The sequence below is a fragment of the Rhodopseudomonas sp. BR0G17 genome, assembly GCF_010907025.1.
Lineage (GTDB): Bacteria > Pseudomonadota > Alphaproteobacteria > Rhizobiales > Xanthobacteraceae > Rhodopseudomonas > Rhodopseudomonas palustris_H.
Genome location: NZ_QUML01000007.1, coordinates 1 through 53,463, shown reverse-complemented (window position 1 = coordinate 53,463; position 53,463 = coordinate 1). Strand labels below are relative to the sequence as shown.

The 53,463-nt window shown below is 65.5% G+C and carries 68 protein-coding genes, 1 tRNA gene and 1 pseudogene; 13 read left to right on the top strand and 57 right to left on the bottom strand.

Annotated elements, in window-relative coordinates; translation table 11 throughout:
* Positions 1-21 precede the first annotated feature (21 nt).
* The gene (locus DY467_RS07745) at positions 22-672 is read left to right on the top strand and encodes a hypothetical protein (protein ID WP_164635074.1); all 651 of its coding nucleotides are present in this window, start codon (positions 22-24) and stop codon (positions 670-672) included.
* A 394-nt stretch (positions 673-1,066) separates the two neighbouring features.
* Here DY467_RS07745 and DY467_RS07740 read toward each other — a convergent pair whose 3' ends face one another.
* Positions 1,067-1,312 carry a hypothetical protein gene (locus DY467_RS07740; protein ID WP_164635072.1) on the bottom strand — a complete coding sequence of 82 codons (246 nt, stop codon included), beginning with the start codon at positions 1,310-1,312 and terminating at the stop codon, positions 1,067-1,069.
* 115 nt (positions 1,313-1,427) lie between these two features.
* Here DY467_RS07740 and DY467_RS07735 point away from each other — a divergent pair, with 115 nt between their 5' ends.
* Positions 1,428-1,856, top strand: a complete 429-nt coding sequence (locus tag DY467_RS07735) for a hypothetical protein (RefSeq protein WP_205502157.1) — start codon at positions 1,428-1,430, stop codon at positions 1,854-1,856.
* Between the two features lie 448 nt (positions 1,857-2,304).
* Here DY467_RS07735 and DY467_RS07730 read toward each other — a convergent pair whose 3' ends face one another.
* Complete coding sequence (locus DY467_RS07730; RefSeq protein ID WP_164635070.1) at positions 2,305-2,784, bottom strand: hypothetical protein; 480 nt, start codon at positions 2,782-2,784, stop codon at positions 2,305-2,307.
* A gap of 31 nt (positions 2,785-2,815) precedes the next feature.
* On the opposite strand from DY467_RS07730, the gene DY467_RS07725 reads away from it, so the two are divergent.
* Positions 2,816-3,007: a hypothetical protein gene (locus DY467_RS07725; RefSeq protein WP_164635068.1), complete on the top strand. Its 192-nt coding sequence runs from the start codon at positions 2,816-2,818 to the stop codon at positions 3,005-3,007.
* 100 nt (positions 3,008-3,107) lie between these two features.
* Here the strand turns inward: DY467_RS07725 and DY467_RS07720 are convergent, their stop codons facing one another.
* The 45 genes from DY467_RS07720 to DY467_RS07500 all read right to left on the bottom strand — a co-directional run bounded on the left by DY467_RS07720 (position 3,108) and on the right by DY467_RS07500 (position 39,453).
* Positions 3,108-3,767, bottom strand: coding sequence for a dATP/dGTP diphosphohydrolase domain-containing protein (locus DY467_RS07720; protein WP_164635066.1), 660 nt, complete (start codon positions 3,765-3,767; stop codon positions 3,108-3,110).
* Between the two features lie 6 nt (positions 3,768-3,773).
* A complete protein-coding gene (locus DY467_RS07715) occupies positions 3,774-5,000 on the bottom strand; it encodes a metallophosphoesterase family protein (protein WP_164635064.1) in 1,227 nt (408 codons plus the stop codon).
* Positions 5,001-5,003: 3 nt separating this feature from the next.
* The gene (locus DY467_RS07710) at positions 5,004-5,408 is read right to left on the bottom strand and encodes a hypothetical protein (protein WP_164635062.1); all 405 of its coding nucleotides are present in this window, start codon (positions 5,406-5,408) and stop codon (positions 5,004-5,006) included.
* Positions 5,409-5,798: 390 nt separating this feature from the next.
* A complete protein-coding gene (locus DY467_RS07700; RefSeq protein WP_164635058.1) occupies positions 5,799-6,056 on the bottom strand; it encodes an N-acetylmuramidase domain-containing protein in 258 nt (85 codons plus the stop codon).
* An 86-nt stretch (positions 6,057-6,142) separates the two neighbouring features.
* Entirely contained in the window at positions 6,143-7,174 is a 1,032-nt protein-coding gene (locus tag DY467_RS07695; RefSeq protein WP_164635056.1) for a hypothetical protein, read from the bottom strand.
* A 19-nt stretch (positions 7,175-7,193) separates the two neighbouring features.
* On the bottom strand, positions 7,194-7,844 hold the full coding sequence (locus tag DY467_RS07690) for a hypothetical protein (protein WP_164635054.1): 651 nt from the start codon (positions 7,842-7,844) through the stop codon (positions 7,194-7,196).
* Between the two features lie 17 nt (positions 7,845-7,861).
* Positions 7,862-8,869, bottom strand: a complete 1,008-nt coding sequence (locus DY467_RS07685; RefSeq protein ID WP_164635052.1) for a hypothetical protein — start codon at positions 8,867-8,869, stop codon at positions 7,862-7,864.
* A gap of 17 nt (positions 8,870-8,886) precedes the next feature.
* The gene (locus tag DY467_RS07680) at positions 8,887-9,675 is read right to left on the bottom strand and encodes a hypothetical protein (protein ID WP_164635050.1); all 789 of its coding nucleotides are present in this window, start codon (positions 9,673-9,675) and stop codon (positions 8,887-8,889) included.
* Positions 9,676-9,686: 11 nt separating this feature from the next.
* Complete coding sequence (locus DY467_RS07675; protein ID WP_246701493.1) at positions 9,687-10,568, bottom strand: baseplate J/gp47 family protein; 882 nt, start codon at positions 10,566-10,568, stop codon at positions 9,687-9,689.
* Positions 10,569-10,798: 230 nt separating this feature from the next.
* The gene (locus DY467_RS26490; RefSeq protein WP_164635046.1) at positions 10,799-11,356 is read right to left on the bottom strand and encodes a phage GP46 family protein; all 558 of its coding nucleotides are present in this window, start codon (positions 11,354-11,356) and stop codon (positions 10,799-10,801) included.
* A 2-nt stretch (positions 11,357-11,358) separates the two neighbouring features.
* Positions 11,359-11,877, bottom strand: coding sequence for a phage baseplate assembly protein (locus DY467_RS26705; protein WP_164635044.1), 519 nt, complete (start codon positions 11,875-11,877; stop codon positions 11,359-11,361).
* A gap of 2 nt (positions 11,878-11,879) precedes the next feature.
* A complete protein-coding gene (locus DY467_RS07660) occupies positions 11,880-12,983 on the bottom strand; it encodes a phage baseplate assembly protein (RefSeq protein WP_164635042.1) in 1,104 nt (367 codons plus the stop codon).
* Positions 12,984-12,987: 4 nt separating this feature from the next.
* Entirely contained in the window at positions 12,988-14,220 is a 1,233-nt protein-coding gene (locus DY467_RS07655) for a DNA circularization N-terminal domain-containing protein (protein ID WP_164635040.1), read from the bottom strand.
* A 125-nt stretch (positions 14,221-14,345) separates the two neighbouring features.
* A complete protein-coding gene (locus DY467_RS07650) occupies positions 14,346-16,385 on the bottom strand; it encodes a hypothetical protein (RefSeq protein ID WP_164635038.1) in 2,040 nt (679 codons plus the stop codon).
* 121 nt (positions 16,386-16,506) lie between these two features.
* A complete protein-coding gene (locus tag DY467_RS07645) occupies positions 16,507-16,845 on the bottom strand; it encodes a hypothetical protein (protein ID WP_164635036.1) in 339 nt (112 codons plus the stop codon).
* 66 nt (positions 16,846-16,911) lie between these two features.
* Positions 16,912-17,292, bottom strand: coding sequence for a hypothetical protein (locus tag DY467_RS07640; protein WP_164635034.1), 381 nt, complete (start codon positions 17,290-17,292; stop codon positions 16,912-16,914).
* An 86-nt stretch (positions 17,293-17,378) separates the two neighbouring features.
* Positions 17,379-18,881, bottom strand: coding sequence for a phage tail sheath subtilisin-like domain-containing protein (locus DY467_RS07635; RefSeq protein ID WP_205502155.1), 1,503 nt, complete (start codon positions 18,879-18,881; stop codon positions 17,379-17,381).
* A gap of 83 nt (positions 18,882-18,964) precedes the next feature.
* A complete protein-coding gene (locus DY467_RS07630) occupies positions 18,965-19,165 on the bottom strand; it encodes a DUF2635 domain-containing protein (RefSeq protein WP_164635030.1) in 201 nt (66 codons plus the stop codon).
* 16 nt (positions 19,166-19,181) lie between these two features.
* A complete protein-coding gene (locus tag DY467_RS07625) occupies positions 19,182-19,952 on the bottom strand; it encodes a hypothetical protein (RefSeq protein ID WP_164635028.1) in 771 nt (256 codons plus the stop codon).
* A 6-nt stretch (positions 19,953-19,958) separates the two neighbouring features.
* The gene (locus DY467_RS07620; protein ID WP_164635026.1) at positions 19,959-20,354 is read right to left on the bottom strand and encodes a hypothetical protein; all 396 of its coding nucleotides are present in this window, start codon (positions 20,352-20,354) and stop codon (positions 19,959-19,961) included.
* Between the two features lie 13 nt (positions 20,355-20,367).
* A complete protein-coding gene (locus DY467_RS07615) occupies positions 20,368-20,709 on the bottom strand; it encodes a DUF2190 family protein (protein WP_164635024.1) in 342 nt (113 codons plus the stop codon).
* Positions 20,710-20,793: 84 nt separating this feature from the next.
* Entirely contained in the window at positions 20,794-22,467 is a 1,674-nt protein-coding gene (locus tag DY467_RS07610; RefSeq protein WP_164635022.1) for a prohead protease/major capsid protein fusion protein, read from the bottom strand.
* Positions 22,468-22,549: 82 nt separating this feature from the next.
* The gene (locus tag DY467_RS07605; RefSeq protein ID WP_164635020.1) at positions 22,550-23,155 is read right to left on the bottom strand and encodes an HK97 family phage prohead protease; all 606 of its coding nucleotides are present in this window, start codon (positions 23,153-23,155) and stop codon (positions 22,550-22,552) included.
* Positions 23,156-23,177: 22 nt separating this feature from the next.
* Complete coding sequence (locus DY467_RS07600; RefSeq protein WP_164635018.1) at positions 23,178-24,779, bottom strand: phage portal protein; 1,602 nt, start codon at positions 24,777-24,779, stop codon at positions 23,178-23,180.
* 14 nt (positions 24,780-24,793) lie between these two features.
* On the bottom strand, positions 24,794-25,003 hold the full coding sequence (locus DY467_RS07595; protein WP_164635016.1) for a phage head-tail joining protein: 210 nt from the start codon (positions 25,001-25,003) through the stop codon (positions 24,794-24,796).
* 197 nt (positions 25,004-25,200) lie between these two features.
* Positions 25,201-25,839, bottom strand: coding sequence for a P-loop NTPase family protein (locus tag DY467_RS07590; RefSeq protein ID WP_164635014.1), 639 nt, complete (start codon positions 25,837-25,839; stop codon positions 25,201-25,203).
* Between the two features lie 20 nt (positions 25,840-25,859).
* Positions 25,860-27,935 carry a phage terminase large subunit family protein gene (locus DY467_RS07585; RefSeq protein WP_349627619.1) on the bottom strand — a complete coding sequence of 692 codons (2,076 nt, stop codon included), beginning with the start codon at positions 27,933-27,935 and terminating at the stop codon, positions 25,860-25,862.
* Between the two features lie 76 nt (positions 27,936-28,011).
* Positions 28,012-28,626: a hypothetical protein gene (locus DY467_RS07580; RefSeq protein ID WP_164635009.1), complete on the bottom strand. Its 615-nt coding sequence runs from the start codon at positions 28,624-28,626 to the stop codon at positions 28,012-28,014.
* Positions 28,627-28,647: 21 nt separating this feature from the next.
* Positions 28,648-28,938 (bottom strand): hypothetical protein, encoded by a 291-nt coding sequence (locus tag DY467_RS07575; protein WP_164635007.1) that lies wholly within the window; start codon positions 28,936-28,938, stop codon positions 28,648-28,650.
* 4 nt (positions 28,939-28,942) lie between these two features.
* On the bottom strand, positions 28,943-29,512 hold the full coding sequence (locus DY467_RS07570; protein ID WP_164635005.1) for a hypothetical protein: 570 nt from the start codon (positions 29,510-29,512) through the stop codon (positions 28,943-28,945).
* On the bottom strand, positions 29,512-29,724 hold the full coding sequence (locus DY467_RS07565) for a hypothetical protein (protein WP_164635003.1): 213 nt from the start codon (positions 29,722-29,724) through the stop codon (positions 29,512-29,514). Before DY467_RS07565 ends, DY467_RS07570 begins: the two co-directional genes overlap by 1 nt.
* A gap of 88 nt (positions 29,725-29,812) precedes the next feature.
* Positions 29,813-30,061, bottom strand: a complete 249-nt coding sequence (locus DY467_RS07560; RefSeq protein WP_164635001.1) for a hypothetical protein — start codon at positions 30,059-30,061, stop codon at positions 29,813-29,815.
* A gap of 501 nt (positions 30,062-30,562) precedes the next feature.
* Entirely contained in the window at positions 30,563-31,459 is an 897-nt protein-coding gene (locus DY467_RS07555) for a hypothetical protein (RefSeq protein WP_164634999.1), read from the bottom strand.
* A 361-nt stretch (positions 31,460-31,820) separates the two neighbouring features.
* Positions 31,821-33,635: a phage/plasmid primase, P4 family gene (locus DY467_RS26845; protein ID WP_164634997.1), complete on the bottom strand. Its 1,815-nt coding sequence runs from the start codon at positions 33,633-33,635 to the stop codon at positions 31,821-31,823.
* 292 nt (positions 33,636-33,927) lie between these two features.
* A complete protein-coding gene (locus DY467_RS07545) occupies positions 33,928-34,116 on the bottom strand; it encodes a hypothetical protein (protein WP_164634995.1) in 189 nt (62 codons plus the stop codon).
* Positions 34,116-34,478 carry a hypothetical protein gene (locus tag DY467_RS07540; RefSeq protein ID WP_164634993.1) on the bottom strand — a complete coding sequence of 121 codons (363 nt, stop codon included), beginning with the start codon at positions 34,476-34,478 and terminating at the stop codon, positions 34,116-34,118. The genes DY467_RS07545 and DY467_RS07540 overlap by 1 nt, the downstream gene beginning before the upstream one ends.
* Positions 34,475-35,053 (bottom strand): phosphohydrolase, encoded by a 579-nt coding sequence (locus tag DY467_RS07535; protein ID WP_164634991.1) that lies wholly within the window; start codon positions 35,051-35,053, stop codon positions 34,475-34,477. Before DY467_RS07535 ends, DY467_RS07540 begins: the two co-directional genes overlap by 4 nt.
* A 56-nt stretch (positions 35,054-35,109) precedes the next feature.
* Complete coding sequence (locus tag DY467_RS26700; protein ID WP_283811782.1) at positions 35,110-35,241, bottom strand: hypothetical protein; 132 nt, start codon at positions 35,239-35,241, stop codon at positions 35,110-35,112.
* The gene (locus DY467_RS26480) at positions 35,241-36,065 is read right to left on the bottom strand and encodes a dATP/dGTP pyrophosphohydrolase domain-containing protein (protein ID WP_246701483.1); all 825 of its coding nucleotides are present in this window, start codon (positions 36,063-36,065) and stop codon (positions 35,241-35,243) included. The genes DY467_RS26700 and DY467_RS26480 overlap by 1 nt, the downstream gene beginning before the upstream one ends.
* 17 nt (positions 36,066-36,082) lie before the next feature.
* Positions 36,083-37,564, bottom strand: coding sequence for a DNA methyltransferase (locus tag DY467_RS07525; protein WP_164634989.1), 1,482 nt, complete (start codon positions 37,562-37,564; stop codon positions 36,083-36,085).
* Complete coding sequence (locus DY467_RS07520; protein ID WP_164634987.1) at positions 37,561-37,761, bottom strand: hypothetical protein; 201 nt, start codon at positions 37,759-37,761, stop codon at positions 37,561-37,563. Before DY467_RS07520 ends, DY467_RS07525 begins: the two co-directional genes overlap by 4 nt.
* Positions 37,762-37,772: 11 nt before the next feature.
* Complete coding sequence (gene ssb, locus DY467_RS07515) at positions 37,773-38,273, bottom strand: single-stranded DNA-binding protein (protein WP_164634985.1); 501 nt, start codon at positions 38,271-38,273, stop codon at positions 37,773-37,775.
* A gap of 201 nt (positions 38,274-38,474) precedes the next feature.
* The gene (locus DY467_RS07510; RefSeq protein ID WP_164634983.1) at positions 38,475-38,945 is read right to left on the bottom strand and encodes a hypothetical protein; all 471 of its coding nucleotides are present in this window, start codon (positions 38,943-38,945) and stop codon (positions 38,475-38,477) included.
* Complete coding sequence (locus DY467_RS07505) at positions 38,942-39,157, bottom strand: hypothetical protein (RefSeq protein ID WP_164634981.1); 216 nt, start codon at positions 39,155-39,157, stop codon at positions 38,942-38,944. Before DY467_RS07505 ends, DY467_RS07510 begins: the two co-directional genes overlap by 4 nt.
* Positions 39,158-39,240: 83 nt before the next feature.
* A complete protein-coding gene (locus tag DY467_RS07500) occupies positions 39,241-39,453 on the bottom strand; it encodes a hypothetical protein (RefSeq protein ID WP_164634979.1) in 213 nt (70 codons plus the stop codon).
* Between the two features lie 444 nt (positions 39,454-39,897).
* On the opposite strand from DY467_RS07500, the gene DY467_RS07495 reads away from it, so the two are divergent.
* The 6 genes from DY467_RS07495 to DY467_RS07470 all read left to right on the top strand — a co-directional run bounded on the left by DY467_RS07495 (position 39,898) and on the right by DY467_RS07470 (position 41,793).
* On the top strand, positions 39,898-40,491 hold the full coding sequence (locus tag DY467_RS07495; protein WP_164634977.1) for a LexA family protein: 594 nt from the start codon (positions 39,898-39,900) through the stop codon (positions 40,489-40,491).
* 150 nt (positions 40,492-40,641) lie between these two features.
* Complete coding sequence (locus DY467_RS07490; protein ID WP_164634975.1) at positions 40,642-40,857, top strand: hypothetical protein; 216 nt, start codon at positions 40,642-40,644, stop codon at positions 40,855-40,857.
* Between the two features lie 15 nt (positions 40,858-40,872).
* Complete coding sequence (locus DY467_RS07485) at positions 40,873-41,136, top strand: hypothetical protein (protein ID WP_164634973.1); 264 nt, start codon at positions 40,873-40,875, stop codon at positions 41,134-41,136.
* The gene (locus DY467_RS07480) at positions 41,133-41,297 is read left to right on the top strand and encodes a hypothetical protein (RefSeq protein ID WP_164634972.1); all 165 of its coding nucleotides are present in this window, start codon (positions 41,133-41,135) and stop codon (positions 41,295-41,297) included. Before DY467_RS07485 ends, DY467_RS07480 begins: the two co-directional genes overlap by 4 nt.
* On the top strand, positions 41,294-41,599 hold the full coding sequence (locus tag DY467_RS07475; RefSeq protein WP_164634970.1) for a hypothetical protein: 306 nt from the start codon (positions 41,294-41,296) through the stop codon (positions 41,597-41,599). The genes DY467_RS07480 and DY467_RS07475 overlap by 4 nt, the downstream gene beginning before the upstream one ends.
* Complete coding sequence (locus tag DY467_RS07470) at positions 41,596-41,793, top strand: hypothetical protein (RefSeq protein ID WP_164634968.1); 198 nt, start codon at positions 41,596-41,598, stop codon at positions 41,791-41,793. The genes DY467_RS07475 and DY467_RS07470 overlap by 4 nt, the downstream gene beginning before the upstream one ends.
* Before the next feature lie 44 nt (positions 41,794-41,837).
* On the opposite strand, the gene DY467_RS07465 is transcribed toward DY467_RS07470, so the two are convergent.
* Positions 41,838-42,161, bottom strand: coding sequence for a hypothetical protein (locus DY467_RS07465; RefSeq protein WP_164634966.1), 324 nt, complete (start codon positions 42,159-42,161; stop codon positions 41,838-41,840).
* Between the two features lie 81 nt (positions 42,162-42,242).
* On the opposite strand from DY467_RS07465, the pseudogene DY467_RS26475 reads away from it, so the two are divergent.
* Positions 42,243-43,244, top strand: a pseudogene (locus DY467_RS26475) (recombinase family protein); the annotation flags it as partial.
* A 69-nt stretch (positions 43,245-43,313) separates the two neighbouring features.
* On the opposite strand, the gene DY467_RS26470 reads toward DY467_RS26475, so the two are convergent.
* The 5 genes from DY467_RS26470 to mnmA form a co-directional block, all read right to left on the bottom strand.
* Positions 43,314-43,586, bottom strand: a complete 273-nt coding sequence (locus DY467_RS26470) for a hypothetical protein (RefSeq protein WP_246701482.1) — start codon at positions 43,584-43,586, stop codon at positions 43,314-43,316.
* 241 nt (positions 43,587-43,827) lie between these two features.
* A tRNA-Met gene (locus DY467_RS07455) sits at positions 43,828-43,904 on the bottom strand.
* A 115-nt stretch (positions 43,905-44,019) separates the two neighbouring features.
* On the bottom strand, positions 44,020-44,358 hold the full coding sequence (locus DY467_RS07450) for a hypothetical protein (RefSeq protein WP_164634964.1): 339 nt from the start codon (positions 44,356-44,358) through the stop codon (positions 44,020-44,022).
* Positions 44,359-44,403: 45 nt separating this feature from the next.
* A complete protein-coding gene (locus tag DY467_RS07445; protein WP_164634962.1) occupies positions 44,404-45,042 on the bottom strand; it encodes a class I SAM-dependent methyltransferase in 639 nt (212 codons plus the stop codon).
* Positions 45,043-45,061: 19 nt separating this feature from the next.
* Positions 45,062-46,255, bottom strand: coding sequence for a tRNA 2-thiouridine(34) synthase MnmA (mnmA, locus tag DY467_RS07440; protein ID WP_107343443.1), 1,194 nt, complete (start codon positions 46,253-46,255; stop codon positions 45,062-45,064).
* A 312-nt stretch (positions 46,256-46,567) separates the two neighbouring features.
* Between mnmA and DY467_RS07435 the strand changes: the two genes are divergently transcribed.
* A complete protein-coding gene (locus DY467_RS07435) occupies positions 46,568-48,160 on the top strand; it encodes a flagellar hook-length control protein FliK (RefSeq protein ID WP_164634960.1) in 1,593 nt (530 codons plus the stop codon).
* Between the two features lie 12 nt (positions 48,161-48,172).
* Positions 48,173-48,886 (top strand): flagellar hook capping FlgD N-terminal domain-containing protein, encoded by a 714-nt coding sequence (locus DY467_RS07430; protein ID WP_164634958.1) that lies wholly within the window; start codon positions 48,173-48,175, stop codon positions 48,884-48,886.
* Between the two features lie 30 nt (positions 48,887-48,916).
* Here DY467_RS07430 and DY467_RS07425 read toward each other — a convergent pair whose 3' ends face one another.
* Positions 48,917-49,735 carry a lytic murein transglycosylase gene (locus DY467_RS07425; protein WP_164634956.1) on the bottom strand — a complete coding sequence of 273 codons (819 nt, stop codon included), beginning with the start codon at positions 49,733-49,735 and terminating at the stop codon, positions 48,917-48,919.
* 226 nt (positions 49,736-49,961) lie between these two features.
* Between DY467_RS07425 and DY467_RS07420 the strand changes: the two genes are divergently transcribed.
* Complete coding sequence (locus DY467_RS07420; RefSeq protein ID WP_164573767.1) at positions 49,962-50,333, top strand: hypothetical protein; 372 nt, start codon at positions 49,962-49,964, stop codon at positions 50,331-50,333.
* A 195-nt stretch (positions 50,334-50,528) separates the two neighbouring features.
* On the opposite strand, the gene DY467_RS07415 is transcribed toward DY467_RS07420, so the two are convergent.
* The 3 genes from DY467_RS07415 to DY467_RS07405 all read right to left on the bottom strand — a co-directional run bounded on the left by DY467_RS07415 (position 50,529) and on the right by DY467_RS07405 (position 53,334).
* Positions 50,529-51,092: a type 1 glutamine amidotransferase domain-containing protein gene (locus tag DY467_RS07415; protein WP_107343438.1), complete on the bottom strand. Its 564-nt coding sequence runs from the start codon at positions 51,090-51,092 to the stop codon at positions 50,529-50,531.
* A 90-nt stretch (positions 51,093-51,182) separates the two neighbouring features.
* Complete coding sequence (locus DY467_RS07410) at positions 51,183-52,673, bottom strand: glycosyltransferase family protein (RefSeq protein WP_164634954.1); 1,491 nt, start codon at positions 52,671-52,673, stop codon at positions 51,183-51,185.
* Between the two features lie 313 nt (positions 52,674-52,986).
* Entirely contained in the window at positions 52,987-53,334 is a 348-nt protein-coding gene (locus DY467_RS07405; RefSeq protein ID WP_164634952.1) for a cupin domain-containing protein, read from the bottom strand.
* Between the last annotated feature and the right edge of the window lie 129 nt (positions 53,335-53,463).

The following is a 53,463-nucleotide window of genomic DNA, read 5'->3' as shown; positions in this document are numbered from 1 at the left end:
TGGAAGTCTGGCAGGGAACACTTGCAGCGCTGGGGCGACACACGTACTTTCGTCGTCATGACAGACAACGTGTTCGTCTCGGCCCTGGACGCCGAAATCGCAGATCTGGAGGCCGATATCGCGGCCAATCCGGACGTCCGCGTCGTTAAGCTTTCTAACCTAAAGGCATTGCGACAGAACTTCTATTCGAGCACTGCCTCGTCGCATCACATCTCGTCTGGGACACTGTCGGTCAGCGACCAGTTCAGAACTCAGACCGTAAGGACACACCTCAGGACGACTGGTCGCAGGCGTGCCCCAGAGACCAAAGCGGCTCTCAACGCAGCCCGCGAACTAATCTCAGGTCGCACCTACCCGACCAGAACGTCAGAAATCTTCTCCTACCTGACGCAGCGAGGCATCTCGGTGCCTGGCACGGATCCGGCGTCTAATCTGAGCGCCATGTTGTCGAAGTCCGACGAGTTCGTCTCGCACGGACGCTCCGGCTGGACGCTGGCGTCCGCAGACGACGGTCCACCCGATCCGAACCATTCCCAGCCGCAGCGCGCCGATACGCCGGTGCAGTTCCACTATGACATATCGCCACCATCACCACCGCCGACCCCGGCACCAACGGCTCCGCAGCCAGGGTCACCGTGGGCACATCAGCGAAAGGACGACATATTTGAGTGAGTTAGCCGCGTCGGGGGCTTGGCGGCCGGCCCCTTAGTGCAACGAAAAGGCCGAGGTACCTTTCGGTGCCCCGGCCCATGACCGCTCCGCTGGCACACCTGGCGGCATGTGACGTTGCGCGTCTCGCAACCGAAACGTTGCATGCCGACTCGCCAATTTCAAGGCGTCCAGGAGCCGTGTTCATTCTCCGTTCGATGGATTTTCGAATGAAGAAGCCTCGTCGGCACCACTACGTCCGGCCGTACACGCGTGTCCGCTTCCGGCGGATCGAGCATGTGCGCGGACACCCCCGCCCTCGGCTCTAGCGCATGAGCATAGCGCGGCGCCGTCCAGCGTGATGCGGACGCCGTCCGTGCACCAAGAACTCAGGCCCGCGGAACACCACCGCGGGCCATCACCATGCCAGCGGTGGGATCCGGATCCAGTCGGCGCCGTCGAGGCCCGGGATCGCGGCCATGACGTCGTGATCGGACCCAGGCCTGAAATAGACGACGTGTCCGTACAGCACGCCGTCGTCGCTGCACACGTCGTCGATGTCCAGCTCAAGCAGAGCACGGTCGTTGACCGGGATCCCGAGGGCGGCCGCCACCGCCGCGTCGTGATCGCGCTCCAGCATCTCTTCCAGCTGTCGAGAACTCATTGGCTGCTCCCCAATCTGTTGTCTCAAAGCAGAGGGTAGTGACAGGTCGGGTAAGAAAATCGTTGCGTCGGCAGAACGAGTCGACCGCCGCCAGCGTCTGGCTATAGTCGCCGCCATGGGCACCAAATCCCGCGAGGTCATATACGGCAGCCGCCTCCGCGGGCTGGTGATGGACGCCGCGTCCGCGCGCGAAGAAGCGATCGCGGCCGTGCGCCGAGGCGACCGCGCGGAGGCCGAGGCGTGGTCGCTCCGCATGGAAGGATTCGGCGGCCCGGCGCAGCCGTCTCCGACGCTCGGCCAGTGTCTCAACGGCGGCCTGGCCTGGCTGGAGGTCGAGTGCATGCGATGCAAGACCAGGGCGGGCCTGAGCTTGGTCTACATCAGACGGCCGCGGGACACCCCAACATGGAAGCTGGAGGCCTCGCTGCGCTGCCGGGCCTGCGCGACACCGCGGCGCCGTGCGCCGGCGCGCATCATAAAGCTGACGGCGGAGCGCGAGATCCCGCAGCGACCGTGGGACGGAGCGGATCCGGATGAGGTCTGAGCGTGGGTGACTGAACGCGTGAGTTCGATGAGCCGGTACCGCTGCCTGACGGCAGCCGGCCACTGCGCACGCTGCGCGACGCCGCCGCCTACATCGAGGCCCTGCCGCCGGCCGAGCAGCAGCACTCCGACGGCCAGACCGCCCTGCACGTCCTGCTGCAGGCGGCCGACCACGATGGCCCGATGATGTTCGCGCGGATTGGCGTCAGCCGCATGGTCCGCCGGCACCACCCTGAGCCACCGCGGCCGCTGCGTAAGGACCGACCGTGGGGCCGGCGCCGGCTGAAGCGTGATGAGTGAATGCCGAAAATATTGTACGAAGCGTTGTATGGGCTTCTGAGCGGGCTTCTGAAGACCGCCGCAAACTGACGCTAAGTGCTTAATAATGCTTTGGTAGCGGGAGAGCGCTACCGCCAAACACCCCCCACCCTTTTCGTGATTCGAGCAGCCTAGACCGCCTGCACGCTCGATCGGCGCAGATTGAACTTGGCGCCGAGATTCCCCTCCCAGGCCCACCCGGCATAGAACAGCACGCGCGGCCCGGCATAACCGACGAACGGTAGGCGCAGCGGCCCGAGCCGGATCACCGACCATTTCCACCCCGTTCGCCCCACGTCGGCAAGCGTGCCCGCGTCGAGCGGGTCGGTGCCGGCGATCTCATAATCGCGATCTTTGACACCCACCACATAGGCGGTGAAATTCGACAGCGGGTTGCGGATCGCCCATGCAAGCGCCCGCCACCAGGCCGCCGCGCCCGGCTTGAACCATTCCGGCGGCTGCGGCTCCAGATCGTTCTGAAACCACCACATCGGGTTGATCTTGGCGGTGAGCGGATAGCGCCGCCGGCCGGAAAGCCGCTGCGCCTGCCGCCCAGCCGTCGCCGGCAACGGAGTCACGGTCGGGTTGTGATTGATCTCGCCGTAGTTCATGGTTTTTACAACTCCTAAGGGTATGGATGCCATGACCGCCGAGACAGACCAGCGACCGCCACGCCCCAACGCCGCCAAGTCGGCGGCCGCCGCCGGACTCGGCGTCGGCGCGATCTGCGGCACGCTGGCGGCCGCCAGTGGGTACGGCGCGGCGGCGCTGGTGTTCGGCGGATTGATGATCGCGATTGCGATCGGACTCGCGGTCGGACTCGTGCGGGATTGAAAAACCGCTACGGCGGCCACTGGTGCGATATTTCGGCGACGGCCGCACCGACCTAGCGGCTAGACGATTTTAGCGCATCACGGCCGCGCTCTGCGGCTCACTATTCGGGCAGGATGCGCCCCGCCCCGCGCTTGCCACCCGCAAGATAGCGGGCGACCGGCTCGGGGTGCGCCGCGGCAAGCCGCCCCATCTTGGCATTGAGATCGGCGAGGAAACCCGCCGGCGCGCGCGGCGGCCGATCATCGATCCATCGACCGTGAATTTGCGCCGCGCGCAGCACCGCCAGCGAGGCGATTGCCTTGGTGACGTGGTGCAGATCGGCGCCGCTTTCGGCGTCCGTTTCCTCGCCAAGATTCCAGAATTGGAACAGGTGACGGTTGCAGGCGTCGACATACACCGACCCGCGCGGCTCGGCGACGAGGTAATTGTGCCCCCCATATTTGAAACCGCCCTCGGCGAACGCGAGCGCCAGCTCGAAAATCACCTCGGCCGGGACCCACGATAGACACGCTTTCAGCGTGCCGAAGGCGTCCTTCGGATTGTTCGCCTTGGCGACGGCCGGCGGCTCCGTCACCACCAGATCATCAAGCGGGCAAAACGTCGTCATCCGCACCTCGACATCCGCCTCGGCCTCGAATGACGGCGCGCGGCCGACATGCGCCTCGATATAGCGGCGCCGCGCCGGATCGAGCGGCGCTTGCCCGCCAAGATCGGGCAGCGTCGACTTACTGCGCAAATCGTCATGGTCCCATTTCGCCATATCGAATCACCTCATACTCGGCGGCGGAATGTTGACGCGTTGCCGCCCCAGCTCACCGTCGCGCTTGTGCAGCGTGACCGCCTGCAACGCCTGCGCACTGCGCCAGCCGCCGCCGGCGGCGTGGTTGTCCTTGTCGGCGATCGTCGAGAAACTTTCGACGCGCACGTCGCCGATCGTGTCGAGCCGGTCCTTATGAATGTGCCCGAACATGAACCAGTGATAAGCGGTCGCGCCCCACGCCTCGCGCTGATCGACCGCCATCGCCATTGCCATGCGCGCCGGCGACAGCTTGTCGCCGTGCGCCGCACCGAACAGCGTCGCGCCGAACCGGCGGTAGTAAAGATCGGCCGGAAACGCGATATGCACCCGGCGATTGCGCTCGTAGAAGCCGGCAAGCGCCAGCGCCAGCGCAGCGCCGGCCTCCGGATCGTGGTTGCCCGGAATGTTGACCACCTCAACGGCCTCGTGCTTAGCGAGCGCCATATCGATGATAGAGCGAAACACCTGCACGCCGGCGCGCTGCACCTTGAACCAACGCCCATCAACGTCGAGCTGATGCTTAGATTTCGGCGTTACGTTGCGCTGATCGTTGGCATGATACCAATCGCCGAGATTGACGATCGTCGCCGCGCGCGAACGGTCGGCCTTGGCGACGATCGCCGACGCGCAATCGAGCATCCGCTCGGTTGCAATTTTGAGATCATAATCCGCGCCGGTTTGCGGCCGCCACGACAACATTCCGATATGCGGATCGGCGATCGGGTAAACCGTCATCAGGTCGCGTTCGACGCGCTTTGGCGGCGGAACGATCCTCGCCCGGCCGCGATACGCCTCAAATTCGGCTTTGAGCGCGCCGATCAGCTCGGGCGCGGCGCTGTCGGTGCGCGTCTTGATCCACTGGTGACGGATTCGCCCCTCGCCGTCGACGAAGGCCGATACGCCCTTGAGCACCTGCCCGGCAGGCATCGCGAACGCCGGACCGGACTCCTTGTGCTGCGTCACCCATTCCTTTTGCACGTTGCCGGAATCGTCGAGCTGCGCCGAACTGCGCTTTAGCTCGAAACCCGGCAGCACCGGCTTAAAGCCCAGCATCCCGCGCTCGGCCGCGCGCTTGAGGCGATGCTTAAACGTCGAGCGCGGCACGCCGCCGGCGCGCGCGGCCTTGCGTTCCGAGCCGTGCGCCTTGAGCAGTGCCGCGGCCTCGCTGCACTGCTCGTCGCTTACTTGATCCATGACTTACGAAATCCTGAAAATGCGCAGCACGACGGCTTTGATCTCACCGCCGAACATATGCAGCACGTAGCCGATCAGCGCGAGCGCGCCGGTTGCGATCGCGACTGCAGTCGCGGCCTTGCGGGTGAGGTCGGAAACCTGCGGCTCGATCGCGTCGAGACGCGCGACGATCGACCGCTTATTGTCCGGATCGTCGATCGCATCGAGCCGCGCGGCGAGCGGATCGATCGCGCCAACCTTCATCGTCATATTGGCGAGCTGGTGCCGCACCTCTTTACGGTGCTGCGCGCTTTCGACCCGATCCTGCTCGCGCTCGGCCCGATCACGATCGACGGCGGAAATATGCGACTCGAGCTTGCCTTTCAGCTCGCCCAACAACAGCACCAGGCTGCGCGAGTCATCGGACATTGCCGCTGCCCCCTTTGAGCGCGGCCCGCGTTTTCGCCTCGCATCGGTCGCGCCCGACGATCCGCCGATTTGCGGTAACCGCGATCGCGCGATTCTGCGCGGCGATCACCCCGAGGTCGGCGCCCTCGCGCGGCGCGGGCAACGGCACCGGCTTTCCGAGCGCCTTGCAATCATCCGGCACGCGCGGCGGCGCCGGCTGCGGCCGCTCACTGACCAATGTCGAGCAAGCGCCGCACGTCGTCGCGAGTAGCAGCGCGGCAAGCGTCGCCGGAATGCGATTTCGCATAGTCTGTTACCTTCTGATTGAGTGCGTCGGCGTGCCGCTCGATCGCGGTCAACGCCAGATTGGTTTCAGCCGCGGCGGTCGCCGCAGCGGCCGCCTCGCGCTCTCTAGCTTTCGAGGCGAGCAACGCGTCGGAAAGTTTCCAAGCGCGCCGCACGTCGGTAGAGCAGCCGCGCGCTGCGCGCCTTGGCTTCGCGATAGGCGACATGCCGCTCGTACAAAAGCGCCGGCGTGCGGCCGTCCTGTTCGAACGCCTTGCCGGCCGGTCCGCATTCGGTCTCGACGAGCGCGAGCAGGCGCGACGGCGCAATGCCGGCGGCGTTCGCGGCGTCGGTGATCGCCTTGATCAGTGAACTAGAGAACATCGGGGATTTTCCTCGCGCTCGAAACGAAAAAGGCCGCCCGAAATGGCGGCCTTTGAGAGATTAGCGATTGAAGGGGTGCGAACTGATCAGCGCCCAGCGCGGCGCCAATTCCAGCCGTAACACTGCACGAATACTTGCGTACCAGCCGCGCCAGGCGTCGCCTTGAGCTGCGAACTTGCCGACACCCGCACATTGACCTTGGCACCGCCGAACATGCCATTACCAGCGATGATCGTCGCAAGCGGCGAGCCGGAAGCGGAGACGCCAAAGTTTGGCAGATCGGTACTCAACAGCATGAGCGCCGAGGTCGACGACGAATTTTGGATCGATGCACCCAAAACCGCCTCGGCCTTTGCCGGCACCGGCACTGAAAACGTCGTCCAGGTGCCGTTCGGCAGATTCGAGCTATTGAGCGACAACGGCAGCATTGCATTGAACAGCACGCAATCGCCGCCCTCAAACACGAGGAAATCAATAATTGCGGCGCTGGCGTCGGTTGCGACGTAGCCGAGTAGCCGCTTTTTGTCCCAAGAGGTCGGCAGCGACGGCGCGGTTGCCGACAACGAAATCAACACGTCGGCGGCGGCGGCCTGGTCGCTGCGGGCGATCGCCCACAAGTAATAACCCGAATTGGCCGCAACCGCGCCGGTGTCGAGGCCACCATTACCCGAGCCGGCGACGAACGTCGCGTCGATGCGCTTGGTCATCGCCGGCAGGATGATCGACAACGTATCATCGCTCGATCGTGCCTTGCCGGCGGTGATATCGATCCGCGTCGACGGGTTGGCGGCGTTGCGCGACCATATCAGCCCGCTAATGTGGCCCGTCGGCAGGATGCGATCGACGTATTGCGTGGTTGCGAGTTTCTGCGAGCTGTCGCCGGCGGCCGGCGTCGGCGCCGTCGGCGTGTTGATGAATGTCGGCGAGTCAAGGTTCGCCTTCGACGCCAACACCGCGGCCGCGGCCGCAGCCGCCGCATTGGCGCCGGCCGACGTGATCGCGTCGACCGTGACGATGCCGGTGCCGTCACCGTCGCGGTGCACCGGCACGAGATCGGCGCCCTGCGCCGCGCCGAGATCGGGCAGCTCGCCGATCGTCTTGCGAATTTCGCTTAACATTGGACCCGCCTCACCCTCTTTATTGCGCCGGCCACGCCACGGCCGCGCGCGCGGCACGCGCGTCGGTGTCGCTCACGGCCGCATCGATCGCCTGCTTGGTGCCGAGCCGCATCGCCTCGATCGTGGCGGCGGCTGCCGACCAGGCGGCCCGCGTGGCATTCACCAGCGCCGCAACGTCGGCGAGCGTCGCGCCATCGATCCCGATCGAGGCGGCGAGGATCGGATAATGCGCCGGATCGGGACTGGTATCGGCGGCGAGGCGATCGGCCTCGGCGCCCTTCTGCTGGTACACCATCGCCTGACCGGCGCCGGCGGTGATGTAGCGCAGCCGTACCGTCTCGGCCTCGGCGTCGATTTCGGCTTTCAGCGCCTCTTTGACGATCGCCAGCGCCTCGGTTCCGGTCTGCGGCCGCCACACGCCTTGATCGAGCACCAGCTCGGCCGAAAAATCGCAGACGAGCGGCTGCCAGCCGCCGGCGTCGCGGATATGCTTGACGCCCGCCGGATCGATATAGAATTGCCGATAGCTGGCGGCGGCGACGATGCGTGTGCCGTCATAGCGGAGCGCCGCCGTCGGCGATCCGGCGAGCTGCGCGGGGATCTCGACGCCATCGACGTTTCCGGAACCGACACCGAGCACGAGGTCGAAATCAATCAGAGTTGCTTTCATTTCTTTGCACCCCTTGCTTACTGGCGACCCTGAACCGACAGCGTCATCTCGATCGTTGCCGACACGCTGGCGCCTGCGCTGTAACCGCCGACCACGAAAACCGGACTGACGCCGTAGCGATCGATCTGCGGCACCAAGCCGCCGACCGTCGCGAAATATTCGGTATGCGGCTGCAACGGATTCGCCGGGCTCGATTGCGTCATGATCGCCGCGCCGCCGCGGTTCGGCGATCGCGCCCAATTCAACGTCATCGGAATCGAACTACACTTGACGACGAGCCGCCCCGAGGCGTCGGCGTTTTTGGTGCCCGAATAGGCAATCGCGGTGTCGCCGGCGAGCACCGGCAGGTTGTACAGCGGCAACACCGTGAGCGCATTCGATCCGTCGGTCGTCACGCGCGCGATCAGCATGTCGTCGAACGCGGAGTCGAACGTGATCGCGGTTTCAGCGGCGGCCGTCGGATTGTAGGTCGCATCGGCCAAGTCGCGCAGCATGAAGCGACCATTCGGATAGGTCGTCGCCGGTGCCAGCGCCTGCCCCGGCGCAATCCATCGCAGGTGATAAGTCTTGTTCGCCGTGGTGGCGAATGTGCGATCGGCCGATGCAAACTGATCGGTCGAATAGATGAAATAGCCGCGCCGCGTCCAGCTCTGCGCGGCGTCGATCGTCAGCGAACCCGAGCCCGCTGTGATCGTCATTTTACCGCTGCCGGTGCTGATACCGGGATAGATCGGAATCGTGCGCGCAAACTGATCGATCGACACCGACAACGACTTCGCTGCGCGGATCGCCTTGAGCAGCATATCGTCATCGCTCGGATCGCGCGGCACCCCCATGCCGTCGATCGCGTTGCGCAACTGTTGCTGCATCTTATTGAACCAAGCCGCCCGAATTTGCGTGCCGTCCTGTTTACCGGGACCGCTGCAATCGATCCAATAGGTGTCGACGGCGCCGATCGTGCGATCGTCGGCCGGGCGCGTGGTGACGCCGCCGGCCGAGGCCGGGCCGAGAATGTCTGTCGTCATGTGTTGTTCTGCCCTGTTTAAGCGGTCAAAAGCGCGCCGTCGTCGGCGGCGAGGTTGGCGCCGGATTCGTCCACGATGTAAGTCGGCGGCGGAATAATCCGGTATGTGATCTCGATATGCGCTTGCACGATGCGATCGAGCAGACACACCAGCGGCGTGATATCCGGCTCGCAGGCGAGCACGTCGCCGGCGTACAGGCAGCCCATGATCGGCGGCGGGAAATACGCGCCCGCATAGGCCGGCGAGTCGCCGAGCGACACGTCGATATAAATTCGCGCGGCGCGGGCAACGCCGCCGGTGATCGCGTCGCCCACATAGGCGCAGCCGGCTTGCGCGCCGCACTGCTCGTCATTGACGCCGCAACTAATCGACCAGCCGATCGCCGCAGCCTTCTCGGTGTAATATTCGCACGTCGCGCCGCCGAGTGCCGCCACCTTGGCGCACAGATCGGGGAACGGATCGCACGCATCGGGAAGGCCATATTCGGCCATCCAAAGATCGCGGGTTTCGGTTTGCGTCGCGCACCAGAATTCAAGCCGCAGATCGCAAAGCCGCTTCTCGACGAAATTGCGCACCGCGCCGATCGCGGCGAAAAACCCGATTTGCACATAGCCCGCCGGATAGGACGCCGGCGGCACGCCCTCGGGCCGCGCGAACAGCCATTGCCAGTAACGGGCAAACAAGCCGAGATCGCGCGCCGGCCAGGCGCGGCCGCGCGGCAACAGCCCGAGCGTGGCCGTGATACTTTCCTCAAGCGTCGGACAGCGCAGCGGCGCCGGCCGCTGCGCTTCGCAGCCATCCTGCATGGGTGAACCCCTTAGATGAAAGTAACAGCGCCGAGCGTCGCGATCGCGCCGGGATCGAGCGGAACGTCGGCCGCCGGCGACACCACAATATGGCGTTCCTCGCCGGTCGAGTTGGCGATCGTCTGCCAAATCCACGAGCGCGAAAACGTCTCGGGCCACGCCAGATAGGGCAGCGCCGGCCGATACGCGTCGCCGCCCGATACGCGCGACTGCCGCCGGAACATCGCGCGCAATTCCGAGATCACCGCCTCGCGCATATCGGCAGTGTCCGGCACGAGGTTCGACACGGTAATATCGATCACCTTGCGGCTCGCCGCCGCAACCGTGTAGTTTGCCGCCGCCGGCGCCAGCGGATCGAGGTTATCGCTGATCCGGCCGATTTCTGCGCTCGGCGGAATCCCGTCGGCGTAAAGATCATCCATCAGCGGAAACACCCGCACCGTACCGGGGCCGGCGAAACGTCGCTCGACAAATACCCGCGTAACGCCGGACATAGCGCGGCACCAGCCGACATAATCGGCAGGCGATCCGCCCGACGGCGGATTGCGCTTGCGAAACAGGATGCGCTCGCGGAATGACTCGTCATCCTCGACATCGCTGCCGCCGACCACGCCATCGGCGCCGACCGTCGCGGTAATCTGATCCAGATCATCGGCGACAAATCCCGACGCGAGCACGAGCCCGGTGCCGGCGAGCGCGTTACCGGCGATGCCGTCAGTGACCGCCACAACCTCAACCGACACCGATCCGGCGCCGAGCAGCGAAGCGCCGGCAAGCGCGCGGTACTGCACACCATCGGCGCGCGCCATCACGGCCGCCGGCAGGATCGTGACCGCAATCGTTGACGCCACGTCGACAAAGCCGCGCGCTGGTGCTGCCGGCGCGCGCGCCATTCCGAATTCCTCGCCGTGCAGATCGAGGTTTTCGGAGTCGGCCGTGAGCGCGAATTTTTGTTTCTGGATATAGTCGGCAAAGCCGAAAACCTCGTGCGCGAAGCCGGCGACCACCTTTGCGGTCGGCCCGATATTGTTCGGCCACAACCACGCATCCGAGCCGGGCAGGAAAATCCGGAAACGCTGCCGCGCATATGTCAGCAAGTCGGGCAAAGACGGGATCGCAAACATCAGCGCGCCACCTGATTCCAGAGGATTGAAAATTTCTGATCGTAGAGCGTCGATCCGTCGGCCGCGTAAATCTGCACGAACAGAAACAACACGCCGGCGGCAGCGTCGACTTGCGAGGTAATATCGATCCGCGCGCAAGCGCCCTGATCGAGCAGCGGCTTTAGCGCCTCGTTGGCGAACTGCTCGGCCCAGGTGCCGACCGATAGGCCCCGCACCGTCATGGGCGCGCGCTCAAGTAACCACAAGTAAGAGCCGAGCGGCCCCTCGCCGAGATCGGCGCGCACGTCGGCGCCGTCGCCCCAATAGCCGCGGCGATCGCCGTCGGCGAGAAACCATAGCGGGTGATTTGGATCGATGCGGCGATCGGTAAACAGCATCAGAACGACAGCGGTCGCTAGCGTCGCCTTTGATCGCAGCCCGCCGCGGTTGCCGGTCTCGTCGGAATCCGCAAGCGCGTAGTCGGCGCCGCCGATCTCGGCCGCCCACACCGAATCCCACAACACAGTCGCCTCGGCCGCGCAGCCCTCCGACTGGCGGATCACAACCCCGTCACCCATGATTAGCCAATCCTCGCCTTGACGTTGATCGACGGCCCCGACACGGTCGACACGAAATCATAAGTGCCATCGGTGCCATCTCCGCCGAGATAAACCAGCTTGCCGTCGCCGGGCTTGACGGTGACTTTGTCATCCTGCGACCAGACCTCGACGACACCGGTTTTCGCATTCACCGACAGGCCGCCGCTTCCTTTTGCCCAGACGACGTTTCCCTTGTCGTCGTACAGCGTGGCGTTGCCCTCGGGCAGATTTTTCGGCCGGTGATCCTTGTGCTCAAAGCCGATCGCGAGCAGGCGATCGGAGCGACCGCCGAGCGCGAGAAACACGCCTTCGGAACCTTGCGGCGCGTGCGAGGAAAAGCCGTGCATCTGCGGCCGATACACGTCCTCGAATGTCTCGGATTTGAGGCCGGTAATCCGCTTGAGGATTTGCTGTGTTCCGCTGTCGTCGGTCTTGAGAACGGTCGCACGCCGCAGCGAACTAACAAGTCCCTCTTGCCCCTCCGGAAACCACACCCACATAACTAATCGCCCCCCGCGTCGCTCGCCCATGCGGCGCCAGCCTTGCCGCCCTTGCCCCCCTTCCCGCCGAGCGCACGCGGATCGACCAGCGACAGAACGCTAAGCGAGCCGTCGCTGCGATCTTGCGAAAACACCACGGACTCGATCGCCATATCTTGGTGAATGTCGGCGAAATCGCTGTCGACAAACACGAGATTGCCGGGCTCCCATAGCGTGCCACCGGCGTCGAAAAACCCCTGCACCGTGACGTTGGCTTTCAGGCTGTTGCCGGCCTCGCGATCGCGCCGCGTCTTGGCGCGCGTCTTGGCGCGATCCTTGTCGGTGTCGCCGTCGTGAAACACGATGACCGGGCGATATCGCCCCACCTCGGCGTCGCGGGCGATGCCCTCGATCTGCAACGCATCCTCGCCGTGACCATATGGCCGCTGCCCGCGCACGATCACGTCGGAATGGCGGCCGCTGGAATTGTGGTCGGCCTCGATTTCTTTGATGTTGTCGCCCTCGATCAGCCCGCCGGCGTGGCGTTGCTTGCCGCCCTTGGTGAGCTTGATCGATCCGTCGGCCTGCCCGACAATGAAAACCCCCTGCTCGCGGCAGAGCTTTTCCAGACACCGGAACGCGGTTTCGCCCGGCGTGATCCGGTAATCGAGTTTTTTGAGCATTTCGTCGGTCGTGACGCCGACGCCGAACTTGTCGATTGCCTGCCCGATCTCGCAAGGATCTTTGCTCTTGAATTGCCCGGTGTCGTGCACGGCGCTGGAGTCGACGAAATCTTGCGACTTTGAGCGGCCCGAGATCGTCGCCTCGGCGCGATCGTGCCCGGCGAGCCGCGGTTGATAACGATCGACATAACCGCGGCAGGCAAGCGCGCCGCCGAGCAAGATATCGAGCGCGGTGCCGGCCTTGAACGTCCAAGCCGTCGCGGCGCCGCCGCGCTCAACCGCCGCCTCGATCTGGAACGATCGCGCGGCCTCCTGAAACGAGGCCCGCACGGTAACGCGCCGCCAGGCCGTCCAGAGACTACCGGCCGCGCTCACCGCGACGAGCGGACTTTGCCCGCCCTCGCCAAATCCGAGCGCGAACGCCCGCCCGATATCGACGATCATCGCACTACCTCGCAAGCGCCTCGATAGACAGCGGCATAAATGACGGATGCCGCACCCGATTGCGCGACACCAGCTCGTCGGCGCGCGCGGGATCTGCGTACAGCGTCCAAGCCAGATCGAGCGACGGCCGCGGAATTGCCGTCTCAACCACCACGACTGGCGCCAGATCGTTGATCGTCTTGGTGATCCAATCGATCACCCGCGCCGCCAGCGTCTCGATCGCAACGAACAGCGCCGCGTTTTCGGAGCCGGTCGTGTTATCGGCCTCGGCTTCGAACCGCTCGGCGATCGCCGCGCGCGCGGTGACACCCTCGGGCCGTGACCCGAACGTGGTGCGCAGCACCGCCTCGGCGTAGCCGGTGAGCGCGGCGAGCCGCAGCGCGCGGGCCGCCGCCTCGGCATTGGCGGCCGCGCGGGCCGCCGAGGCCGACAGATACGGCACCCCCGACACCACAGCCGCCGGAAACGCGCCGAGTAGTTCGACCATTGCGCGCTGCGCCGAGGCCGGCGCCAGGCCGTCGGACAACCCACGCACCGCGGACACCAGCGAGGCAACCACAGCCGCCGCCGGCGCGCCGGGAATGGCAGCGCCGTCGAGCGCCGCCGGTGCGGCAGCGACGAGATCGGCGATCGTATCGCGCAGACTCGCCGACACCGCCGGATCGACAGCATAGCTTTGCCGGAGCACGTCGAGCGCGCCCGCGCCGGCCGCCAGTGTGTCGGTCGCAGCCGCGATCACATAGTCGGGCTCGCCGCGCGCCGTCACCGCCGCGGGAAACGCCGCAGCGATCGCCGCGGCCAGGCCGTCGGCGGCCGCATAGGCGACGTTTTGCAACAGTGGAACCGAAATCAACGCCGAGGCGACGCCAGCGCGCACGAATTTCAATTCGAACGCCACATAGCCCATTTGATCCTTGGCGGTGACGCGGCGAAACGGCGCCTCGCAATGCACCGTCACCGGGCCGAAATACGGCACCACCAGCGTGCCGGCGCCCTCGGACTCGAGCGCCGTTTCCAGTGCCCGCGCCAGATCGTCGGCGTTGTCGCCGTGCACATAGGCCGAGCCCGCATAGTACCGCAGCGAGCGGCCCATATCCTCGATATAGGGATCATCCCGGTGCGGGAATACATGCTTGACGTTGTCCCGGCCGCCCTGCGATTCATCCTGCTCGAAATAGAACGGAACGCCCTTGTAAGACGCCGGCCACAGCGTCGACAGCCAGTCGCGGCAATCCATTGTCACACCCCCCGGCGCAGGCGCAGCCGCCCAGCGCGTCAAACCGTTCATGATGCACGAGAGAGCCGCGCGCAGCCGGCAGACTCACCAGCGGCCGCCGCCGCGGCCGCACGAGGCCGTTTGCGCTACGGCGCCGGTGCAGCATCCGGCGACGAACGGCCGGTCGATCCGGTCGACCCGGTTTTAGTCGATCCGCTCGATCGAAACGCGTTGATCGCGTTGGTGACGGTCTGTTCGACGCGCGACAGGAAATCCGGCGACGGCGAAACCGTCACCTTGGTTTCAAGCGTGGCGTTGCCGACAACCTCGGCCTTGGCCGGCTCGCCGGCGCCGCCAAGGCCGAGCGCGCGGCCGATATCGGCGGCGCTGTAGCTACCCGCCATCATGCCGCGCCCCGGCACGCCGGCCGGGCCGAAACCGCGATCCTCTAGCTCGGCGTTGATCCGCGCCCGCTCGGCCGCGTTCCGATCACGCTCGGCCTGAAACCGTCGCCCGAGCCACGACTCCGGCCGCACATTGGGCAACCGATCGTCGGCGCGATCGAGCGAGTCGAGCCGCACCCGCCGCTCATATTCAAGGCCGACCCGCTGATTTTGCCGAGCCCGCATTTCCGGCGTGTCGACGATCTCGCCGGTGCGGGTTGCGACCTCTATGATCGGTGCCAACCATGATGCGAGCTTGGTTGAGCCGAGCCGCAAGCCGCCGGCGGCGCCCTCGCCGCGGAAAAGATTTCCGGCAACGCTGAGGCTCGACGCGAAGCTGTCGAGCCCGAACGCGGCGAGGATCGCCGCACCAAACCCGAGCCCGCCAGCGGCCCGCAATGGATTTTTCTTTGCCTCCTCGGCGGCGCTGCTGATCTGATCCGATAGCCAATTGAGGCCGCCAACAGTCGGATGAATGAACGGCTTCGCGGTCTCGGTCAGAAAGTTCTCGGATTGCGACTCAATCGACTTGCGCGCGACCTTTGGATCGTTCTTTTGATACAACTCAGCCGCTTCGACACCCTTCGCGCCCTCGACGAGGTGCTTATCCTTCTCGATCCGCGCCTGCTGCGTGGCAAAGATCGCCATCATTTGGGCTGTAGTCTGTTGCGACGCCATAGCCGCAATGACTTCCTGAATAGCGCTCGGGTCCGTGATGCCCTTCTTTGCGAGATGCGGGATCAACACCTTGTTGACCCATTGATAAGGATCGGTCTTTTCAGGCTTTAGATACTCTGCGCCAATAATCCCCCCCGGCAACACACCCTTAACGTTGCCCGTCTTGGTCCTAATAACTTTCTTCATGTCGAGCATGTCGTACTTCGCGAGCTGCTCGACCGCCTTGTTAGACATCTTGCCGCCGACGAACTGAGTGTAGAAACTCGCCAACGCCTTACCGGCAGACGATCCGCCAAGCTCTTGCGCCAACGTCGGCGCGGTCTTGAGCATGAAATCATCCGACAGCGCGTTTGTCGCCGCGCGACCATATTTGAACATTTCGTAGTAATCAGTCGGCCGCAGCGTGTCGCCGAACACGTTGACGGCCTTCGCCATGCCGTCGATGTAGTGCCGGAAGTGATCAAGATTTTGCGTAACGCCCTTGATCTCCATACCCTTCGCGAGCTTGTCGAAATCATCGCCTAGCTCGGCGGCCCGCTCCGGATGCGCGCCGAGAGCAACCACGCGCAGTTGCGCGAGCGGTTCGAGAATGTGGCTCGCTTCCTCGAACGTGCCGACCATCGATCGCACGTTGCGCGCGGTGTGCATCATTTCCGTGGTGGAAAGCGACTTGTACTTGCGCGAGATTTCCGCGCTCAATTCTTCGGCGTCCTTAATCTCGCCCGGCGTCATACCGGCTGCCGCCATGCGGGTTTCTTCATGCCCCCGATCGGATGCAGCCCGCACGGTGCGCTCGGCGACCGCGCGGGCGATCCGCGAGCCCTCATAGGCAGCGGCCGCGCCGGCGGCGGCTTTCATGCCGCTGCCGATCGCCGTCGAGGCGCGCGACAGCCGCGAGGCGCTGCGCTCGGCAGTCGCGGCGAGGTTCACCTGCCGCTGCACGTCGCGGTTAAGCGCGTTCGCCGCCTGCGCTAAGCGCTTGATCTTGCCGGCGACGGTTTCAAAGGTGCGCCCGGTTTCGTCGCGCCCCTTGATAACGGCGAGTGCTTCGAGGATCTGACTCATTGCCTCACCCGCTTTTCCCAAGCCATCGCCCGATCGACCCATAGGCCAATGATCGACAGCGGCGCCGCCCCGAACTCGGCGGCACTACAAATCCGGTGTTTGAGCACCAGAAAATCGAACGCTACGCCGACGTATCCGTCGGTGAACTGTGAAAAAAACCGACGATCACCTCTTTGACGGCGATCGCGTCGAGCGCGGACAACTGCGCCTGTGCGAGCGTCGGATCGGGCTTGACGATCAGGCGATCGGCGTATGCCTTGATCGCTTCCCAATTATCGACGAGCGCCATGCCGCCGGCGGCGCGGACCCACGTCTGAGGTTCGCCGAACGTGAAAACCTCATCGCCCCGCGGCTCGCGCAGGATCAATGCCCGCACCTCGCCGTCATGCCCTTTAATCGGGCGCTTGAGTGGAACGCGCTTGTGTCCAGCCGGCAGCGCCGGCTCATTCGGATCGGTCATTTTGGGGTTTCCTAACGGTGAGGCCGCAGCACCGCCGGCGCTTAGCGCCGGCGCCGCGTTGCCGCTTTAGATGGCCTGATAGCGATCGCCGCGGATTTCGCAGCCGTCCACCTCGCCGGTCGACAGATTGAGCGTCGGACGGCCGACGATCCGCGCGGCGGTGAAAAGATGCGTGCGGTTGTTGTCGATTTCCTTGATCGTCACGTCGAGCTTGCATTTGCGCAGCGTGGTATTCCAGACGATTCCACTGTTGTTGCGGAACTTGATCTTGCAGCCGTACAGCTCGGGTTTCGCCATGAAGCACGCCGAGCCGTCGCCGTTCGCCTTGGCTTCGACGGAAATATTACTGATCTCAAGCTCGATATCCGCCTCGCTCGGCGTGAACACCTGATCGTCGGCGGTGATCGACACCCGCCCGCCGAAACTATTTTCGCAGTCGTCAGCCATGCTGATTTGGTCCCTTGTCCTGATACGAAAAATGGAAGGCGCCGCCGACCATCATCCCGGCGGCGCGCGAGCCGAGCCCCCGCGGCTTACTGCGCCGCGCCGCTCAACGGATATTCCAGAAACGCCGTGATGTTCGCGCCGAACACGCGGAGCTGATTGACGACATCGGTCGGCAGGTAGGCATTGGCGCGGTCGGCATTGTTCGGATCGCGGCTCACCACCACGTACCGCGCGAACAGTTCCGCCTTTTCGCACACGCCGAGCCGCACAAGGTCGTTGTAGGCGTGAATCAGCGTGTTGCGGATATCGTCCGGCGTGGTGATCTCGGCGAGGTTGTATGGATTCTCGTCCGCGAGCGCCTGCCGGGAATGCCGGTTCGAAACCGCCGTGCGCAGATAGCGCACGACGAACATCAGTTGAAACATCGTCTCGACGTTGCGGAACGTCGCATCGGGAACGCCGGCCGCGGTCTGCTGATACGTGGTGTTGATCCGATCGATGATCACCACATTATCGGTGCGGACCTTGAGCGCCGAGCCGCCGTCGGAGTAGAGCGCCTGACGGTCGTCGATATCCCACCAGAGCGAGCGATCGTCGGGCGGCAGCGCGCCGGGCAGCGGCAGCGTTTGCAGCGGCCGCGACACCTCAGGCGCATCGCCGAGGTGCGCCGCCGCCTGCGCGGCCGCGCCGGCGCAGATTTCCCATTCCGGCGTCGGCGACCGCTGCCACAGCACGATAGACGAATGCTGATCGTTGCGCGCATTGGTGAGCGCGACACACGACGAAAGGTTTCCATAGAAGCAACTGAAATGATGGCCGTAGAGCTGCTTCGACGGCGACCAGCGGCCCGACACGTCGTCGAGGAAGTCGCGGAACGCGTCCAGCGACGGCGTATCGGTGTAGGGACTGGCAATGCAGTCGTACTCGTCATCGCCCAGGTTGGCGAGCGGAGCGATCAGATCGGGAACGCCCGAGCCGCCCGTGAGCGCGACAACGGTCGTGTTGTCGTCGGTGAGCGCATTCGGCTCGCCGCGCGCAATATCCACCTGTTGACCGTTGCTCACCGCGCCCTTGTGGCGCGCCGTGAAAATCACCTTGCTGGTATCGGTGCCGTCGACCGCAGCCGTCACCGCCAGATTCGCCGCGTTGATCGTCGCAGCGGCATTGGCCGCCACCTGCGCGGCCGTGTGTGCAGCGTTGACCTGAAACGCGTAGCGCCGCCCCATGATCCGCAGGATGGCGGCGCCGGTGACGCCAGGCGCGGTGAAGGTGAAGGAACCGGCCGCGAACGCGCCGACCGGATCAGCTAGCGGCATCGCCCAAAGCGGCTGAAACGGCGCCGTGAGCCGCGCGCGGCGGTACATCATGGCCAGCATCGAGCCAACGCCGAAATAAGCGTCGGCCTCGGCCGCGCTCGCGATCGGGCCGATCACCTTGCCGGCAGGCGCGCTGCCGTCCGCGGTTTTCTGCCCGAACAGGATCACCCGCGGAACATTCTCGAACGGCGATCCGCCGGAATTGATTTCCGCGTACCAGAACGGGACCAGAATGTTTCCGGGGATGTTGTTGAACGCAACGTCGTTTGCCATAGACACGAATCCTTGTTGCCGCGCGGGCGCGCGCCCGGCGGCTGTTGGTTGACCTGTTTTGGAACGAAGCGAAGCGGCGCCGCTTAGTCGCCCGGCTTGGTAATGACCGCCGGCTCAGCGGCAGGCTGCGCCTCGATCACGTCGCCGTCGCGCAGCCGACGAATCCAGAACGGCGAGCGCGGCTTGTGATCGCCGGCCGGATCGAGCGGCAGGCCCGACAACGGATCACGCACCAGCGCCGGCGCCCCGTCGATCGTCCGCGGCTTGATGAAAAAATTCTGCATAGGATGGATTCCCCTGTCAGGTTTGCAGGCCGTCGGCCGACGCGTCGATCGGCTGCTCGCCATCCGGCTGCACAGCCGGCTTGATGTTCATTGAAACACTGGAAAGCGGCTTACGAACCGGCATCACCGGCGCTGCGCGAGCAATCCCGAGCGTCAATTCCGCGTAGTATGTCGAGGTATCGCTCAATTCTTGCGCCACCTCTTTGAGCGGCGCGGGCAGGCGATCGAGATCGACGAGCGCCGACGCCGGCGCCGCGTCGATACAGGTTTCCCGCACCGCGATCCGCCCGACGATCGTCCGGCCGGCGATCTTAATCGCCTCTTCTCCGGATCGCTTGGCGTGAGATTGCCAGCTATCGAACGGCAGCTTTGCGAGGCGACGAAACAGCCGGCCGCTCGGCGCTTCGTGCAGGCAATGAAAAATCTGTTGCCGCATCACGTCGAGCCGCGCCTCGCTCGCGCTGTCGGTGTCGGCATAGTCGACGATCAGCCCCTCGCCCGGCGCACCCTGGAAACGCTGCACGACAGCCAATTCGAACACCAGATCGACGGCGGCCTTGTAGAACTGCGGCCCGTGCTGCGCGATCTTGGTCAAATCGTCATCTTCGGTATAGACCGCCAGCACCGGCCACGATCCAGACTCCGGCGCGAGGTGATCGAATGGATCGAGCCGCGAATCCGAAACCCGGTCGCCGGCAAGCGTCGGCCACGGGCCGCCGGCAGCGAGCAGCGACGACGGCCGCAGCGCCTCAAGCGCAGCGATCCGCAGGAAGGTTTGCGCGAGCATCGGCGTTTACACCTTGTTGAGCGAAATACGGGCGAAGCCTGGCGTTGATGGCAACAGCTCGAACACCCGATAGAGCGCCTGCGTCTTAACGCGAAACACGAGATCGCCCTGCCGCAACGCGAACGGCAACAGAGTCATGTTGATCGAAATCGACGGCCTGCTCGTCGAATGCCCCGGCCGTTCCGGCTGCACGCCGACTTGATGGAACGGCCCGGCGCCAGCGCGCGCAGCGGCGTCGACCCACGGGCATTTGACCGTCACGACGCCCCGCGCGGGATCTGCGATCAGCGGCGCGTTGCGATCGGTCTGGAATTTCTGCGGGCGAATTTCGAAAGCCTCGCCCATGATGGAGTCATGCGTCACCGCCGCCGCGGCGATTGCGCGATCGAACGGTGACGCCATTGCACGCCCCCGATTAGCCGACCACCGGGCCGATCTTGGCGGCGCCGACCGCATCACCCGACGCGGCCGCCGAGACGGCGACGCCGACGCGCAGATTGTTGGTGGCGGTCTTGGTCAGGTTCTTCGCGGTGTTGTCCCAGTACAGGTAATCGCCCTCGGCCCAGGCAGCGCCGGTCGCCTTTGGAACGTCGCTAAAAACACCCTTGGTCACGAGCGAAAAACTGTCGCCCGCGGCGGCGTTGGCAACCGGCACGCCGAAAATGCCAGCACCGATCTGCACCGGCGAGCCGCCGACCACGCCACCCGCGGGCGCGGTGAGCTGCAACGTGCCGCCCTTCGAATTGTAATTCTGCATCTGCGTAACCCTTCGCGATAGAGGAAATCAAAACGGCCGCCGCACCTTGCGACGGCCGCGAGTTGATCAGCGAGAAACGCCCGATTAGTTGCCGGCGTTCTTCAACATGCCGCGCCAATCGATTGCCTTGGCGGCGAAATCGAGCCGGCCCTTGATTTCGAGGCCGTCGACTTCGAAGCCGAGACGGCTTTCGGTATAGAGCCCTTCCTCGCCTTCAAGGTACGCATACTCGATCGTGTCGATCGTCGCCGGATCGGCGAACAGATACCAGGCGTTGCCGGTGAGGCGCGCCTCGGTGATCTGTTCCAGCGAACCCGCGAACGGGTTCACCTGCGCGTTCTGCTGCGGGTACAGCGTGGTCGCGAGGAACTGCTGCGCCTCGGTTTCCTTGTCGGGCGACACCACGATATAGGCCGGCTTGAGGTTCAGCGGCTCGGCTTCGGCCGCCTTGGCGGCGAGGCCCTTCTGCTTACGCATCATCGCGCGGCCCTCGTTGAGCGAGGCGATCGTGATCGCCGCCGCGGTGCCGAGGTTGCCGTGGTTGGCGTGGAACAGCGCCGTACCGTCACCCATCGCGCCATTGGCGGTGATGATCTGCCAGAACAGCGACGCCTCGGTTTCGGCCGCAGCGCGGCCGAGCAGCATCGGCAGGCGATCGAACGCGCCGAGGTCGTCATTGATCAGCGACTGCCGCGTGATCGTGACCATCCGGCCGTAGGTGGCGAGCGCATACTGCTCCTTGCTGTCGGCGAGCGCCGCGTACTGATACTCGCCGCCCTCGCGAATCTGCTTGAGGTTCGGCAGGTTCGACAGTTGCGTGACCGCACGCGCCTTGAAATCGGGCGCGTTGTTCTGGCGCGACAGCCGTTTCCAATTCTGCGGCGCCACCTCATAGGCCGAGCGCAGCCGCTTCGACACGACATTCGCCAGGATCGCCGGGAAATCGGAGGTCGCCAGCATCCCGCCCGAGCGCAGGCCCGTGTCGAGGCCGAGCAGGCGGCTTGCCAGCTCCATCTTGCCGAGGCCGCGCAGGCGCTGCCCGGTCGTCTGCTCGTGGAAGGTGCGGCCCATCTCCATCAGCGACATGCCGCGCCATTCGCGCGCCGCGTCGGCGAGCTTGACGCCGCCCGGATTGGCGCGGTGCAGAATCGCGTTTTCGAGCGCGTCGCGCACGGTGTCGCCGGCGTCGGTGATCACCTGCACCCGGCCGGAAATCGGAGCCGCAGCGCTGCGCTCGGCGAGCGTATCGAGCACGGCGGCGCGCACAGCGTCGACGGTGCTACCGCCGGCGATATGACGCTGCGCGAACTCGGCCGGCATCGCGTGGCGCGAGGCGATCAGCGTGATTTCGGCCGCACGGGTGCGCTCGGCGGCGATCACGTCGGCGCCAGCGGCAGCGGTCGGCGCCGACGCGGCGGCGCGCGCTTCCTCGGTGCGGATTTCCGCAGCCATGGCATCCGCCTGCCGAATCAACTCGGCGTGCTCGGCTTCGATCGTTCGCACCGCCTCGGGCGCCATGCCGTCGACCACTTCGCGCAGCTTGGCGGCCGCACGAGCGACCAGATCGGAATGATCGGCGCGCATCGCCACCAGCGCGGCGCTGGCGGTGTAGCCGATCAGGTCGTGACCGCCGCCGAACAGGTGCGCGGCCGAGATCGGCGCCGCCGAGGCATCGCCGGCGAACGCAATGGAGAAAATGACCACGGCAGCCGTCAGGAAAACGGCCGCCGACAGATACGACGAAAACTTGCTGTGCATAGTTTGCCCTTGGATTTACGGGGTTGAGAGATTCGAGGCTTCGCGCGTCACCCGCGGCACCGACTTGACGCTGGCGGCTTGATCAGCCCGCGGCGCGCTGCCGCATTCGCATCCGCGCAAGCGCGGCGGTTGCACCGGACCCGTCGCGCGCAATGCGCAACGGGAAGGTTTCGAGATCGCCGCTGCGCACTTGCGCGCCGGCATCGGCGGGAATGGTCACGAAAGACACCTCGTAGGGCGTCCAGCGCGTCGCGATGCGCTTTTCGATCTCGCCTTTTTTCTGTGGCTCGACGACGCGCACCTCGTCGATCGAATAACCGACCGACACGTTGCGAATGATGCCTTCCGACACCATCGCAAACATGCGATCGGCGCCCTCGTCGACGCCCTTGCTCGGGAAACGGATTTTCGCGCGGCCTTCGGTGCCGTCGATCCAGGCTTTTTCGATCACACCGACTTGCGACGACGTGCGCCAGGCCGAATGGCTGTCGAGCGCCGGCGCGCCGGCGTTCAGCCGATCGAGGTTGATCGCCGAGCGCGACACCTCAAGGACTTCATCGAACGGCACCGACGTATCCCAGCCGGTGTAACGCCGCCGGCGCACGCTGGCGCCGGTGGTGAAAACCACCTCGACGGTCCGCGCCTCGGCGTCGACACTCGACACCGGCAGCGCGCCGCGGGTTTGCATCGGCAGCGCCGACGGATCGCTGTTACTTGCCGGCGGCGGCACCCTTACCGCCGGACTTTCCGGCAGCGCCGGCGTTGCCCTTGTCGACATTGGTATTAACCTCGGTTTGTGCTTCGGAACCGGCGCCGCCCTTCGTCGAGGCGAGCGCCTTGCGCGGATCGGTATCGAGAACGATGCCGCGCGCGTCGATCTCGGTGAACCATTTTTCGATCTCGTCGAGCTGCTGATCGGGATCGATGCCCCACGACAGCACGAATTGCGCCCATGTCATGCGGCCGGATCGCACGGCGAGAATATCCGCCTGCATTTCCTTCATCGCGTCGATCGGCTCGTTTGCCGGCATGATCCAATCGACCGGATAGCCCTCGGCGCGATCCGGCAGAATGCCCGCGGCGATCGCCAGCTCGCACCAACGATCCCAAAGCGGCTCTAGGATCATCGCGACGATCGTGTGATGCTGGAATTGCTCGACGATCCGCCGGAAATCGATCTTGCCGGCTTTCAGCGACGAGAAATTAGCCCGCGTAAAGTCGCCGGTGAGCTGATCGTAAGTAATCCCGGCGCCGGCGGCGATCGCGAGCAGCGTGTTGCGCAGAACGCCGTCGAATTGCAGCGAGCCCGACGGCGCGACGGTCTGCAATTCCTCGCCCGGCTCCAAATACGCCACCATACCGGGCGAAAAATTCTCGATCCGCCGCGGGTGACCGTCGCCGTCGTCCTGTTGCTGCGCCTGCGCCAGCGTCCGAGCCGTCGAATTGGTCTTGATAAAGGCCGCGAGACACGCCTCGATCCGCGCCTTGACGACGATCGCCTCCTGCAGATCGGCGAAATCGCGCCCGGTGAGCATCACCGGCGCGAGCCACGGCACGCCGCGGCCCTGCCCGATCCGATCCTTGCGGTATGCGTGCAGCATGTCGGCCGCTGGCACCCGCACCGAGGCCGACGGCATCACCAGGCCACGCGCACCCGGATGGACCGGATAAATCCAATAGGCGCGGCGCTTGCCGTCGAGCGCGTACTCAATCCCCTGATCGACGACGACGCCCTCGGCGTTCATTGCAACTTGCGGCGGCCGCTGCACCATCATGATGCGGTCGCGCGATTGATCGAGGTGATCAGGCTCAAGCAACTGCAATTCGAGCGGCACGACGCCGCGCGGCTTATCGGCGGGCTTCACCGACACCATGCGGCCCAGCACCTCGCCGGACTCGACGATGCAATCGGCAGCCAGCCCGAGCAGGCCGTCGAAATTGAGTTGTCCCTCGTGGTCGCAATGCCGCGCCCACTTTTTCCACGCCTGCAACACCTTGCGATCGAGAGTTTTGTCGCCGGTGTTCGGCTTGGGAACGATGCCGGTGCCGACCGCGTGCGCGACGGTGACGCGCTGAATTCGCGCGCCCCACCAAGTATTGCGCACCAGATCCCGCGACCGCGCGCGCAGGCGCGGCAGCGCGGCCTTTACCTCGACGTTTGCCGACGCATTGGTGGCGCGCCAGCCGTCGGCTCGGCGTCCGCCCTTGGCGCCGTCGTAAATCCGCACATTGTCGAGCCCGACTCGCGCGGCGGCGCGGCGGAGGCCGGTTTGCGGCGCGAAATACGCGACGACGCGATCAATTGCATTCATGCTGGCACCGCCTGTTAGTCGCGACAATGCCGCACGAACGACACCCGCGGCGCCGCCGAGTTCGGCGACACCTCTTTGACCATGTCGTCGAGCTGCGCGAGCATGTCGGCGCGCGAGAAGTATTCGACCTTGCGGCGATCGGCGCCGGACCCGAACTCAACAATCCGCGCGCCGGTCGCAAGCGCGGCCTTGAGCGTGTCGATATCGTCTTGCGTGTACGCCATCCCTCACCCCTTGAATTGAAGCGGCCGCCGGTCGCCCCATACGGAAGCGATGCCGGCGGCCGCGGTCGGTGCGCAGCGCCCCAATTCGCGCGCATCCGATCGGCCGCGTCGCCCGCGGCCAAGCGCATCAGGATCGTCGGGAAACGCCCCGGCGGGTACGAAAGCCGCCTTCACTCACCCGATGCGAAGCGCGTTATTTAGGGCAGCTTCGCCGCCTTGAACTGCGCGAGCACCCGATCGAGCCAAGTGCGCACCATGCCGCGCATCACCGCCGAGGCGTTGTCCTTGGCGAACACGCCGAACGGCTGATTTGCCTTGTCGACCGCCTCGGCGGCGGCGGCGGAGAGCATCGGGATATCGAGCGCGCCAGGCGGGAAGGCGAATTTCGTCGCGCTGCGGCGGTTGCCGACGATCACATGGCGCGCGCCGGCGCCGAGCCGCGCCGCAACCGGCGCGATCTCGTCGATCGATGCCTGATTAGCATCGAGCACGTGCAGCACGAGGATCGTGTACTTGTCCGGATCGAGGAAACCGATATCGGCGAGCAGTTGCAGCGTCGGCGACAGCAACCCGGCGCGAATGTCGATCACCGTCACATTCGCCGGGTTAAGCGTGTCAAAGACGCGCATTTGCCCGTCGGAATCGGCGAGGTCGACGATCTCGGCGCGGTCCGGATAGAACCGCTTGAGCACGCCGCCCGTCACCTCGTTTTCGGTGTCGAAAATCCGGCACGCCATGCCGGCGGCGTCGAGGTGATCGACGAGTGCGCGGGCGATCGTGGTTTTGCCGACGCCGCCCTTGTCGGCGCCGACGATGATAATAACCGGCTTGGTCACGTGCAAAATCCTCGATCGTGTTAGCGTTTCAGCCATCCGCCGGTATCTCGGCCGAGCCATCCCGAGCCGCGCGCTGGCGGCGGCGTGCTGCGCGGCCGCGCCGGCGCGGCAACAGGCGGCGGATCGGCCGGCGGCGCCGCGTCACTGGCGTTTGTGTGCGGTGACGCGTCAGCCGCCGGCCCGCTCGCCGGCGCGCTGCTCGCGGCGGCCGACGCGATACCCGCGGCAACCTGCAAGGCCAGCGTGCGCGGCGCGAACAAATCACCCTGCGACATGCCGGGCGCCCGCTCGCGGGCAAGCAACTTCCATTCGTCCTCAGTCATGCTCGACAGGCCGAGGTGATCGGCGAGCGCCATGTTGTAAACGCGGCAATCGAGGAAGTGATTTTCCTGATTGCCGCGCGGGCGCCAGTATTTCGACGATCGGCCGCGCGTGATCTGCTCGGCGAGGTATTCGGCCGTGATCTGCTTGAAATAGATTTCGTCAAGCCACGTACCGAAATGGCAGTAGCCCGGCGGATCAGTTTCGTGACCGGCCTTTTTTCCCTCGCGCCGCAAATCCTCGTACCAGTGACCCTTGAGCGGCCAGGTGCCGACCGGCCAGATTTTGCCCGAGCCGACCTTGCGTCCGTCGAGGTCGATACTAACCAGCGACGGCGTACCGAGCGCCGGCTTATTCCAGCCGTCGCGGCCGTCGGCCGCATAAGCGTTGTGGCGGGTGCTACACCAGTGATAGACGACATGCGAGCGAAAGCCCGAGTCGACGATCATGCCGTCGAGCCGGCGCTTGCCGCCGAACGCGTCCGGCCATTCCCGGCTGTACACCTCGGCGAGTTTCAGGAACGCGCCGGCGTTGGCGTCGGTCGTGTCACCTTCCAGCACCAGCGTTTCGACAACCCACGACTCGCGGTTCGGCGCCCAGGCGACCACCTCGCAATAAATGCCGTTCATCTGCACATCGCAGCCGGCGGTGAGCATCAACCCGCGCGGCGGGATGCGGCCGCGCGGATAATCTTCGCGCCGCTCCATTAGCCGCACGTGATCCGGCGCGTCGCCCTTCATCTCATAGGCTTCGCCGAGCGTGAGGTTATAGAACGCCTTGAGCTTAGCGGGATCTGACTGAGCGGCGATCCATCGCTCGGCGATCTTGTCCCATGGCACAAACGGCGACGACAGCGCGTCGAAATGATAGCTCGGGAATTTTCCCGACCCCGGCGCGGTCGCGATCCATCCATTTCTCAGCCCGCGGCTTTCGAGAAACGGCGATGGCGTTGCACACTTGCTCCCGGCGCGCACCAACGCCTTTTTTTGATGCGACTCGATCACTACACCGCAGCACGGCGCAACGTAGTGCGCCTGATACGGAAACGAATCGTTGAACCTAAATTGCGGCCCGAACCGAAACGCGAACGGCTCACCGCAGCCAGGACAATCGATATGCCAGAGCCGTTGATCGCCGGCCTTAAACTCTTGGTCGATGTAGCAGGCGCCAACGATCGTCGGCGTCGAGATATTCGTTTCTTTCCAGTCCGCGGTATCGAGAAACGACTCGTATCGCGCCTCGATCATCGTGTGCGGCGAGCCCTGCCCGTCGAGATCGGCCGGATATTCGCTCGCCTCGTCTTTGATAATCTTGCGCTTTGTTTTCGAGCGCAGATCGGCCGTCGAATTGGCGATCGCCAGCGCCATCGAGCCGCCGGGATACCGCTTAAGATACGTCGTCGATCCCTCGCCTGAACGCGAGACTTGCGGCTTGACCTTGGCTTTCAGCGCGGCCGTTTGCTCGATCGCAGGATTGAGCTTGTCAGCGATAAAATCAGCAAGCGCGCCTTCGGTCGGCTGTACCAGCAAGATGCCGCCCGACGGGTCGGTGTCGATCGTCGATCCGGCGATCGCGATCGCCATTACCGTAAAGCCGGTTTGCGCACTCTTGCGTACGGCCTGCTTATTGACCGGCGAGTCCGGCCCGGTGTTATCAAGCGGCTCGACCACGTACGGCGTTAGTGTCGGGTCCCATTTCTCATTTGCCCGCGGACCGTCTGGCACGATCAGGTTGTTAGCCGCCCATTGCGACGGCGTGATCTTGTCCGGCGGCACGAACAGCGTTTGCATCGCGCGCGCGATCTCGGCGACAGCCGAATTTCTGAATTGCAGCATGATCAGCGCGCCCGATTTACACGGGCGCGTCGTGATCCTCGCCCGGCTCGATTGTCAGCGGCGCGGCGCTACCTGCCAGGATACCCATTGCCTCAGCGATCGCCGCGCGAATTTCCCGCGCGATCTCTTTGAGTGCAGCGCGGGCGCCGGCGGGGCCGTCTTTCCCGACGGCCCCGGCGACCGTCTCGGCGTGCGACGGCAGCCTGTCGATCACCCGCACGATCGCCTCGGCGGCGCGGTTGGCGCCGTCAGCCACGTCGGCCAGCGGCACTAGGCGGCCGAGCCGTTCCTCAAGATCGAGGTACTTAAGATCGGCGGTGTATTGCGCCGCGCGGGCTTGGTGATCGCGCAGCACCGGCGAGGCGTCGCCAGGCGCAGCCGCATCGGCCTCGCTGCGGGTTTGCGCCGCCGCTTCCTTCACGGCGTCGCCGGTGTCGCCCACCGCCCGATCGTACTGCGCCAGGTTGACGAGCTTGGTGCCGTCGGCGCCGGCCTTGGTTTCGAGCTGCCCGGCCTCGACGAGCCCAGCAACTCGCTTTGCTACCGCCTGCCGGGACTTGCCTTTCTGCCGGGCGATTTCTGAGATCGACAACCACAGCCCGGCGTCGAGATCGAGGCGCGGCTCGTCCATCGTGTCAACCTGTCAACCATGTCAACCCAAGATTTCAGTTTTGCCGCTGGCGACATTCGGCGCGGCATAGACCCCGTGAGGGGCGGGTGCCGGGGAAGGACCCGCCGCCCCCGCGCCGCCGGGCCGCACCGCGCGGTCACCGATCACCAGACCGACCACGGCAGCGACAACCAACACCGCACAGATCACGCCGACACCGCCGCCCGCTACAGCGGCGAGCAGTGCCGCCAGCGTGCCCACGCCTTGAACCACACCGAACACCGAGCAGCGCACCGCAACCGACAGCGCCACCTCGCCCAAAGGCCGAGCCATCCGATCACCCCGCGACGTGGCCGCCGAGAATGGCGGCTATCTCGTGTCTGAGCTTTGCCGGCAACACCGCATTGACCGTCCCCAGGAACGCGCCGCGGGTTTCGCCTTTGATCATTTCGGTCGGAATGTAGAGCCCCGATCGCTGCCGCGCGATCGGTAGCCGCGACTTGCCGACGCGGGCGAACACCTGACCATTGAGGCCGAGCGCAACCCGGTTCGGAAACCGTCCGCCCTTGATGAATGCGCCACCGAACACGCGACGGCGATTCCACGGAGCCGCCGACACGCCTCGGCGCGTCTCACGCGCACCAAAGTATTTCAGCGACACGTTGCCGCCGCGCGTCTTGAGCGTGTACGTCATCGCGCCGGGCTTAGCCTTGACGGCCTTAACGATCACCTTGCGCTTGAGCCCGGTCTGCGCAACCAGCGCACGCACCACGCGGGTTTTAGCCATGTCGCCGGTTCGGCGGATCGCGCGACCGATCGCCGCCGGCGCCTTACGGCCGGCGGTTTCAAACAATTGCGCCAGCTCGGCGACTTGCGTCGCATCAACTTCAAGCCGGGCAAGCGCCATTAGCGGCGAACCGGCGGCCGCAGCCGGGCGAGCTGCGCGGCAGCGGCTTGGCGCAGCGCGCCCGAGCGCGCATCCTGCGCCAGCGTGCGGGCGACGAATTGCCCAGCCGCCGACGCGCTGCGCAGATCACCGCGCACGATCGCGCCGGCGGCGCGGCCAATCGCTTGTCGCCGTTCATTACAGCGGCATCCCATCGCATCACCTCGCAGCATGGTTTGGATCGTCACGCGGGCGAGCCCGGCGTTTGCGTTAAGCGGTCTGACTTGGCAGCCTGCCGCCGTGCGCGTGACGAAACTCGAATTACTTTTTACGCGCCGCGCGCTGCGGCAGCGGCCGCACCTCACCGTAAGACGAACACACCGCGTCGGCGGCGATCGCCGACGGCTCGCGCTCGGTCACGTCAAGGATCAGGTGATTACCGATCGCGATCTCGGCGATGGCGCGCACGCCGGCCAGGCGCACGATCAGATTGCCGTCGCGATCGAGGCCAACAGCGACCGCGCGCACGTCGACGTAATCGCCCGGCTTGATTGCCCGCGCCATCATCACACCACCACCTGAAATTGGTTGCCCGGCCGTATCGCCACCGGGCTTGATCGCCGCAACTCAGCGTGCGGTGACTCGCGGAGTTTTACGCCCGTGCGATAGGGCGGCCGTCAGGCGTTCGATTTGCGATCAAATGCGGTCGCCCGGATCACAGAGGCCGACTACAGCGGTAAGGCAAAATGCTTACTTGTGCGGCTTGTGCCGAGATCGATGCAAGTGTTTCGCGTTGCGTCATCAGTAGGATGCAACATGCTCGACGTGGTCGAGCTGGGGTTGCTATGTCACCGCGCCGATGATCGAGGCGCGTTCAACAAACACGAGCGAATTTACGTCAGGCGTTCTACAGCTTGCGCATTTGGTTCGAGCCCTCGATCGTTGTCTGTTCTGTTTCTGAAAACCGAAAGCCCGGCGATCTCTCACCGGGCTTTGTGGTATCGTACATCAGCCGGATCGGTTTACGAGCGGCTTTCGTTCCGGTCAACGCACCCGGCCATTTTTGTGCAGTTAGGCCCGGTTGACGGGCATTTCTGCGGCAACGCCTTGGCGCAACGGATAGCGCACCGCCGAGGCGCGTGGCGATTCGAGCGGCGGCCGCGACGGCGGGCGCGCCGGCGTGAGTGGCAGGCCGACCGGCGCAGAGTGCGCAGGACCAACCACGATCACGCGGCGACGGTGCTCCCCGGTGATCCACGGCATCGCCGCCGCCGCCGGCGGCAACGGATCGCAGCCTGTTAGTTGATCCGCCAGATCGGCGGCAAGCCGCACGAGTGCGCTATGCCACGCGACGTATTCGGCGCGCGCCTCACCGATCTTTAGCGGCGACGGATCACCCCACTCGATCGGCGAGCGCGGCGACATGGCAAGGTCGTACAATTCGCGCTGCGCTTTGCGGCCGCGGTTCGGGATCAGCTCTGCGCGATTACCATCCGCATCGATCCCGTACACCAGTGCGCGCGGCCGCCCCGGCGTCGGCATGAAAATCTGGTACGCGCGCGGCTGATCGAATTGCCAGCGCGGGCGCCTGCCCATCGCCGCGCAAGCCGTGACGATCGCCTGCGCGTTGAACTGCGATCGCAACAGCGGCGAGATACACGCCTCGGCGATCGGCGCGAGATCACCGAACAGCGCGCGCGCGTCGTGCTCGCTTTCGATCGTCGCATCGGTCGGCAGATCGGCGATCGCCGCCGCGATCAGTTCGGCGTCGGCGTGCGGGGCGCCCGGCACATAACCGAGCGGATCGCTTTCGCGCTGGTGATCGAGGCTGCGCGCGATCATGCCGGGCCGCGCAGCCTTGTGGCGGCGGATCGCAGCGCCGATCTCGGCCGACACCCCCCGACCTTTCGGCAGCTCTTCGCGCAGCGCCCATTGCAGCAGTCGCTCGATTTCGATTTTCGGTTTCACGGCCTTGTCCTTTTGGGGTTGGAACTTATCGGCTGTAGGGATGTAGGGTTTCTGTACAGTTAGTTAGAAACCCTACAGGATAAATTCTGTATAGTTTTCAATAGGCTGCATAGTCTTGCTGTAGGGATGTAGGGTTTAGAAGGGTACGTACATATGAGTCAGTGATCCGGCTTTCGCCCCCGCACCCCGGAGTAGCAGAGGCCGGACACCCGCCTAAACCGTGCATCCCTACAGCCAACCCGACAGCGCCTTGCGATCGCTACGGAATTTCGGGATGCACGGTTTTGCGCAACCGTACAGCGACCGTGCATCCCGACATGGTTTTCAGATGGCTGCACGGTTGCCGGCGAGGCTCGCAACCTCAAATCGGCACCACGTCGTCGGCCGGGTGCGGCGGCTCGTCGGGCCGGCGGCGCGGTGCGGCCGGGACGTTTTTCAGCCGAACGTGCATGTAGCGCTTGCCGGTTTCCTTGCGCTCTTTGAGGAACCCCTTTTGCGACATCACCCGGCCGAACATCGTTTCTTTCCAAGGCCGCACCGCGTTCGCGTTCGCCCACGCGGCAAAAGCGTCGTACATCTCGCGCGCGCTCACACTCGACGCCGCCGTGCCGTCGGCGTTCGCCGGCACACCCTCGACGCAATCGCCGATGAATGTGCCGACAGGGTCCATTTCGTCGCGGTATTCGGCCGTCGCCTCCATCACCTCGGCCGGCGTGCGCAGGCCGTCGTTCAAGTAATCGAGCGCCCCGGCAATCAGCCAATTTAGGATTCCGGATCGCTCCGGCATGATCTCGGCCATCACCTCATCCATCGGTCGCCGCTCGTGATCGGCGATCGTCACCGGCCACGGAACAAACTTGATCCGCCGCCAAATGCCATGATCGACGCCCGAAACCTCGGGCTTGTGGTTGCCGCTCAGAACGAGCTTGAAGGCCGGGCGAAACTCGAAAAACTCTTTGTTGAGCGACCGCACGAGCATCGGCTCGCCGCCGGTGAGCGACTTGATCAGTGCCTCTTTGAACTGCACCCCGCGCTCTGGTTCGGACGCACGCACCAGGCGCGCGCCCGGCAGCCGCGCCAGATCGGGCGACGGTCCCGAGCCCGAGCGTTGCTGATCGCCGGCGAGCGACTCGAAATTGATCGTTGCGCAATATGGTCCCATGATCCGCGCGACGATCTCGACGAACGTCGATTTCCAGTTTGCGCCGGTGCCATAGCTGAAAACGAAACACTGCTCGCCGGTGAGTCCGGTGAGCGCGTAGCCGTGATAACGCTGCACAAAGTCGCGCACCGTGGCGATCGGCAGAAATCGCCTAACAGCCGCCTCGAAATTCGGTGCCCGCGCGGTCGGATCGTAGTCGACCGGCGCAACCTTGGTGATGTTGTCGGCGCGCCGGTGCGGCGTCAGCTCGACGCGCCACCGCTTGGTCACCTTGTCGGAATGATCCGACGCGTCGGGATCTGGCACCTCGTCGGCGACAAACCGCAGCGTGCCGTTGAGCACGTTGAACGCGAGCGGATCGCCGTCGAGATCGTCGACCGTCACCGTGCGGTACGGCTGCGCCTGATCGAGCATCCCGCGGATTTTGCCCGAGTTTCCACTCGACACCGCATATTTCCGCCGGGCGATCTGGCGCCCCTTGACGGCCGCCTGCGCTTCCTCGCCGGCGAGGATCATACGTTTGAGCATCACCGCCGCCGAGCGCTGCGCGATCCGCGCTCGCGGATCGGCCTCGGCCTCGATCGCGGCGATCTGATCGCGCGCTTGGCTGGCCGTATCGATCGCACGCCGCTCGTTCGGCGTCGGCTCGATCACGTCGGACTCGAGCACGATGCGCTCGGCGGTTTTGTGCGCGAGCTTAACCGCCACCTCGGCGCCGCCTTCGCGCTCCCAATGCTGCCCGACCCAGGCGTGCCAACCCACGTCGCGCACATGCAACAGATCGCCGCCGAAATGGTGCAACAACCGCCGGCCGTTGCCGAGATCGTTCTGCGGCTCGCGCGCGCAGGCGACCAGCACCGCCCGCGATACGTCGTCGGCGTCGTCGGGCCGCGCGTCGTCGGCAGGCTCGATTTCCCCCTCATCCTCGCCTTGCCCGTAGGGGTGCCCCGTCTCGGCGGGGTGCGGGGTTTCGTCGAGGTGCGACGGATCAAAGCCGCTATCGGATTCGAGCATTCGCGCAATACGCTCGTGCGGCGGCAGATCACCGCGTCGCCGCGAATCCGTTCAACGAGCAGCATCATGTTTTGGTAGATCGCGACGAGACGCCAACGATCGGCGGCGATCCGGTGGCAGAAATCTCGATCAACATCGGTCGCCGCGCGATCGGCCTCGTTCAGCGCGTAGTTGCGCCACAGCGCATATCGGTTCGCCTGCGATTCCAGCTCAATCAGCATGGCGCCGAACGTGATCGACGCTTCGGCGTCATCATGGGGTACCCCGTCGTCACGGGGTGCGGGGTTGTCGCTCACGGCCGCACCTCGATCGCCGGCAGCATCCGGTCGCGCTTGACGCATTGTGTCACCTGCGCAGCGGTCACCGCCGCGCCGAGTTTGGCCACGCTGGCAACGCGCGACGCGCCGCCGATCGAGTATCCGATCGCCACGCCGGCGAGGATCAGGCCGAACGCCATTGCGATGAATTGCGGCCGCGTCATCATGATCGCCTCGCCGACATCAGCCGCGCCGCCGCGCACCATTCCCTGATTTTGTGATCGAGCGCCGAGCGCGCCTTGACGGCGCTGGCCGCGGGCCGAGGCGTGCGCGGCACGTCGGGCAGGTACACCGCCCAAAAATAGCCGGCCGTCGGATCGTGCGTGACCGCGCCAACCACCACCACACCGAGCCGCGCCTCGATCGAGGCGCCGGTTTCGCGGTACTCGATCGAGATCACCGGCGCGCCGGCCAGCGCGCCAGGCGCAGCCCGGCCCGAGCGGCGAGCGTCGCCCGGCTTGCTGGCGTAGTCCGCATTCGGCGCGCGCCGCTTGTGCTGCACCGTGAAAGCCGGGCGATCAGTCATCGCCACAACCCAAGCTCAGCCGCCGCGATTTGAAACTCGATAAACGCCCTGTCCGGCGACCAATACTCGAGCCGCACGCCGAGCGGATCAGCACCGAACGCTGCATGATCAGCGGTCGCACCCCACGGCATCACCGCGGGCGCCATGTTTTGCAACTGCTCAGCGCCACCGATCTCATTGTCGAGCTGCTTAATCGAGGGATCGAGCGGCCAATCAAAATCGAACTTCGCAGCAACAACCCGCATCACGCGGCTTTCAATTGCCTTGTAGTTCGAGAACTCACCCTTGATCGGCCGCGGAATGTCGCGCAGGCCGAGTCCTTCGCTGGCATCATGCAGAAGCACCGCGCGCCGCTGCCGCGCCGACCAGCAACGATCAGTCGCAACGCGGTACATCAAAACACTGTGCTCGGCGACGCTGTAGAAGCGCAGGCATTGCCCGCCGAACCGGCATTCACGCGCCAATCCGGCCGTAATATCCAAGACGCTGATTTCTTCGGCGCGAGGATCGAGCGGCCAGAAGGCGCCGCCGGTAAACGTCTGAATCCAGTCGCCTACGCGCGGCGCCGGCGGCAACTGTGACGGATCGAGACAGTCGCACGCCCCGGCCGATGACGCGCAATAACTACACATCATTGCATCCCCCTGTTGATAATTTCGAAAAACGCAAACACGCGCGTCGCCCGTGCGATGATCGGATCGAGCGTGATCACCAGCACCACAGCGAACAGCGCGAACGCCGCCAGCTCGACGCGATCCGGCATCACACGCCGCCCTTGAGGCACTTCCTGCATCCGAAGACGCCGTGCTCATCACACATGCCGTCGTCGAGAAGCCCGACCAGACGATCGCCGAGCACCCGCGCCGAGTCCGGCGTCGGCGCTGAACGCACGTGCTCGATCGCCTTGTCGGGATCTGCGGTGCGCCAGTCCGGCCAGGTGCGCGCCTCGTTGCGCGACTGCTTGAGCGCGATCGCGCCGGCGATTTCCTCCGGCTTGAAACCAGCGCGCCAAGCGCCGTCGAGCGCGAGCAGGATCACGTCGACCCATTCAGTGATATCGCCCGGCGCCTTTTCCACCTCGATCAACTCACGGCGGATATGGTCGATCACGCCAGCGGTGCGCGGTCCCGGCCCGAACGTGCGAAACGAAAACTGCCGTTGCCGCTCAAGGTGAGCGACGAGATCGAACGCCGCCAGCGCCCCCGTCGCCACCGCCGGTTCGCCCGGCCAAGGCCGTTGTTCCTGCATCCGCGGCAACGCGCGCTCGGCGCGCGTGACCGCCGAGCGCGAGCCGAGATCGACGCCGACGTGCAACGGCGCATCCGACGTCGCGCAGAGCGCGGCGAACGTCGCCAGATCGAGCGCGCGGGCGGTGTGGCAGCCCCCGGTGCAAACGTAGCGGGTGCGCGCGCCGTCGCGCTCATCCTTCCAGCACTCGGCGCAGTGCGCGCCAGGCCGCGCGGCGTTCGGGCAAGGCGCGGCGAGCGCGTCGGCCGTGCCCTGCGCGTCGGTCGCACCGCAGAGCGTGCACACCTCGTCATACAGCGAGGAATCGGAAAGCCGCGTCTTGTGTGTCGGATGCGTCATCATCTTCCCTTAGTTAGTTAGAGGTCCGCGAACAGCGATCCGGCCTCGAAAGGCCGCTCTCCGATTTTCGCCTTGACGGATTCGCGCTTGCGTTCATCGGGGCCGGCGAGCGCGAGCGCCATGCGGCGGCGGATATCGTCGCGGTACTCGGCCTCGCGCTCGATCAGCACCGCGCGGCGGCCCTCGCGGAACGCCGCCTCGCCCGTGGTGCCGGTGCCGGCGAACGGATCGAGCACCACCTGCCCCGGCGCCGTACTTAAGCGAACGAGGTACTGAATCACGTCGACCGGCTTAATCGTCGGATGCTTAGAACCGACGCGGTCGTGCGCATCGGCCTTTGCGGAATAGAAGAAACGCGCGGCCGAGCCGCCGTCGCCGAAACCCACCTCGCGCAGATCACCGCGCGGAAACGCCGATCCGTAAATGCCGTTACCATCGGCCGAACCGCCGCGCGTCGCTCTGCCGCCGCCAGCAGCGGCAGGAAACCCCGCGATCACGCCGGCGCTGCCGTCATGGATCACGTTCGCCGGAAACCGCCCGGTCCCGTTGGACGGCCCGCCGCGCTCGGCCGCCTTGTGCGAGAACATCGAACGCCCCGGCCGGCGATAGCCGTCATGCCCCGGCGTCACCTCGGAATAGTCCGCGCTCGCCTCGATCACCTCGCTCGCGTCTGCGGTGATCCGCGCCGCGTCGATATTGATAGCGCCGGTGCCGAACGCCGCGACGTTGTCGGCGATCGAGCCGATCAGCGGCTTGCGTGCCATCACGATCGGCTCGAATGCGGGCTTGAGCGCGCTGCCGAAGCCGGCGAATTGCTGCGCCAGATCGTGCCGGAACGGCGCCTCGCGCCGCATTTTCTCGCCGTCGGAAAGGTAGAAATACTCGGTCACGCCGCCGACCTTGCGCGGCTCACACAGCGTCTTTTCGAAATCCAGCGATACCGCGTGCGACTTCGGAAAGCCCGAGCCGAATACCCAGGCGAGCAACCCGCCAACGTCGCCGGACTCCACCACGATCTGCAGGAAGGCCGCGCGCTGCGCATCGTTCAATGAGTTGAGAAACCCGACGATCCGCGCGTCGGCGTCGATCATGTCGAGAATGCAGTCGCGGGTTTCAAATCCCGCATCCTCGATCGCCACCTGCATCCGGCCGAAGCCGCGCGACGCGCCGAACGCGAGCAGGTGCGCGCCGGGTTTCAGCACCCGATACACCTTGCGCCAGATATCAGGCCGGAACGCGATATCGCCGCCGTCCCATTGCTTGCCCATGAAACCGGCCGAGGTGCGCTTGTAGGCGCCGCCCGAGCGATCGTCCTGCGCCGGCGCAGCGCCATCCTTTCCGAACCGCTGCACGATCGAGGTGAGGTGATACGGCGGATCGCACACACACGCGTCGATCGAGCTTTCCGCCAGCGTATCCAGCACCGCCAGGCTGTCACCGGCATGCAGCATCACCCGGCCGCCGAGCAGCGCCTCGCCGCCGTGCGCGTCGATCGTCATCGCTCCCCCCTGCACTTGCTCGTGGCGCGGCCTTGCAGCGCCGCGGTGTTGCGCACCGCCTGCGCGATCATTTCGCGCAGCTCGCGCTTAGTCGGCTCGGCGTGCGCCGCTGCGCGCGCCGCAAAGCCGGCAGCGTCGTTAGCGTCGACAAAGTTTCGGAATTGCCGGCTGTGCGCGTCGCCGCGATAGAACCGCATCGCCCGCGCCCCTAGAACGGAATATCGTCATCGAGAGGCGGCGAAGCCCGGCCCGAGCTGATCCCGCCCGAGCCGCGTGGCGGCAGCGTGCCGCCGCTCGCCGGCGCCGTGGTGCGCGTGGTGCCGTAGTCGCCCTCGCCCTGCGCGCCCGGCACGCCCTCGCGCTTGTCGAGCAGCGTCAGGGTGCTGTTGAAGGATTGCAGCACAACCTCCGTCGTGTACCGATCGACGCCGCCCTGATCCGTCCATTTGCGGGTTTTCTGCGCGCCCTCGACGTAAACCTTGCTACCTTTCTTGAGGTACTGCTCGGCGATCTTGGCGAGGTTTTCATTGAACACGACGACGCGGTGCCACTCGGTCGCCTCCTTGCGCTCGCCCGTCGTTCGGTCGCGCCACGTCTCCGAGGTCGCGATCGAAAACGTCGCGATCGGTCGGCCGTCTTGGGTGTGGCGAATATCCGGATCGGTGCCGAGGTTGCCGATCAAGATGACTTTGTTAACGCTGCCGGCCATGCCGCTTAGTCCTTCATTTCGGAAGATTTGAGAGATCAGCGCACGAACCGCGCGCGGCCCGCCTGCATGACGGCGCAGCAGGTGCGGGCATCGCGGCCAAGACCGCGGTGCTGGTGCTCTTGCCCATGCTTGGGCTTTTGATCACCACGACGCCGCCAACGGAGCGGATGCAGCTGATCGGGCCGATCGCCGTGGCCGCGCTCACCGCGCCACCCCGGCTCGCCGCGCGCGGCTTTGCTGATCGAGCGCCCGCGCCATCGCCATCAGCTTGTCTTGCGTCACCGGCGGCTGCGCGAGGTACTGCGTCGGAACCTCGACCACCATCGCGTCGGGATCATGCGCGTGGTGCAGCGCCGCCAGCGAGCGCGCGCAGGCGGACGCGTAGCAGGGATTAGGCTGCGCGATCGGCGAGGCGTCGGTGTCATCGGCATCGACAATCGCGCCGATCGAGCCGTCGCAGGCGAGCGCGGACGGCGCGAGCGGCACACGCGCGCTACTACGCGCCGCAAAGTGCGGCCGCGGCCCGCTCGGCAACCGGCCGGCAGCCTTCTCGCCTTCCCAAAACCTGCGCACATGCCGCGGCCCGAGATTGGCCGCCGCGGCGATCGCGTCGAGCTTGTCCGGCCCGTGCCACGCATCGCGCAGCCATTGTTGACGCACCTCGCTGATCATCCCCTCACCCCCTTGCTCACCAGTTGGAAAAGATCGTCGCGCGTGATCGCGAGCGCCTGCTCGGCGACGAAGGCGAGGCGCAGCACCGTTGCGCCGGTCGCCAGCGGTTCGGACGCAATCAGCTTGAGCGTGTGTGTTAGCAACGCCGCGCCGCACCCGGCGCCGCCGGACTCGGCAAAGTCGGCCTCGATCTCGATCAGATCGGGCAACATCGGAATTGCCAGATCGGGCCGAGCGATAATCGTCTCGGCCGCACCGATCAGCCGCGACAGCGCGCCGCGCAGGCTTCCGGCGATCACGGCCGCACCATCCGGCCGCGCCCTGCGCCGCGCGGGTTGCGGCTGCCGTCATCATTCCGGCAGGCGCAGGCGTCGAGCCGCGCGGCGCAGTTGCAACTAACACCGTCGCACGACGCGAGCCGACGGCGACGGGCGACGAATACGATGATCACGCCGGCGATCGCCAACGGCGCGCAATAGACGAGCGCGATCGCGATTTCGAACCTCACCACGCGCCCCTCAACGTCATGTCGGCGTAGAGGTCGGGCGGCTCGCGCGTTAACTCTGGCGCGCGCGGCGCCTCATCGGTCGCGACGGCCAGCGCCCGCCGGACCACGAATGGCGAGGCGCAAGCCGGACAAGAACAACCGCCGCCATTCCCCGCGCCGCAGCGCGCAGGCTTTTCATCCGCTTGAGACATGACTCCCCCGCTGCCGCGGAAGCCTTGTTCCGCGGCCCTACCCCGTGATTCGACATTTGGAACTGGACGAACTAGGGTGGATGCCGGCAGCCGCTGACACGGCCGCCTCCCCAGCTTTTCCGCACCCGAATCGCCAACCGACTCGATGCACACTCCGGATATACGCGGCACTTATATTTCGCAACCCGCCCCATACGTCCGGCGGTTATGGGATCGCGAAGCTGCGCCCTACTCTCGGCGCATGTCACCGTCGTTGGAAAAGCTCATTCGCGACACGCGCCTCGCGCTTGGCAGCAAGGGAAAACCCCTGAGCCAAACGCGTTTCGGCGAATTGGTCGGCGTGAGTCAGGTCGGCGTTTCGCGCTGGGAAAGCGGCGAAGATGCGCCGACCGAAAAAAATTTGTTGAAGCTGATCGAGATCGAGCCGGCGTTTGCGAAATTCCTGCCGAGCCGAGCCATCAACCTGCCCGTTTACACCATGGTCAGCGCCGGCGCGTTGTCGGCGGCCGAAACGGTCCTCGACGCCCACCTTGACGAATTGCGGCGAATTCCCGTCGCCGGCCTGCGGAACGGAGATTATTTCATTCTTCAGGTCGAAGGCGACAGCATGAACAAGATCGCCCCCGACACCAGCTTTATCGTTGTCGACCGCGCCGACCGCGAACTTGTGCCGGGCAAGGACTACATTTTCATGCACGATGGCCGCGCGACCTTTAAGCGGTACCGCGCCCGCCCGATGCGACTGGAACCCTATTCGCACAACCCCGAGCACGATCCGATCGAACTCGACGGGCTGGAAGGCGTCAGCGTCGTTGGACGCGTCGTCAAAGTTTTCCTCGATCTCTGATTAGGACGGCTGACTGATTCGACGAACTCCGCCCGGATTATAAGCAGAGAGGATTTTCAACCTCAATTTTATACGTTGCACTTATTTTTTGCGTGGACTTTTCAAAAGCGACGCTTTTAGATTTCGGCTCTCCACTAGGAAAGGAAGCCGATGTCACTCGCCATCACCACCGCATCAGCAAGCGACCCGCGCCGCCTGCTGTCCGGCCATCGCGCCATTCTCGCTCTTGCCGACGATATGCGCACCGCCGGCGTCGGCGTGACAGAAACCGACATGCTGCGCGCCGGCTGGACCGCCGAGCAACTGCAACGATACGGCAACGCCGCGGCGAATACCGCGCGGCGGCTCGCCTGTCGTGTCAACTAGAACACGGTGACCGCTATGCGCAGCCGTCGCCTTTCCGAAGCCTGCATATTTGCGATGCGCGCCGTGCGCGACCATCGCGCAGTATTCAATCGTAGCGTCGCCACCAACATCCGCGCCGTCGCGCGGGTTTTTCCCGAGTTTGTCAGCATCAACTATCCACCCATTCGCGGGACCACCGAGACACCGATCCTGTTTGCGACACTTTCGCCGGCGGGACACGCGTTCATCACGCCACGAAAGAGCTTCAAGAGCTGCCGTCGACGCCCGGTGCAGCCGTGAAGCTGCAAACCATGATCGCACTCGACGCTAACGGGGACATGCTCGACGAGGCTCAGATCGTCCCGCCGCGCGCGAGCGCCAGGCGTCTCAAAAAACTGTTCGCCCGGCGCGCCGACGTGGCGCGCGTGATCCGCATCACAACGGAGGAAAAGCGCCCATGAGGCCGCGTGTCGACGATCCTACAAACAAGGCCGCCCGCGCCGAGAAACTGCTCGACGCAATCAAGCTCGAAACGCATTGGCTGTTGATCAGCGCACGCCCGCGCAATTACCAGATCGACGAGTCGCACTACGCCGAAGATCGCGCACTGTTCGTTAAGGTCTGGCCGCTGATCCGCGGCCAGCGGGTGCCGGAGTCGTTCCTTACCGACTTCTATAGCGTGCGCGATCAGCACGCCTCGGCACTCACACACCTGATCGAGATCAGGCGCCAGCGCGCCCATGCTCGGCGGATGAACCAATGAGCCTCAACGGATATTTGCTCGGCGTCGCACTCACCAGAGCGCGCGCGATCGACCCCGAAGCGTTTGACGACGAAAAGGTGCTGCAGATCGAACCGGCACGCCGTCACGCGGCGCTGCACCTTGCCCGCCAACAATTGCAAGCCCCGAACCGGCTCGACGGCGCCATCATCAATCCGGAAGGCGACGCGGTATGACAACGCCTCAAGCTGTCGGCCGGCTTTGCCATAACGCGACGCTGCTAATCGTCGGCGGCGTCAAGTTCGATAGTTACAAAACTGGCATCAATGACTTCGAACGCCGCAGCGCCGACGGCCGAATTTGCCTTCGCCGCTGCCGCGGCGCGTCGACCTATGTCGCGCTCGTCGACGGCGCGGCGATCAAGAATGGCAGCGGCAAGCCGAAGCGATTCCAAACGCAAACCGGCGCGGCCGCAGCCGCCGTCGCGCTGATCAGCAAACGCCTCGACGTGAAAAAATAAGCGAACCGTGCCCCGAGCCCGCCAACCAGCACCTTTCCACAAGCCGCCCGAGGAATTGCTCGAGCTGGTGCGGGCGCTTGCCAAACGCGCGGCGCGCGAGGATCATGCGCGGGATATGGCGCGGCGGGAAAAGGCCGGCGGCGCCGCAGCCGCCAGCCCGAGCCCATGATCCGCGCCGCCATTTACGCCCGATTTTCCTCCGATCTGCAGTCCGACCGCTCGATCGACGATCAAATCGCGCTGTGCCGTGAGATCGCGGCCCGCGATGGAATGGCCGTTGTCTCTACCTTTGAGGATCGGGCGATTTCAGGCACCAGCGCGATTAACCGCCCCGGCTTCGCGACCATGATGCGAGCCGCCGAGGCGAGGCTGTTCGACGCCGTGATCGCCGAGGATGTCGACCGCATTTCGCGAGATCAAGGCGATTGGCACGCCGCCCGCAAGCGCCTCGATTTCCTCGGCATCACGATCCACACCGCAAGCGGCAAGGTCGGCAAGCTCGACGGCGCGCTGCGCGCGCTCATGGGCGAAATGTTCATTGAGAATTTGGTGGTGCACGTCCGCCGCGGCATGGACGGCGTGGTGAGATCGGGCCGCCACGCCGGCGGCCGCGCTTTCGGTTATCAGGCCGTGCCGGGCAAGCCGGGCGAACTGGAGATCGTCGAAGCCGAGGCCGAGATCGTCCGCCGCATCTTTACCGAATACGCCGCCGGTGCCCCGCCCCGTGACATTGCCGGGCGACTCAACGCCGAAAGCGCGCCAGCGCCCCGAGGCACGCGCTGGAACGCGTCGACGATCAACGGCAACGTGCAGCGCGGCGCCGGTATCTTGCTCAATGAGCTTTATACCGGCCGGATCGTTTGGAATAAGGTCCGGATGATCAAAGACCCGGCGACGGGCAAACGAATTTCGCGACCGAACAAGCCCGATCAATTTCGCACCGCCGAGGCGCCGCACCTTCGGATTATCACAGATGACCTGTGGCGAGCGGCCCAAGCCCGCAAGGCACGCACCAGCACGCCAGGCGCCCCGCGCGCGATCCAGCGCACCGCCCGCATTCTCGCCGGACTAATCCGTTGCGGCTCGTGTGGCGGCGGCATGTCGTCGATCGGCAACCGCGCCGGCACCGCCCGACTGCAGTGCTCGACGCACCGCGAAAGCGGCGCCTGCACCAACAGCCGCCGCATTAAGCGGGATGACGTTGAACGACTCACCTTCGAAGGTCTGCAGAGAGAACTAAAAAACCCGGTGTTCCTCGCCGAATACGTCGCGACTTATAACGACGAACGCCGCCGACTTGCCAAAGAGGCAGACACCGACCGCGCCAAGCTCACCCGGCGCCAAGGCGAGATCACCCGGCAGCTCGACCGCCTGATTGACCTTGTCGGCCGCCTCGGCGCCGATCCGGCGCCCATCGTGCCGCAGATCAACGCGTTGCAGGCCGAGCGCGAAACCATCGCCGCGCGGCTCGACGCGATCGGCGAGGCCGGAAACGTCGTGGCACTGCATCCCGCGACGATTGCGCGTTACCGGACCGACATCGCGACACTAGCGGAGCTGATGCAGCAAAACGAAATCGGCGAGGTCGACGGCGCCGCCGACCGGCTGCGCGAACTGGTGGATTCGGTTGTGGTGTACGCACCCCCGAACAGCGCCGATATCGAGATCGAGATCAGGGGACGCCTCGAAACCCTCTTGCAAGCCCCGCCCGCAATGCGCCGCATCGCTGGAAACGGCAGGGGGGGCTTGGTGGTAGCGGGAGAGGGACTTGAACCCCCGACCCCAGGATTATGATTCCCGTGCTCTAACCAGCTGAGCTACCCCGCCACGGTGGTTCGCCGTCGGCCTTGCGAAGAAGGCGATGCGAACGCGCGGCATATAAGGAGGCGCGGGTTGCCCTGTCAAGCAATGCCGGACAGGGCAGGAAAACTTGCCGATACGGCTATTTCGGACGGACCGTCGGATCGCCACCCGGGCTGCCCGGCGGCGGAATCACCGGGGTTCTGCCGACGTCCGGGGTCGGCGCCCGGATTTCCGGGTCGACGCCGGTCGGCGGGCAAAGCACGCCATCGGTCTTAGCGAGCTTGTCGCCGAGCGGCTGCTGGGTCTGGCCGGTGGTGGCACCTGGAGCGGTCGTGCCGGGCGGATTGACGGTCGCATGCGGCGAGCATTCGGTCGCCGACGGCGCCGTGGTGGTAGGCGGCTTGGGCGGCGCCTGCGCCGCTGCGGGCGCGGCCGCCAGAGCCAAGCATCCGAGCGCGATGGTCAGTTTTGACATCATGCCCGGACAACGTGGCGAAGCCTGCCACGTTCCGGCGTCACACGGTCACAGTTTGCGATAGCGGATCAGCGAGAAGTGGCCCATCGGCGGCATTGGCCGGCGCTCTGCGAGTTCCACCCCGCGGTTGTGCGCCGCCCAGTTCACCAGCCGCTGCCACGGGAACTCAGGCCGCCAGCCGAGCCGGCGCGCGATCGGCGAGAACGCCAGTTCGAACAGTTTGCGCGGTCCGCTTTCGGCGCCGATGTGGTTGACCAGGATCAGCTCGCCGCCCGGCTTCAGCACGCGGACGAAATCGTCCAGCGTGGCTTCCGGGTCCGGCACCGCGGTGATGACGTATTGCGCCACGACGGCGTCGAAGTAATCGGCCGGAAACGCCAGGTTCTTGGCGTCCATCACCGCCAGCACATCGACATTGCTGAGGTTCAGCGTGCGGACGCGCTCATGCGCCTTGCGCAGCATCGGCTCGGAAATATCGACGCCGCACAGCCGGGTGGTCTTGGAATAATCCGACAGCGACAGCCCGGTACCAACGCCGACGTCGAGCACACGCCCGCCGATCGCATCGGCCACCGCGATGGTCGATTGCCGGCCGCTGTCGAACACTTTGCCGAAAACCAGATCGTAAATCGGCGCCCAGCGCGCGTAGGCTTTCGCCACGCCCGCGCGATCGATGTCGTTCGCCATACTCTGCCCCGAAAATCCTTTAGCCGCGCACGGCGGCCAGCGCCGGCGCCTCGATTTGCTCGCGCCCGCCTTCGAACCGGCGCGGCGCAGCGCTCTTGATGAAGCCGCCGCCGAGCACGCGGGCCTGGCCCTCGGCCGCATCGTAGAACACGCAGGCCTGCCCCGGCGACACGCCCTCCTCGCCGACCACGAGTTCGACCTCATAGCCGCCGTTCGCTGCGCGCAGCCAAGCCGGCTGCGGCGCCCGCGTCGAGCGCACCCGGACGAACAGCTCCAGGCCGTCGCCGATCACGTCGTCGAGTGCCCCGTCGCCGATCCAGTTGATGTCGCGCAGCACGATCCGGTCCATCAGCAGCGCTTCGCGCGGGCCGACCACGACCTGCCGCCGCGCCGCATCGAGCCGCAGCACGTAAAGCGGCGAGCGCGATGCGATGCCGAGACCGCGGCGCTGGCCGACGGTGAAGTGGACGATGCCGGGATGCTGGCCGAGCACGCGGCCGTCGACATCGACGATGTCGCCCGGCTCCATCGCGTTCGGCTTCAGCCGCTCGACCACGTCGGTGTAGCGCCCGGTCGGAACAAAGCAGATGTCCTGGCTGTCGTGCTTGTCGGCGACCGACAGGCCGAACTGCCGCGCCAACTCGCGGGTCTGCGGCTTAGTCATGTCGCCGAGCGGGAAGCGCAGGAATTGCAGCTGCTCGCGCGTGGTGGCGAACAGGAAGTAGCTCTGGTCGCGGTCGCGATCGGCGGCGCAGACCAGCGCCCGCGATCCGTCATCGAGGCGCCGCGACGACACGTAGTGACCGGTCGCCAGCGCCGAGGCGCCGAGCTCGCGCGCGGTCGCGAGCAGGTCGCGGAATTTGACCGAGCGGTTGCACTCGATGCACGGCACCGGCGTCTCGCCGGAGGCGTAGCTGTCGGCAAAGCTGTCGATCACCGACTCGCGAAACCGGCTTTCATAGTCGAGCACGTAATGCGGAATCCCGATCCGCTCGGCGACCGCGCGGGCGTCGTGAATATCCTGGCCGGCGCAGCAGGCGCCCTTGCGATGGATCGCCTCGCCATGATCGTAGAGCTGCAGCGTGATGCCGACGACGTCGTAGCCCTGCGCCTTGAGCAGCGCGGCAGTCGTCGAGGAATCCACGCCGCCGGACATCGCGACCACGACGCGGGTGTCCTGCGGCCGGCCTTCGAGATCCAGACTGTTGAGCATTGGTTCAGTCATAAGCTGCGACCGGCGTCCGCCGCGCGGTCATCCTTCCGCAATGTCCGGAAGCGGCAGGGCCAATTCCGCAAACCTCGGTGATGCATGCTTTTAATATAGGCCGCCTCCCGGAGGCGCAATCGCAGCGGCCCGGTTTTGCGGGCCGCGGCCGCGGCAAATTCTGCCGCAGCGGCAGAAATAGCGTGGCAAAGCCCGGTTCCGCCCTGCCGTTGCCGACGCCAACCATCTGGATTCACTCACTCTTTTGTTTGGCCCGGTCCTTGCTGAAGGTGCTTTGGACTGAAGAGTGAGAGATTGCCCGTGGTCAACGCATCGCCAGACGTCGCAGCCAGCACGCCCGCCCCCGCGCCTCGCACCCAGGCGCGCAACGAGCGTTCGTCGCATATGGACAATTTCGCCGCCCTTGTGGACAGCAATACCGCTGCCTACGACAAGGCCAGCTCGGCGCCAAAGCCGGACACCCGGTCCTCGAGCAGCGCCTCGGACGACCGCGGCATCAGCCGCAGCTCCCGCACCGACCGGAGCGATACGACCGATCGCAGCCGCTCCCGCGACACCAACGACGACTCCCGCCGCGCCGATAACGCCGCGTCGTCCGATCCGGCCAAGCCGGACGCCAAGACCACCGACACCACCGGCGGCGACAAGACCGGTACGACGAAGAGCGACAAGGCGGACAACACGAAGTCGGCCAAGGACGACAAATCCGGAGCCGCCAAGGACACCGACGCCAAGGGCGCCGACCAAGCCGACAGCAAGGACGCCGGCGCGACCCCGCCGGTGACGATCACGCCGAACGCGACCGCGCTGATCGCTGCCCAGATCACGACCGCCGCCACCGGCCCGAACGCCGAAGGTGACGCCGCCGGCAGCGCGACCGGCACGCCGCTGGCGATCGCCGCCGCCGCGGCGCTGAAGGCCAAGGCCGATGCCGGCACGACAACGACTCAGACCGCTACCGCCGACCAGACGGGGACCGCCGAGGCGACCCAGGCAGGCGTCGCGGCCGATCCGAAACTCGCCGCGCTGGCAGCCCAGGCCAACGGCGCCAAGGCCGACACCAAGGCGGGCGCCAAGACCGACGGGACAGCCAAGTCGGACACCAAGGGCGAGGCCACCACCCCAACGACCGCGCAGGCCGCGGCCGCCCAGGCGGCAACTGCCAACGCCACCACCGGAACGCCGGTGCCGCCGCAGCCCGGCCAGACGACGCCCGACGGCCAGCCGGCCGGAGACGCGAAGCTCGCCCACGCGCTCGCTGGCGCCGGCGACGATGCGTCGCCGAAGTCCGGCGCCTCGCACCTGAAGCCGGACGCGGCGCTGCCGCAAGCCCAGGCGCAGGCCGATGCCAACACCATGCTGCCGCAGACACCAATCGCGGTGCCCCAGCATCTGCAGCCGGCGGCCACCACCGGCGTCAATGCGGCGGCCGCCTCGCAGCTCACCGCGACCAACGCCGCCAACGCGCCGGTGCCGGTCGAAGGGCTCGCCGTCGAGATCGCCACCCGCGCCAAAGGCGGCGCGACCCGCTTCGACATCCGTCTCGATCCGGCCGAACTCGGCCGTATCGACGTGCGGATCGACGTCGATCGCCACGGCCAGGTGACGTCGCATCTGACGGTGGAGAAGCCTGAGACGCTGCAGATGCTGCGCCAGGATCAAACCCAGTTGCAGCGCGCGCTCGACGATGCCGGTTTGAAGACCGGCGACAGCGGCCTGCAGTTCAGCCTGCGTGACCAGTCCTCGTCGGGTCAGCAGGGCCAGCAGCAGGAGAGCGGCCGCAGGTCGCAGCGGCTGGTGATTTCGCAGGATGAACTGCCGCCCACGCCGGTCGCGAGCCGCGGCTACGGCCGCATGCTCGGTGCGAGCGGCGGCGTCGATATTCGAATCTGAGGAGCAACGCGCATGTCCGTCGATTACACAACCGCGACTACGCCGTACTCGGCCCCGAATCCGAACTACTCCGCCGACAGCGCCAAGTCCAAGACCAGCTCGACCCCGGGCATCGCGGACAATTTCCAGACCTTCCTGACGCTGCTGACGACACAGCTCAAGAACCAGAACCCGACCGACCCGCTGGACACCAACCAGTTCACCCAGCAATTGGTGCAGTTCGCCGGCATCGAACAGCAGCTCAAGACCAACGACTCGCTGAGTTCGCTGGTGCAGCTGCAAACCACCGCACAGGCGACACAAGCGATGAGCCTCGTCGGCGCCAACGCCATCGTCGACGGCAGCAAGGTGCAGATGAGCGAAGGCAAGGCGATCTGGTCGCTGTCGACCGACAAGCCGGTCAGCGCCCAGGTTTCGATTCAGAGCGACACCGGCCAGACGGTGTATTCCGGCAAGTTCACCATCAATGCCGGCAAGGATCAGGCGTTCAAATGGGACGGCCGCGGCAACGACGGCACCCAATGGCCGGACGGCAACTACAAGCTGTCGATCGTCGCCACCGATGCGTCGGGCAAGACCGCCACGGTCTCCACCCAGATCCAGGGAACGATCGACTCCGTCGACCTCACCCAGACGCCGCCAAAACTGTCGATCGGCGGCCAGAACTTCTCGCTCGATCAGATCAACAAGCTGGTCCGGGCCAACAGCACCGCCACCTCGATGTGACGGTGCCGCGCGCCCGGATCTGCCAGGCGCTTACTGCTCGATCAGCTTGTCGGCGAAGTAAGCGATCGTCTTGCGATACACCAGCGCACGATTCCACTCGCGCATCGCTTCGAAATTCGCCGAGCCTTCTTCGTAGGAGCCACCGGCCTTCCAACCGGCACTCTTCAGCAGATTGGCGGTCGAGGCCAGCACGTCCGGCACGCTGTGGCGCAGGTCGACGTGGCCGTTGCCGTCATAGTCGACGCCGTACTTGATGTAGGACGACGGCAGGAACTGGGTCTGGCCGATTTCGCCGGCATAGGCGCCGACCATATCGCGCAACGTCAGGTCGCCGCGCTGCAGGATCTGCAGAGCCGCCAGCAGTTCGCCCTGGAACAGCTCGGTCCGGCGGCAGTCATGCGCCAGCGTCGCCAGCACGCGGAACACCGGCAGCTTGCCCATGTCGCCCTTGCCGTAATCGGTCTCCAGGCCCCAAATCGCCACCACGATCTGCGGCGGCACGCCGAACTGGCGCTCGATCCGCGACAGCAGCGAGGCGTGGCGCATCAGCATCGCGCGGCCGGCCTTGATGCGGCCGGCGCCGACCCGCGTCGAGACGTATTGTTCGAAGCTCTTGTTGAAGGTGCCGCGCTGACGGCGATCGAACGCCAGCACGCCGGGGTCCTCGGTGACGCCGCCGAGCGCCTGCGAAATCACGCCCTGCGAAATTCCGGCCTGGGTTGCATCAGCAGAGAAGCTGGCAATGAAGCTGTTGAAGTCGCCGCCGCAGCGGGCGGCCTCAGCCGGCGCGGTGGACAGCAGAGCGCCGCCGAGGGCGCAGGTGACGAGAGCAAGGCGCAGCTTCAACATCTGAATCGTGTCTCCAAGCAAGGGAAATGGCGAAGGGAAAGGACGGCGTACCGAACTTGAATGCGTATTGATGCGTATTGCTATGACAACCGCGCGAATCTACCATTTCATACTTGCGGTTGCGAGGCGGGACCAACAGCGCCATATCTGACCCGACAAGTCGGCCCCGAATCCAGGGACGCTGGCGACAAGCTGGCGAACCATCGTTAGCGAAGGGAAGAACATCATGCCGCGCCGGAGTGCCTTGCTGGGCCAACCGCTGTTTCGCCTGCTGGCGATCAATCTGGCGATCGGTGTGATGATCGCGGCCTTGCTGCTCGGCGGGCTGCTGTATCTCAACCCCGGCCATCTGCGCGATCTGATCTTCGCCGACGACTCGCCCGGCACCGCGCTCGGCCTGCTGCTGTTCGGCTTCGTCGTGACCTTTGGCTCGGCCGCGATGGGCTCGGCGATCATGGCGATGGGCAGCGATCTGCGCGGCGGCGGCAAGGGCGGCAAGAAGCTGGAATTGCCGATCGAACTGATCCCCGGCGCGAAGGCGATCCCGGTCCGCGCCGAGCATGGCGCCCGCGCAGTGCGTCGGCACGGCAGCCTCTGAGCCGGCAGCTTGCGGCGCCTTCCGGCGCCGTAGCGCTCCACCTCTCCCGATCCGCTCGGCCCGCGCCATCGCGGCTCCTCTGGCATCAAAACCGCGCCGATGAACCCATCGGCGCGGTCGTTGTTTGCATCCCGGAACTGTCGCGGATCACCGTGGCGAAACGGCGGCTGAGCGCCGCCGTCACCCGTTCACGCATCAGGCCGCGCGGCGCTGATGCTTGCCCTCGCGGATCTCCTCGATGATCTTGGCCGAGAACGCCTCAAGGTCGCCCGGGTTGCGCGAGGTGATCAGGCCGTTGTCGGTGACGACCTGGGAATCCTCCCACTTGGCGCCGGCGTTGATCACGTCCTGCTTGATCGAGTGGTACGAGGTCATCCGCTTGCCCTTGGCGATGCCGGTTTCGATCAGGAGCCACGGCGCGTGACACACCGCCGCCACCGGCTTGCCGGCATCATAGAACGCCTTGATCAGCTTCAGCGCGTCCGGATTGACGCGCAGCAGGTCCGGATTGATCTGGCCGCCAGGCAGCACGATCGCGTCGTAATCGTCGGCCTTCACCGCGCCGAGCTGCTTGTCGACCTTCACCGGCCGGCCCCAATCTTTCATGTCCCAGCCTTTGATCTCGCCCTGTTCCGGCGAGACGATATCGACCTGCGCGCCGGCCGCCTTCAGCTTGTCGCGCGGGGTTTCCAGTTCCGACTGTTCGAAGCCGTTGGTAGCCAGAATAGCGACGCGCTTGCCATCGAGTTGGCCTGCCATATGTGCTCTCCATGTCGTTGATCAGCGCCCCGCTGAGTAATCGCAGGCACGGATGATCGTTCCGCAGGGAACACAGCAGATGAGCCGCCGTCAGGGAGCGGTGAAGAGCAAGGACCCGGTCGCGCCCGGACGTTCCGTCAGGCCTGCGGCGCGGGCGGGCGCGATCAGCAGCGATCCGGGATAGGCAGCGATCAGCGGAAATGCGCCGGCTGTGATCTGCCGCATCAACTCGGCTTCCGAGCGTTTCCCGGTGAGGAATGCCTGGCCGGCGTTGAACTGATCGTAGCCCGACGTCTGCCCCGACCAATAGCACAGCGCCAGTTCATCGCACATCGCTGGCCCGCGCTGCTGCGCCATCCACGCAACATCGGCTCGCACCGCGGCCTGCCGTGCCTGCAACTCATCGAGTAGTCGCGGTTCAGTGACGAAGCGGATGAGATCACCCGAGGGCAGTAGCACCAGCCGCAGGCACAGGGCGCCAACGATCAACGCCTCCGTGGTCACCACGCCGAACCGTGCAGACAGCGGCGACTGATCCAGCTGCGACAGCAGCACACCCGCTGCGATACAGGCCGCGATGATCCAGTCGAACAGGCAATTGATGTTGACACCCTCGCCGATCCGCGTGACCACGAAGGCGACACAGCCGAACGCCAGCAGCAAGCTCACCAGACGGAATTCCGCGGTCGGACGGGCGGCGCGGACGAACAGGATCCACACCACCAGCGGAATGACGAAACCCTGCAACCAGCCGAGCAGACTGACGACGTTGTACAGATTGACGGTGCGCGGCGTCATCAGCTGGTTGAAGAACGGGTGACCATAGGCTGCGAAACAGACAGCGAAGCCAATTCCTAAAAACATCAGCGAATAGCTGAGCCAACGCAGCAGCGCCCGGCGGTCGTACCACGCCAGCCACGCCGTGCACGCCAGTGGCATCGCCAGCTCGTTGTGCTTGATGAATCCGGCCACCACCATCACCAGCGCAGCAAGCGCTAGATAGACGGCTCGTTGCGGTGCGTGCGTGAACAAGGCGAAGCCCGCCGTCATCACAGCGAATGCCAGTAGCTGCGGATCATTGACGCCGACATAAAGCAGATAGCTCTTGCTGACGATGCCGAGCCAGAGACAGCCCGCGAAGATCGCATACAGCACCGTGCCGCCGAGATTGCGTACGACGATGCCGATGTTGACGCCGATTGCGAGCGTGGCCAGCAGCGACAGCAAGCGCCCCGCGATGATGTTATCGCCGAGGAGCGCACCAACGGCGCCGACAATGTAGAACGATAGTGGTGGATAGTTGTTGAACATGAAGCTGTCGGCCGCCGGATACAGTGGCAAGCCGCTCAGCGCACGCGCCGCATGGATCGCGTTCCAGCCTTCGTTGGCGCCGATCGGCACCTGGACGAACAGCCGCGCAAACACCCAGGCCAGATTGAGCCCGGTCACGACCAGAATGAACGCGCTGCCGATCGTCGCTGTCTTCGCCGACGACCACGCCCCGCCCTGCACGCCGTCCCGTGCACTCGCCGCCTGATACAAACCAGCCGCCCCCAGCCGCAGGCACTGAACTGATGCCAACTGTCAGCATAGAGATTGGTACGATACCGTCCATTCGACAAGCGACCGAGGCAGATGACGATGAGCTGCAGTGAATACCGGCGACGAACTAACGAAACGATGTGTTATTACAGAAATGGTGATGAGCGTACGTAGATTTGGTATCAGCATCACGGAGCGATTGACCGCAATCCTCGCTTCACCGCTCCGTGCGGAATGGCTTGTTGCCTGAGAATTGCGGAAGCGACAGCGGCGAGGCGGGCGAGAGCTACAGCAAGCGCGAGGCCTGAATTCCGGGATCCCGGATTTCGCTTCGCCTCATCCGGGCTACGGACTACGTAGCCTTCACCGCTGCCGGCCAGAACATCGTCAGCCATACGCTCGGCTGGTCGGTCGCGGTGGCTTCGACGCGGTGGCGGCAGTGGGCGGGGATGTCGATCCAGGTGCCGGGGATGAGATCGACGGTGCGGTCGCCGTCTTCAAACCTCAGCACGGCGGAGCCCGACAGCAGCACGACGAACTCGTCTTCGCTCTGATCGTACCAGAACCCGTCCGGACTCGATTGGCCAAACGAGACGATGCGCTCGACGCGGATGCCGCCGCGCGCCAGCAGGGTGTCGAGCACTTCGTCGGGGCCGGCGGGCGGCAGCGCGCTCAGGAGATTTCCGTGGGGTGCGTCCATCGTTCTCAATCCTCGGCGCGGAATTTGGCGCCGATCGGCGCCGGCCGCCATCCGTCTTGCGATGGAGCTTGTGTTTCGCCGCGCGGCGGTTCATACCGCTTTTGCCCGCCCCGGCCCACGGTCCCCCGC

Excerpts from the sequence above, each read along its gene's own strand:
- DY467_RS07740 (WP_164635072.1), bottom strand. The coding sequence starts at position 1,312 with ATGAGTTCTCGACAGCTGGAAGAGATGCTGGAGCGCGATCACGACGCG.
- DY467_RS07735 (WP_205502157.1), top strand. The coding sequence starts at position 1,428 with ATGGGCACCAAATCCCGCGAGGTCATATACGGCAGCCGCCTCCGCGGG.
- DY467_RS07730 (WP_164635070.1), bottom strand. The coding sequence starts at position 2,784 with ATGAACTACGGCGAGATCAATCACAACCCGACCGTGACTCCGTTGCCG.
- DY467_RS07725 (WP_164635068.1), top strand. The coding sequence starts at position 2,816 with ATGACCGCCGAGACAGACCAGCGACCGCCACGCCCCAACGCCGCCAAG.
- DY467_RS07720 (WP_164635066.1), bottom strand. The coding sequence starts at position 3,767 with ATGGCGAAATGGGACCATGACGATTTGCGCAGTAAGTCGACGCTGCCC.
- DY467_RS07715 (WP_164635064.1), bottom strand. The coding sequence starts at position 5,000 with ATGGATCAAGTAAGCGACGAGCAGTGCAGCGAGGCCGCGGCACTGCTC.
- DY467_RS07710 (WP_164635062.1), bottom strand. The coding sequence starts at position 5,408 with ATGTCCGATGACTCGCGCAGCCTGGTGCTGTTGTTGGGCGAGCTGAAA.
- DY467_RS07700 (WP_164635058.1), bottom strand. The coding sequence starts at position 6,056 with ATGTTCTCTAGTTCACTGATCAAGGCGATCACCGACGCCGCGAACGCC.
- DY467_RS07695 (WP_164635056.1), bottom strand. The coding sequence starts at position 7,174 with ATGTTAAGCGAAATTCGCAAGACGATCGGCGAGCTGCCCGATCTCGGC.
- DY467_RS07690 (WP_164635054.1), bottom strand. The coding sequence starts at position 7,844 with ATGAAAGCAACTCTGATTGATTTCGACCTCGTGCTCGGTGTCGGTTCC.
- DY467_RS07685 (WP_164635052.1), bottom strand. The coding sequence starts at position 8,869 with ATGACGACAGACATTCTCGGCCCGGCCTCGGCCGGCGGCGTCACCACG.
- DY467_RS07680 (WP_164635050.1), bottom strand. The coding sequence starts at position 9,675 with ATGCAGGATGGCTGCGAAGCGCAGCGGCCGGCGCCGCTGCGCTGTCCG.
- DY467_RS07675 (WP_246701493.1), bottom strand. The coding sequence starts at position 10,568 with ATGGCGCGCGCGCCGGCAGCACCAGCGCGCGGCTTTGTCGACGTGGCG.
- DY467_RS26490 (WP_164635046.1), bottom strand. The coding sequence starts at position 11,356 with ATGGGTGACGGGGTTGTGATCCGCCAGTCGGAGGGCTGCGCGGCCGAG.
- DY467_RS26705 (WP_164635044.1), bottom strand. The coding sequence starts at position 11,877 with ATGTGGGTGTGGTTTCCGGAGGGGCAAGAGGGACTTGTTAGTTCGCTG.
- DY467_RS07660 (WP_164635042.1), bottom strand. The coding sequence starts at position 12,983 with ATGATCGTCGATATCGGGCGGGCGTTCGCGCTCGGATTTGGCGAGGGC.
- DY467_RS07655 (WP_164635040.1), bottom strand. The coding sequence starts at position 14,220 with ATGGATTGCCGCGACTGGCTGTCGACGCTGTGGCCGGCGTCTTACAAG.
- DY467_RS07650 (WP_164635038.1), bottom strand. The coding sequence starts at position 16,385 with ATGAGTCAGATCCTCGAAGCACTCGCCGTTATCAAGGGGCGCGACGAA.
- DY467_RS07645 (WP_164635036.1), bottom strand. The coding sequence starts at position 16,845 with ATGACCGATCCGAATGAGCCGGCGCTGCCGGCTGGACACAAGCGCGTT.
- DY467_RS07640 (WP_164635034.1), bottom strand. The coding sequence starts at position 17,292 with ATGGCTGACGACTGCGAAAATAGTTTCGGCGGGCGGGTGTCGATCACC.
- DY467_RS07635 (WP_205502155.1), bottom strand. The coding sequence starts at position 18,881 with ATGGCAAACGACGTTGCGTTCAACAACATCCCCGGAAACATTCTGGTC.
- DY467_RS07630 (WP_164635030.1), bottom strand. The coding sequence starts at position 19,165 with ATGCAGAATTTTTTCATCAAGCCGCGGACGATCGACGGGGCGCCGGCG.
- DY467_RS07625 (WP_164635028.1), bottom strand. The coding sequence starts at position 19,952 with ATGCTCGCGCAAACCTTCCTGCGGATCGCTGCGCTTGAGGCGCTGCGG.
- DY467_RS07620 (WP_164635026.1), bottom strand. The coding sequence starts at position 20,354 with ATGGCGTCACCGTTCGATCGCGCAATCGCCGCGGCGGCGGTGACGCAT.
- DY467_RS07615 (WP_164635024.1), bottom strand. The coding sequence starts at position 20,709 with ATGCAGAATTACAATTCGAAGGGCGGCACGTTGCAGCTCACCGCGCCC.
- DY467_RS07610 (WP_164635022.1), bottom strand. The coding sequence starts at position 22,467 with ATGCACAGCAAGTTTTCGTCGTATCTGTCGGCGGCCGTTTTCCTGACG.
- DY467_RS07605 (WP_164635020.1), bottom strand. The coding sequence starts at position 23,155 with ATGCAAACCCGCGGCGCGCTGCCGGTGTCGAGTGTCGACGCCGAGGCG.
- DY467_RS07600 (WP_164635018.1), bottom strand. The coding sequence starts at position 24,779 with ATGAATGCAATTGATCGCGTCGTCGCGTATTTCGCGCCGCAAACCGGC.
- DY467_RS07595 (WP_164635016.1), bottom strand. The coding sequence starts at position 25,003 with ATGGCGTACACGCAAGACGATATCGACACGCTCAAGGCCGCGCTTGCG.
- DY467_RS07580 (WP_164635009.1), bottom strand. The coding sequence starts at position 28,626 with ATGGACGAGCCGCGCCTCGATCTCGACGCCGGGCTGTGGTTGTCGATC.
- DY467_RS07575 (WP_164635007.1), bottom strand. The coding sequence starts at position 28,938 with ATGGCTCGGCCTTTGGGCGAGGTGGCGCTGTCGGTTGCGGTGCGCTGC.
- DY467_RS07570 (WP_164635005.1), bottom strand. The coding sequence starts at position 29,512 with ATGGCGCTTGCCCGGCTTGAAGTTGATGCGACGCAAGTCGCCGAGCTG.
- DY467_RS07565 (WP_164635003.1), bottom strand. The coding sequence starts at position 29,724 with ATGCTGCGAGGTGATGCGATGGGATGCCGCTGTAATGAACGGCGACAA.
- DY467_RS26845 (WP_164634997.1), bottom strand. The coding sequence starts at position 33,635 with ATGCTCGAATCCGATAGCGGCTTTGATCCGTCGCACCTCGACGAAACC.
- DY467_RS07545 (WP_164634995.1), bottom strand. The coding sequence starts at position 34,116 with ATGACGCGGCCGCAATTCATCGCAATGGCGTTCGGCCTGATCCTCGCC.
- DY467_RS07540 (WP_164634993.1), bottom strand. The coding sequence starts at position 34,478 with ATGACTGATCGCCCGGCTTTCACGGTGCAGCACAAGCGGCGCGCGCCG.
- DY467_RS26700 (WP_283811782.1), bottom strand. The coding sequence starts at position 35,241 with ATGCCGGATCGCGTCGAGCTGGCGGCGTTCGCGCTGTTCGCTGTGGTG.
- DY467_RS26480 (WP_246701483.1), bottom strand. The coding sequence starts at position 36,065 with ATGACGCATCCGACACACAAGACGCGGCTTTCCGATTCCTCGCTGTAT.
- DY467_RS07525 (WP_164634989.1), bottom strand. The coding sequence starts at position 37,564 with ATGACGATCGACGCGCACGGCGGCGAGGCGCTGCTCGGCGGCCGGGTG.
- DY467_RS07520 (WP_164634987.1), bottom strand. The coding sequence starts at position 37,761 with ATGCGGTTCTATCGCGGCGACGCGCACAGCCGGCAATTCCGAAACTTT.
- ssb (WP_164634985.1), bottom strand. The coding sequence starts at position 38,273 with ATGGCCGGCAGCGTTAACAAAGTCATCTTGATCGGCAACCTCGGCACC.
- DY467_RS07510 (WP_164634983.1), bottom strand. The coding sequence starts at position 38,945 with ATGATCAGCGAGGTGCGTCAACAATGGCTGCGCGATGCGTGGCACGGG.
- DY467_RS07505 (WP_164634981.1), bottom strand. The coding sequence starts at position 39,157 with ATGTTGCCCGATCTGATCGAGATCGAGGCCGACTTTGCCGAGTCCGGC.
- DY467_RS07490 (WP_164634975.1), top strand. The coding sequence starts at position 40,642 with ATGTCACTCGCCATCACCACCGCATCAGCAAGCGACCCGCGCCGCCTG.
- DY467_RS07485 (WP_164634973.1), top strand. The coding sequence starts at position 40,873 with ATGCGCAGCCGTCGCCTTTCCGAAGCCTGCATATTTGCGATGCGCGCC.
- DY467_RS07475 (WP_164634970.1), top strand. The coding sequence starts at position 41,294 with ATGAGGCCGCGTGTCGACGATCCTACAAACAAGGCCGCCCGCGCCGAG.
- DY467_RS07470 (WP_164634968.1), top strand. The coding sequence starts at position 41,596 with ATGAGCCTCAACGGATATTTGCTCGGCGTCGCACTCACCAGAGCGCGC.
- DY467_RS26470 (WP_246701482.1), bottom strand. The coding sequence starts at position 43,586 with ATGCAGTGCCACGACGTTTCCGGCCTCGCCGATCGCGTCGAGCCGCGC.
- DY467_RS07450 (WP_164634964.1), bottom strand. The coding sequence starts at position 44,358 with ATGATGTCAAAACTGACCATCGCGCTCGGATGCTTGGCTCTGGCGGCC.
- DY467_RS07445 (WP_164634962.1), bottom strand. The coding sequence starts at position 45,042 with ATGGCGAACGACATCGATCGCGCGGGCGTGGCGAAAGCCTACGCGCGC.
- mnmA (WP_107343443.1), bottom strand. The coding sequence starts at position 46,255 with ATGCTCAACAGTCTGGATCTCGAAGGCCGGCCGCAGGACACCCGCGTC.
- DY467_RS07430 (WP_164634958.1), top strand. The coding sequence starts at position 48,173 with ATGTCCGTCGATTACACAACCGCGACTACGCCGTACTCGGCCCCGAAT.
- DY467_RS07425 (WP_164634956.1), bottom strand. The coding sequence starts at position 49,735 with ATGTTGAAGCTGCGCCTTGCTCTCGTCACCTGCGCCCTCGGCGGCGCT.
- DY467_RS07420 (WP_164573767.1), top strand. The coding sequence starts at position 49,962 with ATGCCGCGCCGGAGTGCCTTGCTGGGCCAACCGCTGTTTCGCCTGCTG.
- DY467_RS07415 (WP_107343438.1), bottom strand. The coding sequence starts at position 51,092 with ATGGCAGGCCAACTCGATGGCAAGCGCGTCGCTATTCTGGCTACCAAC.
- DY467_RS07405 (WP_164634952.1), bottom strand. The coding sequence starts at position 53,334 with ATGGACGCACCCCACGGAAATCTCCTGAGCGCGCTGCCGCCCGCCGGC.